This window comes from Pseudomonas sp. GV105, assembly GCF_003058185.1.
GTDB lineage: Bacteria > Pseudomonadota > Gammaproteobacteria > Pseudomonadales > Pseudomonadaceae > Aquipseudomonas > Aquipseudomonas veronii.
This window is the reverse complement of record NZ_QBUF01000002.1, coordinates 106,856-163,480: the sequence shown is the minus strand read 5'-3', so window position 1 is coordinate 163,480 and position 56,625 is coordinate 106,856. Positions and strand designations below refer to the sequence as shown.

The 56,625-nt window shown below is 62.3% G+C and carries 54 protein-coding genes (2 of these 54 only partly in view); 21 read left to right on the top strand and 33 right to left on the bottom strand.

The window, feature by feature from the left end; all coding sequences use genetic code 11:
- A protein-coding gene (locus C8K66_RS04435; RefSeq protein WP_108524361.1) for a DEAD/DEAH box helicase crosses the window boundary here: on the top strand, nt 1–1,812 show its 3' portion. 882 nt of this gene lie to the left of the window's left edge; the window shows 1,812 of its 2,694 coding nt (coding positions 883–2,694); the start codon falls outside the window, past its left edge; its stop codon occupies nt 1,810–1,812.
- A 111-nt stretch (nt 1,813–1,923) separates the two neighbouring features.
- On the opposite strand, the gene nagZ is transcribed toward C8K66_RS04435, so the two are convergent.
- Together nagZ and C8K66_RS04425 are read right to left on the bottom strand one after the other, a co-directional pair.
- Complete coding sequence (gene nagZ / locus C8K66_RS04430; RefSeq protein ID WP_046384320.1) at nt 1,924–2,934, bottom strand: beta-N-acetylhexosaminidase; 1,011 nt, start codon at nt 2,932–2,934, stop codon at nt 1,924–1,926.
- A 143-nt stretch (nt 2,935–3,077) separates the two neighbouring features.
- The gene (locus C8K66_RS04425) at nt 3,078–3,785 is read right to left on the bottom strand and encodes a TetR/AcrR family transcriptional regulator (RefSeq protein ID WP_017848778.1); all 708 of its coding nucleotides are present in this window, start codon (nt 3,783–3,785) and stop codon (nt 3,078–3,080) included.
- A gap of 263 nt (nt 3,786–4,048) precedes the next feature.
- Here C8K66_RS04425 and lexA point away from each other — a divergent pair, with 263 nt between their 5' ends.
- Entirely contained in the window at nt 4,049–4,657 is a 609-nt protein-coding gene (gene lexA, locus C8K66_RS04420; protein ID WP_003172575.1) for a transcriptional repressor LexA, read from the top strand.
- 10 nt (nt 4,658–4,667) lie between these two features.
- Nucleotides 4,668–5,141: an SOS-induced cell division inhibitor SulA gene (gene sulA, locus C8K66_RS04415; RefSeq protein ID WP_017848777.1), complete on the top strand. Its 474-nt coding sequence runs from the start codon at nt 4,668–4,670 to the stop codon at nt 5,139–5,141.
- A 116-nt stretch (nt 5,142–5,257) separates the two neighbouring features.
- Here sulA and C8K66_RS04410 read toward each other — a convergent pair whose 3' ends face one another.
- The 7 genes from C8K66_RS04410 to C8K66_RS04375 form a co-directional block, all read right to left on the bottom strand.
- The gene (locus C8K66_RS04410; RefSeq protein WP_017254451.1) at nt 5,258–5,491 is read right to left on the bottom strand and encodes a hypothetical protein; all 234 of its coding nucleotides are present in this window, start codon (nt 5,489–5,491) and stop codon (nt 5,258–5,260) included.
- 198 nt (nt 5,492–5,689) lie between these two features.
- On the bottom strand, nt 5,690–6,211 hold the full coding sequence (locus tag C8K66_RS04405) for a DUF6586 family protein (protein WP_017848776.1): 522 nt from the start codon (nt 6,209–6,211) through the stop codon (nt 5,690–5,692).
- A 190-nt stretch (nt 6,212–6,401) separates the two neighbouring features.
- Nucleotides 6,402–9,023 (bottom strand): type I DNA topoisomerase, encoded by a 2,622-nt coding sequence (topA, locus tag C8K66_RS04395; RefSeq protein ID WP_046384322.1) that lies wholly within the window; start codon nt 9,021–9,023, stop codon nt 6,402–6,404.
- Nucleotides 9,024–9,137: 114 nt separating this feature from the next.
- The gene (locus C8K66_RS04390) at nt 9,138–9,374 is read right to left on the bottom strand and encodes a DUF1653 domain-containing protein (RefSeq protein ID WP_010563748.1); all 237 of its coding nucleotides are present in this window, start codon (nt 9,372–9,374) and stop codon (nt 9,138–9,140) included.
- 97 nt (nt 9,375–9,471) lie between these two features.
- Complete coding sequence (gene fadA / locus C8K66_RS04385) at nt 9,472–10,647, bottom strand: acetyl-CoA C-acyltransferase FadA (RefSeq protein ID WP_026140242.1); 1,176 nt, start codon at nt 10,645–10,647, stop codon at nt 9,472–9,474.
- Between the two features lie 29 nt (nt 10,648–10,676).
- A complete protein-coding gene (gene fadB / locus C8K66_RS04380) occupies nt 10,677–12,824 on the bottom strand; it encodes a fatty acid oxidation complex subunit alpha FadB (protein WP_017848773.1) in 2,148 nt (715 codons plus the stop codon).
- Nucleotides 12,825–13,317: 493 nt separating this feature from the next.
- Nucleotides 13,318–13,755, bottom strand: coding sequence for a hypothetical protein (locus C8K66_RS04375; protein ID WP_108524359.1), 438 nt, complete (start codon nt 13,753–13,755; stop codon nt 13,318–13,320).
- A gap of 105 nt (nt 13,756–13,860) precedes the next feature.
- Between C8K66_RS04375 and C8K66_RS04370 the strand changes: the two genes are divergently transcribed.
- Nucleotides 13,861–14,298, top strand: coding sequence for a universal stress protein (locus C8K66_RS04370; RefSeq protein ID WP_046384324.1), 438 nt, complete (start codon nt 13,861–13,863; stop codon nt 14,296–14,298).
- 122 nt (nt 14,299–14,420) lie between these two features.
- Here the strand turns inward: C8K66_RS04370 and C8K66_RS04365 are convergent, their stop codons facing one another.
- Entirely contained in the window at nt 14,421–16,340 is a 1,920-nt protein-coding gene (locus C8K66_RS04365; protein WP_108524358.1) for an ATP-binding cassette domain-containing protein, read from the bottom strand.
- 213 nt (nt 16,341–16,553) lie between these two features.
- Between C8K66_RS04365 and C8K66_RS04360 the strand changes: the two genes are divergently transcribed.
- Nucleotides 16,554–18,482, top strand: coding sequence for a transglycosylase SLT domain-containing protein (locus C8K66_RS04360; protein WP_108524357.1), 1,929 nt, complete (start codon nt 16,554–16,556; stop codon nt 18,480–18,482).
- A gap of 67 nt (nt 18,483–18,549) precedes the next feature.
- Here the strand turns inward: C8K66_RS04360 and C8K66_RS04355 are convergent, their stop codons facing one another.
- Nucleotides 18,550–20,334 (bottom strand): ABC transporter ATP-binding protein/permease, encoded by a 1,785-nt coding sequence (locus tag C8K66_RS04355; protein WP_165933315.1) that lies wholly within the window; start codon nt 20,332–20,334, stop codon nt 18,550–18,552.
- Nucleotides 20,335–20,580: 246 nt separating this feature from the next.
- Here C8K66_RS04355 and C8K66_RS30960 point away from each other — a divergent pair, with 246 nt between their 5' ends.
- The gene (locus C8K66_RS30960; protein ID WP_017848767.1) at nt 20,581–20,754 is read left to right on the top strand and encodes a PA1571 family protein; all 174 of its coding nucleotides are present in this window, start codon (nt 20,581–20,583) and stop codon (nt 20,752–20,754) included.
- Nucleotides 20,755–20,811: 57 nt separating this feature from the next.
- Here C8K66_RS30960 and pdxB read toward each other — a convergent pair whose 3' ends face one another.
- Nucleotides 20,812–21,954: a 4-phosphoerythronate dehydrogenase PdxB gene (gene pdxB / locus C8K66_RS04350; protein ID WP_017848766.1), complete on the bottom strand. Its 1,143-nt coding sequence runs from the start codon at nt 21,952–21,954 to the stop codon at nt 20,812–20,814.
- Nucleotides 21,955–22,134: 180 nt separating this feature from the next.
- On the opposite strand from pdxB, the gene C8K66_RS04345 reads away from it, so the two are divergent.
- The gene (locus C8K66_RS04345) at nt 22,135–23,529 is read left to right on the top strand and encodes an MATE family efflux transporter (protein ID WP_108524355.1); all 1,395 of its coding nucleotides are present in this window, start codon (nt 22,135–22,137) and stop codon (nt 23,527–23,529) included.
- A 158-nt stretch (nt 23,530–23,687) separates the two neighbouring features.
- On the opposite strand, the gene tusA is transcribed toward C8K66_RS04345, so the two are convergent.
- A complete protein-coding gene (tusA, locus tag C8K66_RS04340) occupies nt 23,688–23,939 on the bottom strand; it encodes a sulfurtransferase TusA (RefSeq protein WP_017848764.1) in 252 nt (83 codons plus the stop codon).
- 27 nt (nt 23,940–23,966) lie between these two features.
- Nucleotides 23,967–25,043 carry a 23S rRNA (cytidine(2498)-2'-O)-methyltransferase RlmM gene (gene rlmM / locus C8K66_RS04335; protein WP_046490414.1) on the bottom strand — a complete coding sequence of 359 codons (1,077 nt, stop codon included), beginning with the start codon at nt 25,041–25,043 and terminating at the stop codon, nt 23,967–23,969.
- A 195-nt stretch (nt 25,044–25,238) separates the two neighbouring features.
- On the opposite strand from rlmM, the gene acnA reads away from it, so the two are divergent.
- Complete coding sequence (gene acnA / locus C8K66_RS04330; protein WP_057004998.1) at nt 25,239–27,980, top strand: aconitate hydratase AcnA; 2,742 nt, start codon at nt 25,239–25,241, stop codon at nt 27,978–27,980.
- Between the two features lie 134 nt (nt 27,981–28,114).
- Here acnA and C8K66_RS04325 read toward each other — a convergent pair whose 3' ends face one another.
- Nucleotides 28,115–29,053, bottom strand: a complete 939-nt coding sequence (locus tag C8K66_RS04325) for an aspartyl/asparaginyl beta-hydroxylase domain-containing protein (protein ID WP_017848761.1) — start codon at nt 29,051–29,053, stop codon at nt 28,115–28,117.
- A 186-nt stretch (nt 29,054–29,239) separates the two neighbouring features.
- The gene (gene cysK, locus C8K66_RS04320; RefSeq protein ID WP_017848760.1) at nt 29,240–30,214 is read right to left on the bottom strand and encodes a cysteine synthase A; all 975 of its coding nucleotides are present in this window, start codon (nt 30,212–30,214) and stop codon (nt 29,240–29,242) included.
- 256 nt (nt 30,215–30,470) lie between these two features.
- Here cysK and C8K66_RS04315 point away from each other — a divergent pair, with 256 nt between their 5' ends.
- Together C8K66_RS04315 and C8K66_RS04310 are read left to right on the top strand one after the other, a co-directional pair.
- Nucleotides 30,471–31,316, top strand: coding sequence for a MoxR family ATPase (locus C8K66_RS04315; RefSeq protein ID WP_017848759.1), 846 nt, complete (start codon nt 30,471–30,473; stop codon nt 31,314–31,316).
- A gap of 11 nt (nt 31,317–31,327) precedes the next feature.
- Complete coding sequence (locus tag C8K66_RS04310) at nt 31,328–32,506, top strand: VWA domain-containing protein (RefSeq protein ID WP_057004997.1); 1,179 nt, start codon at nt 31,328–31,330, stop codon at nt 32,504–32,506.
- A gap of 25 nt (nt 32,507–32,531) precedes the next feature.
- On the opposite strand, the gene C8K66_RS04305 is transcribed toward C8K66_RS04310, so the two are convergent.
- The 4 genes from C8K66_RS04305 to C8K66_RS04290 all read right to left on the bottom strand — a co-directional run bounded on the left by C8K66_RS04305 (nt 32,532) and on the right by C8K66_RS04290 (nt 35,383).
- Nucleotides 32,532–33,272 carry a 5-oxoprolinase subunit PxpA gene (locus C8K66_RS04305; protein WP_046384331.1) on the bottom strand — a complete coding sequence of 247 codons (741 nt, stop codon included), beginning with the start codon at nt 33,270–33,272 and terminating at the stop codon, nt 32,532–32,534.
- A gap of 216 nt (nt 33,273–33,488) precedes the next feature.
- Nucleotides 33,489–34,031, bottom strand: coding sequence for a DUF2937 family protein (locus C8K66_RS04300; RefSeq protein WP_017848756.1), 543 nt, complete (start codon nt 34,029–34,031; stop codon nt 33,489–33,491).
- 11 nt (nt 34,032–34,042) lie between these two features.
- Nucleotides 34,043–34,819: a class II glutamine amidotransferase gene (locus C8K66_RS04295; protein ID WP_108524354.1), complete on the bottom strand. Its 777-nt coding sequence runs from the start codon at nt 34,817–34,819 to the stop codon at nt 34,043–34,045.
- Nucleotides 34,820–34,849: 30 nt separating this feature from the next.
- Nucleotides 34,850–35,383 carry a hypothetical protein gene (locus C8K66_RS04290; RefSeq protein ID WP_017848754.1) on the bottom strand — a complete coding sequence of 178 codons (534 nt, stop codon included), beginning with the start codon at nt 35,381–35,383 and terminating at the stop codon, nt 34,850–34,852.
- A 21-nt stretch (nt 35,384–35,404) separates the two neighbouring features.
- On the opposite strand from C8K66_RS04290, the gene C8K66_RS04285 reads away from it, so the two are divergent.
- Nucleotides 35,405–37,459, top strand: a complete 2,055-nt coding sequence (locus C8K66_RS04285; protein WP_046384332.1) for a S9 family peptidase — start codon at nt 35,405–35,407, stop codon at nt 37,457–37,459.
- A gap of 34 nt (nt 37,460–37,493) precedes the next feature.
- Here C8K66_RS04285 and C8K66_RS04280 read toward each other — a convergent pair whose 3' ends face one another.
- On the bottom strand, nt 37,494–37,772 hold the full coding sequence (locus C8K66_RS04280; RefSeq protein ID WP_017848752.1) for a hypothetical protein: 279 nt from the start codon (nt 37,770–37,772) through the stop codon (nt 37,494–37,496).
- 78 nt (nt 37,773–37,850) lie between these two features.
- On the opposite strand from C8K66_RS04280, the gene C8K66_RS04275 reads away from it, so the two are divergent.
- The 4 genes from C8K66_RS04275 to C8K66_RS04260 all read left to right on the top strand — a co-directional run bounded on the left by C8K66_RS04275 (nt 37,851) and on the right by C8K66_RS04260 (nt 40,058).
- Complete coding sequence (locus tag C8K66_RS04275) at nt 37,851–38,537, top strand: spermidine synthase (protein WP_017848751.1); 687 nt, start codon at nt 37,851–37,853, stop codon at nt 38,535–38,537.
- A 60-nt stretch (nt 38,538–38,597) separates the two neighbouring features.
- The gene (locus C8K66_RS04270) at nt 38,598–38,972 is read left to right on the top strand and encodes a YajD family HNH nuclease (protein WP_003210675.1); all 375 of its coding nucleotides are present in this window, start codon (nt 38,598–38,600) and stop codon (nt 38,970–38,972) included.
- A gap of 199 nt (nt 38,973–39,171) precedes the next feature.
- Nucleotides 39,172–39,639, top strand: coding sequence for an RNA methyltransferase (locus C8K66_RS04265; RefSeq protein ID WP_017848750.1), 468 nt, complete (start codon nt 39,172–39,174; stop codon nt 39,637–39,639).
- A 68-nt stretch (nt 39,640–39,707) separates the two neighbouring features.
- Nucleotides 39,708–40,058 carry a DUF2892 domain-containing protein gene (locus C8K66_RS04260; protein WP_017848749.1) on the top strand — a complete coding sequence of 117 codons (351 nt, stop codon included), beginning with the start codon at nt 39,708–39,710 and terminating at the stop codon, nt 40,056–40,058.
- A gap of 65 nt (nt 40,059–40,123) precedes the next feature.
- Here the strand turns inward: C8K66_RS04260 and C8K66_RS04255 are convergent, their stop codons facing one another.
- Entirely contained in the window at nt 40,124–41,344 is a 1,221-nt protein-coding gene (locus C8K66_RS04255; RefSeq protein ID WP_108524353.1) for a hypothetical protein, read from the bottom strand.
- 13 nt (nt 41,345–41,357) lie between these two features.
- Complete coding sequence (locus tag C8K66_RS04250; RefSeq protein ID WP_017848747.1) at nt 41,358–41,807, bottom strand: YcgN family cysteine cluster protein; 450 nt, start codon at nt 41,805–41,807, stop codon at nt 41,358–41,360.
- A 153-nt stretch (nt 41,808–41,960) separates the two neighbouring features.
- On the opposite strand from C8K66_RS04250, the gene C8K66_RS04245 reads away from it, so the two are divergent.
- A complete protein-coding gene (locus C8K66_RS04245) occupies nt 41,961–42,554 on the top strand; it encodes a nitroreductase family protein (RefSeq protein WP_017848746.1) in 594 nt (197 codons plus the stop codon).
- A gap of 51 nt (nt 42,555–42,605) precedes the next feature.
- On the opposite strand, the gene C8K66_RS04240 is transcribed toward C8K66_RS04245, so the two are convergent.
- The 5 genes from C8K66_RS04240 to C8K66_RS04220 form a co-directional block, all read right to left on the bottom strand.
- On the bottom strand, nt 42,606–43,538 hold the full coding sequence (locus C8K66_RS04240) for a D-2-hydroxyacid dehydrogenase (protein ID WP_017848745.1): 933 nt from the start codon (nt 43,536–43,538) through the stop codon (nt 42,606–42,608).
- Nucleotides 43,539–43,647: 109 nt separating this feature from the next.
- Nucleotides 43,648–43,941, bottom strand: a complete 294-nt coding sequence (locus C8K66_RS04235) for a YcgL domain-containing protein (RefSeq protein ID WP_017848744.1) — start codon at nt 43,939–43,941, stop codon at nt 43,648–43,650.
- Nucleotides 43,938–45,071, bottom strand: coding sequence for a ribonuclease D (rnd, locus tag C8K66_RS04230; RefSeq protein ID WP_046384335.1), 1,134 nt, complete (start codon nt 45,069–45,071; stop codon nt 43,938–43,940). The genes C8K66_RS04235 and rnd overlap by 4 nt, the downstream gene beginning before the upstream one ends.
- A 122-nt stretch (nt 45,072–45,193) precedes the next feature.
- On the bottom strand, nt 45,194–45,793 hold the full coding sequence (locus C8K66_RS04225; RefSeq protein ID WP_079443069.1) for a class I SAM-dependent methyltransferase: 600 nt from the start codon (nt 45,791–45,793) through the stop codon (nt 45,194–45,196).
- A gap of 101 nt (nt 45,794–45,894) precedes the next feature.
- Nucleotides 45,895–47,265 carry a glutamine synthetase family protein gene (locus C8K66_RS04220; protein WP_046384337.1) on the bottom strand — a complete coding sequence of 457 codons (1,371 nt, stop codon included), beginning with the start codon at nt 47,263–47,265 and terminating at the stop codon, nt 45,895–45,897.
- A 410-nt stretch (nt 47,266–47,675) separates the two neighbouring features.
- Here C8K66_RS04220 and C8K66_RS04215 point away from each other — a divergent pair, with 410 nt between their 5' ends.
- Both C8K66_RS04215 and C8K66_RS04210 read left to right on the top strand, forming a co-directional pair.
- A complete protein-coding gene (locus C8K66_RS04215; protein WP_079443068.1) occupies nt 47,676–48,449 on the top strand; it encodes a transporter substrate-binding domain-containing protein in 774 nt (257 codons plus the stop codon).
- Nucleotides 48,450–48,499: 50 nt separating this feature from the next.
- Nucleotides 48,500–49,339, top strand: coding sequence for a cache domain-containing protein (locus C8K66_RS04210; protein WP_057004993.1), 840 nt, complete (start codon nt 48,500–48,502; stop codon nt 49,337–49,339).
- A 69-nt stretch (nt 49,340–49,408) separates the two neighbouring features.
- On the opposite strand, the gene C8K66_RS04205 is transcribed toward C8K66_RS04210, so the two are convergent.
- Nucleotides 49,409–50,926 (bottom strand): MDR family MFS transporter, encoded by a 1,518-nt coding sequence (locus C8K66_RS04205; protein WP_108524352.1) that lies wholly within the window; start codon nt 50,924–50,926, stop codon nt 49,409–49,411.
- 65 nt (nt 50,927–50,991) lie between these two features.
- Entirely contained in the window at nt 50,992–52,176 is a 1,185-nt protein-coding gene (pobA, locus tag C8K66_RS04200; RefSeq protein ID WP_178087544.1) for a 4-hydroxybenzoate 3-monooxygenase, read from the bottom strand.
- 189 nt (nt 52,177–52,365) lie between these two features.
- Here pobA and C8K66_RS04195 point away from each other — a divergent pair, with 189 nt between their 5' ends.
- Nucleotides 52,366–53,253 carry a helix-turn-helix domain-containing protein gene (locus C8K66_RS04195; protein ID WP_046384341.1) on the top strand — a complete coding sequence of 296 codons (888 nt, stop codon included), beginning with the start codon at nt 52,366–52,368 and terminating at the stop codon, nt 53,251–53,253.
- 25 nt (nt 53,254–53,278) lie between these two features.
- On the opposite strand, the gene C8K66_RS30955 is transcribed toward C8K66_RS04195, so the two are convergent.
- Both C8K66_RS30955 and C8K66_RS04190 read right to left on the bottom strand, forming a co-directional pair.
- Nucleotides 53,279–53,455, bottom strand: coding sequence for a hypothetical protein (locus C8K66_RS30955; RefSeq protein ID WP_164887019.1), 177 nt, complete (start codon nt 53,453–53,455; stop codon nt 53,279–53,281).
- 99 nt (nt 53,456–53,554) lie between these two features.
- Complete coding sequence (locus C8K66_RS04190; protein ID WP_032804836.1) at nt 53,555–54,460, bottom strand: LysR family transcriptional regulator; 906 nt, start codon at nt 54,458–54,460, stop codon at nt 53,555–53,557.
- 105 nt (nt 54,461–54,565) lie between these two features.
- Here C8K66_RS04190 and C8K66_RS04185 point away from each other — a divergent pair, with 105 nt between their 5' ends.
- Nucleotides 54,566–55,432, top strand: a complete 867-nt coding sequence (locus C8K66_RS04185) for an MBL fold metallo-hydrolase (protein ID WP_046384342.1) — start codon at nt 54,566–54,568, stop codon at nt 55,430–55,432.
- 34 nt (nt 55,433–55,466) lie between these two features.
- Nucleotides 55,467–56,081 (top strand): NAD(P)-dependent oxidoreductase, encoded by a 615-nt coding sequence (locus C8K66_RS04180; protein WP_017848732.1) that lies wholly within the window; start codon nt 55,467–55,469, stop codon nt 56,079–56,081.
- Between the two features lie 59 nt (nt 56,082–56,140).
- On the opposite strand, the gene C8K66_RS04175 is transcribed toward C8K66_RS04180, so the two are convergent.
- Nucleotides 56,141–56,625, bottom strand: the 3' portion of a protein-coding gene (locus C8K66_RS04175; protein ID WP_108524350.1) for a LysR substrate-binding domain-containing protein. It continues 388 nt past the right edge of the window; only the last 485 of its 873 coding nucleotides appear in the window; the start codon falls outside the window, past its right edge; the stop codon is at nt 56,141–56,143.

Genomic DNA, 56,625 nt, shown 5'->3' with positions numbered 1-56,625 from the left:
GTCAACGGCGAACGCCTGAGCCTGCTGCCGATCCTGCTCAACCTGATGCGTTCGCACACCGAAATCCTCAACCCGGAAAAACTCGCACGCCGCCGCGATGACGAACTGATCCTGGTCAACATCCCCGGCCTGCCCAACGGTGGCCACGGCCCGCTGCAAGTGGCGCTGCCCTACGGCCGCCTGAAACCCGTCCTGGCCACCCTCGGCGAGTTCTACCTGCAGGAACCCGGCACCACCACGCTGCGCCTGGCCAAGGCCGACGCGATCCGCCTCAACCCGCTGGAAGACCTGCCGCTGCAATGGGAAGGCGGCGAGAAGATCCGCACCTTCGCCCACCGCCTGCGCGACATCAAGGATTTCACCTGCGTCGCGCCCGAAGGCTTGAACGCGACCTTGCGCCCCTATCAGCTGGAGGGTTTGAGCTGGATGCAGTCACTGCGCCAGTTGGAAGTGGGCGGCATTCTTGCGGACGACATGGGCCTGGGCAAAACCTTACAGACCTTGGCGCATATTCTCAGCGAGAAGATCGCCGGGCGCCTGGACCGCCCGTGCATGGTGGTGATGCCCACCAGCCTGATCCCCAACTGGCTCGACGAGGCCGCGCACTTCACGCCGCAACTCAAGGTCCTGGCGCTGTATGGCGCCACCCGCAAAAAGCACTTCGCGAACCTGCAGGACTACGACCTGCTGCTGACCACGTATGCGTTGCTGCCCAAAGACATCGAGCAACTCGCCGCCCTGCCCTTGCATGTGCTGATCCTCGACGAAGCGCAGTACATCAAGAACCCTTCGAGCAAGGCGGCCCAGGCGGCGCGTGAGCTGAACGCACGGCAGCGCCTGTGCCTGAGCGGCACCCCGCTGGAAAACCACCTGGGCGAGCTGTGGTCGCTGTTCCACTTCCTGTTGCCGGGCTGGTTGGGCGACGTGAAAAGCTTCAACCGCGACTACCGCGTGCCGATTGAAAAACGCGCCAGCGATGTACGATTGCAGCACCTGAACGGTCGGATCAAACCGTTCCTGCTGCGTCGCACCAAGGAACAGGTGGCGACGGAATTACCGCCGAAAACCGAGATCATCCACTGGGTCGAGCTCAATGAAGCCCAGCGCGACGTGTACGAAACCATGCGCCTGGCCATGGACAAAAAAGTCCGCGATGAGATCACCCGCAAAGGCGTGGCGCGCAGCCAGATCATCATTCTTGAAGCGCTGCTCAAGCTGCGCCAGGTGTGCTGCGATTTGCGCCTGGTCAACGATGCCACCCTGCCGACGCGCGGCAGCAGCTCGGGCAAGCTCGACAGCTTGATGGAAATGCTCGAAGAGCTGTTTGCCGAAGGGCGCCGGATTCTGTTGTTCTCCCAGTTCACCTCGATGCTGAGCCTGATTGAACTCGAGCTGAAAAAACGTGGCGTCGCCTACGCGCTGCTGACCGGCCAGACCCGCGATCGGCGCACGCCGGTGAAAGACTTCCAGAGCGGCAAGCTGCAGATCTTTCTGATCAGCCTGAAGGCAGGTGGCGTAGGACTCAACCTGACCGAAGCCGACACCGTGATCCACTATGACCCGTGGTGGAACCCGGCCACGGAAAACCAGGCCACCGACCGTGCGTATCGCATCGGCCAGGAGAAGCCGGTGTTCGTCTACAAGATGATTGCACGGGGCACGGTGGAGGAGAAAATCCAGCACCTGCAGAAGGAAAAGTCCGACCTTGCAGCGGGCGTGCTGGACGGGCGGACCACCGGGGATTGGCAGTTGGGCAACGAAGAGATCGAGGCGCTGTTTGCGCCGCTGCCCAACAAACAAGAAAAACGCTGACGGTTAGATCGCCCTCGCGGGCCAGCGCGCCGCCACATTCGACCGCACTTCGACAGAATGTACGCAATCAAGTGTAGGAGCGGGCTTGCCCGCGATAGGCGCGCCGCCGTTTCAATCGATCAACTGCGCATCCCGCAACGCGCCGAGCGCCACCAGCCAACGCGGGTCTTGCTTATACTCCGTCGACGCAACCGCCTGCCCACGCATCCGTGCGATCCGCGCCGATGGCGTGACCTTCATCCGCTGGGCCGCGCTCAGCGCCAGTTCGGCAGCCGCCCGATCGTTGCACACCAGGCCCATGTCGCACCCCGCCGTCAGTGCGGCTTCAATTCGGCTGGCCGCATCCCCAACCACGTGGGCACCAGCCATGGACAGGTCGTCGCTGAAAATCACCCCGTCAAATTGCAATTCGCCGCGCAGGATGTCCTGCAACCAGCGGCGCGAGAAACCGGCCGGCTGGGCGTCGACTTGCGGGTAAATGACGTGGGCTGGCATCACCGCAGCCAATTGCCGGCTCAGGCGTGCGAAAGGTACCAGGTCATTGGCGCGAATCTGTTCCAGGCTGCGTTCGTCATTGGGAATCGCAACGTGGGAATCGGCCTCAGCCCACCCGTGCCCCGGGAAGTGCTTGCCGGTGGCGGCCATGCCGGCGCTGTTCATGCCACGGATAAACGCCCCGGCAAGCACCGCGGCGCGCTCCGGGTTGCCCTCGAAGGAACGGCTGCCGACCACGGCGCTGCGCTGGTAGTCCAGGTCCAGCACGGGGGCGAAACTCAGGTCCAGGCCGACGGCCAGGACTTCAGTGGCCATGATCCAGCCACACTGTTCGGCGAGGTATTCGGCGTTAGGGTGATCCGCCAGCGCGCGCATGGCCGGCAGGCGCACAAAACCCTGGCGCAGGCGCTGCACGCGACCGCCCTCCTGGTCGACCGCCAGCAGCAGGTCCGGGCGCACGGCACGAATCGCCGCGCTCAATTCCCGCACCTGGCGCGGATGCTCGATATTGCGCGCAAAAATGATCAGGCCGCCCACCTCAGGCTGGCGCAACAGGTGGCGATCCTCGGCCGTCAGCCAGGTGCCGGCAACGTCGACCATCAAAGAACCTTGCAGGGCAGCAGTCATAAACCTTCCTTAAATAACGCACACAACCCATTGCCCTCGCGGCGCGGCGGGCGCGGCAAGAACAATGGGTTGCGAGTAAATAGCTGAATTCGGCATGGGCGGCTAGCTTAGCGGATGCTGGCGGCCGCGCACACCCGGGGCGGTCAAACCTTCGCGGGGACTGGCGTCGATTTGCTGCGCGGACGCAATTGCGCGGCGGCCATGGTCTGGTCGGTCACGCCGGTTTCGGCGCGCATGCCGGCAGCGAGGAACGGCACCATCAGGCGCATCACCTGCTCGATGGAGGTGTTGACGCCAAAGTCGGTCTCGGCAATCGCCCGCAAGGCCTTGATCCCGGACATGCTGAATGCCGCCGCGCCGAGCATGAAGTGTACGCGCCAGAACAATTCGATCGGCGGGATGCGCGGGGCGGCTTCGTTGACCAGCAACATATAGCGGCGGAACACCTTGCCGTACATGTCTTCCAGGTAGCGGCGCAGGTGGCCCTGGCTCTGGCTGAACGCCAGGCCCAACAGGCGCATGAAGATCGACAGGTCGTTGCCGCTGCGTGGCTGCACCACCAGCGCTTGCTCAACGAGGATTTCCAGCAGTTCTTCCAGGCTTGGCTTATGGTCGGCCTTGGCCTGGCGGCGTTCGAGCTCACGGTCGAGACTGGCGCAGAACGGCCCCAGGAAACGCGAGAACACCGCCTGGATCAGGGCTTTTTTCGAGCCGAAATGGTAGTTCACGGCGGCGAGGTTGACCCCGGCCTTGCTGGTGATCAGCCGCAATGAGGTTTCAGCAAATCCTTTTTCCGCGAACAATTGCTCGGCAGCATCGAGAATGCGTTCAACGGTTTCCGACTGGGCCATGGCTACTCCGCCTGACAAACACTTGTTTGAAACATACGTTTCAGCTTGTGTCTTGTCAAGCCTGTGGGTTCGCTTTCCGGCCAGGCAGTCATCTATTTGAACGCTATTTAATCACATCCTTTCAACTCTGTAGGCAGCGCTGTCTTTGCGTTGTAGGAGGGCTGACGAATGACCGTCCAGCGGACGCGCAAAAAAGGATGATTGCCAAGCGCAGTCCACTGTATATAATCCCAGTCACTGTATAAAAAGACAGAGCGATCAACATGCTAAAACTGACGCCACGCCAAGCTGAGATTCTGGCTTTTATCAAGCGCTGCCTCGACGACAACGGCTACCCGCCGACGCGCGCGGAAATTGCGCTGGAACTGGGGTTCAAATCCCCCAACGCCGCCGAAGAACACCTCAAGGCCCTCGCTCGCAAAGGCGCGATCGAGATGACCCCGGGCGCTTCGCGGGGCATTCGCATTCCCGGTTTCGAAGCCAAGGCCGACGAATCGACCCTGCCGATCATAGGCCGCGTCGCTGCCGGCGCGCCGATCCTGGCGCAACAGCACGTCGAGGAATCCTGCAACATCAACCCGACCTTCTTCCATCCTCGCGCCGACTACCTGTTGCGGGTGCATGGCATGAGCATGAAGGACGTGGGCATTTTCGACGGTGACCTGCTGGCTGTCCACACCACTCGTGAAGCCCGTAACGGCCAGATCGTCGTCGCCCGCATCGGCGATGAAGTCACCGTCAAACGCTTCAAGCGCGAAGGCAGCAAGGTCTGGCTCCTGGCCGAGAACCCTGAGTTCGCCCCGATCGAAGTCAACCTGAAAGACCAGGACCTGGTGATCGAAGGCCTGAGCGTCGGCGTCATTCGCCGCTAAAGGAGGCATCATGCAGCTCGTGCACACCCCACAACACACACAACTGTCGCTGTTCGAGGCCTTCATGGCCCAACCCCTTGCGCCCATCCTCAAGGAAACGGTCGAGGCGCCCTGGTGCGCCGAGCCTGAGGCGTTCAGTGAACTGTCGTTGCGCGGTGCGGCCGGGAGCTGCCTGAGCCTGCTGGCGCCGATCCTGCGCGAACTGAGCGAGGAACAGGATGCACGCTGGTTGACGCTGATCGCCCCACCCGCCAGCCTGACCCAAGCTTGGCTGCGGGACGCCGGTCTCAACCGCGAGCGCATCCTGTTGCTGCAACCACGCGGCGCGCAAAGTGCCCAGCAGTTGACCTGCGAAGCCCTGCGCCTGGGCCGCAGCCATACAGTGGTGAGCTGGTTGAACCCGCTGAATGCCAACGCCAAGCAACAGTTGATCAGCGCTGCGCGTACCGGCGATGCGCAGAGCTTGAATATTCGTTTGGGGTAATTCGAGGTGCCGCAGGCTAGCCCTGTGGCAAGGGAGCTTGCTCCCATTGGACGGTGCAGCAATCGCATGTTCAGGGCCGCTTAGCGCCCCAGCGGGAGCAAGCTCCCACGCCACACTCAGTGCAGAACCCGTGGACCGTCTTCTTTCTCCGGTTCGCCTTCCGCCAGGCGGCCCGCCATCTGTACGCCAACGCTCAACATGGCTTTTGCCACTTCCACGTGCTGGCCTTGCAGGAACGCCTTGGCGTCTTCGGAAAAGTCCAAGATAACCAGAGAACCCTCGTCCTCAGCCCGGCGCAGCTCGATTCGGCCGTCAGGCAATTCAACAATTTCCAGAAAGGACGTTGGCATAAAAGTCTGTTCTCCACGAAAGGCCGGGATTATATCAGTCATCTGCCGGGCCTCGCAGTGGATCTGGCGAGGTTTCTTTACGGCTGGATGAATGGTGCTTAGTGAGAGCAAGCCCACTGCCACAATTTTGATTGGCACCCATCTGCGCAGGTGCCTTGGCTGTCAGCTCGCAATGATCACCGGCTCAACGAGCGTGTCTCAGCACTCGTTCAAACCTTCACGAAACCGCAGCGCCATGTTTTTCAGCTCCTGGCGCCAGCCTTCAAGCTCTTCGCGGCTCAACGGCTTCGGCTCATCCTCTTCCAGCGACAGCGCCACGATCAACGGCTGGGTCACATCGCCCTTGGGCACATGGGGAACACGTGGCGGCTGAAACATATCGGCATGCGCTTTGAGCAGGCGTGCCACCCAACTGTCGGGGCTTTGCGCCATTTCCACCAGTTCGGCGAGTTCAGGGATCGCCATGGCGTCCAGTACTTCGCGATTCATGATCATTTCCGCACGCGGCGAACCGGCCTGGGGCAAACGGTAGAACCCGGCGATTTCATGACACAGCCCCAGCAAGGCGCCGTACAGGTGGAACAGGGCCGCCTCACGCCCCGCCTGGACCAGCGCGATGGCGTTCATCTCCTTCCCTTCCTCGGCACGGCCAAGGGCTTCCAGGGATAAACCCGCGAAGTAAATTTTCTGGTTGGTACGGGTATAGAGTTCGTTGGCCATGACGGCAATCTCCACAACGAATAGGCGTAATGCTGGTATGTAGGAGCGAGCTTGCTCGCGAAAAACCTGGGAGCGCCGTGGGGCATCAGGTTTTTCGCGTAATCGTTAGCGACCTTCGCGAGCAAGCTCGCTCCTACAGCAAGCAAAAGCCGTCTATGCAGACGGCTTTTAGCGTTATCAGATTAACCGATCAAGCGCCCTGGCGCTTGTCCTCGACCTTCCACTTGCCGCCGTCGTAGAACGCCTTCCAACCGGTCGGCTTACCGTCCACTTCGGACTGCACGTACTGTTCCTTGGTCTTGCGGCTGTAGCGGATCACGGCCGGGCGACCGTCCGGGTCCTTCTTCGGCGCTTCGCACAGGAAGTGGTACTTCGGATCGATCTCATCCTTGTGCGGCACGATCTCGAGCACCAGCGGCGCACGGGTCTCGCGGTTTTTCGGGAACTGGCTGGCAGCCAGGAACAGCCCCGAAGCGCCATCACGCAGGATATAGGTGTCGTTGACCTTCTCGCACTTGAGTTCGGGCATCTTCACCGGGTCCATCTTCGGCGGCGCCGCGTCACCGCTTTTCAGCAGTTTGCGGGTGTTCTTGCACGTCGGGTTGGTGCAACCGAAGAACTTGCCGAAACGGCCGGTCTTGAGTTGCATCTCGCTGCCGCACTTGTCGCATTCCAGGCTCGGGCCTTCGTAGCCTTTGATGCGGTAGCTGCCCTCTTCGATCTCGTAGCCGTCGCAATCCGGGTTGTTACCGCAGATGTGCAACTTGTGCTTCTCGTCCAACAGGTAGGCATCCATCGCCGTGCTGCAGATCGGGCAACGGTGCTTGCCACGCAGCACCAGCGATTCGGATTCACCCTCGTCGTCGGCGGCGATTTCATCGCCTGGCACCAGGTTGACGGTGGCCTTGCAGCGCTCTTTCGGCGGCAGGCTGTAGCCCGAGCAACCGAGGAACACGCCGGTGGACGCGGTACGAATCTGCATCGGCCGGCCGCAGGTCAGGCACGGGATGTCGGTCATCACCGGCTGGTTGGCACGCATGCCGCTGTCCGGGCTTTCGGCCACTTCGAGTTTTTTCTTGAAGTCGCCGTAGAACTCGTCGAGCACGCTCTTCCAGTCGCGCTCGCCCTGGGCCACGTCATCGAGGTTCTCTTCCATGCCGGCGGTGAAGCCGTAGTCCATCAGGTTGGAGAAACTCTCGGACAGACGCTCGGTAACGATGTCGCCCATTTTTTCCGAATAGAAACGCCGGTTGTGCAGCGCCACGTAGCCACGGTCCTGGATCGTGGAGATGATCGCCGCATAGGTCGAAGGACGACCGATACCGCGTTTCTCCATCTCTTTCACCAGGCTGGCTTCCGAATAACGCGCCGGTGGCTTGGTGAAGTGCTGGGACGGGTCGAGCTTGATCAGCTTCAACGTGTCGCCCTGGGCCATGTCCGGCAGTACGTCGTCGTCGCCTGGCTTGGCGATTTGCGGCATCACGCGGGTGTAGCCGTCGAACTTGAGGATACGGCCCTTGGCACGCAGCTCAAAGTCGCCTGCGCCCACGCTGACGGTGGTGGACAGGTATTGCGCCGGCAGCATCTGGCAGGCCAGGAACTGGCGCCAGATCAGCTCATAGAGGCGCTCAGCGTCACGTTCCATGCCGCTCAGCTTGCTCGGCTCGGTGTTGGCGTCGGAAGGACGAATCGCTTCGTGAGCTTCCTGGGCGCCTTCTTTGCTGCTGTAGACGTTCGGCTTCTCCGGCAGGTACTTCTTGCCGAACTCGCTTTCAATATACGTGCGCGCCATCGCCACCGCGTCTTGCGACAGGTTGGTGGAGTCGGTACGCATATAGGTGATGTAGCCGGCTTCGTACAGACGCTGGGCCATCATCATGGTTTTCTTCACGCCGAAGCCCAGGCGGTTACTCGCGGCCTGTTGCAGGGTGGACGTGATGAACGGCGCCGACGGCTTGCTGCTGGTCGGTTTGTCTTCGCGCTTGACGATGCTGTAGCTGGAAGACTTGAGCTTCTCCAGCGCGGCCATGGCCTGGGCTTCGTTCAGCGGCTTGAAGGCCTCGCCTTTTTCACGGGCCACTTCAAAGCGCACGTTGGCGCCCTTGGCGGTGCCGAGGTCGGCGTGGACTTCCCAGTATTCTTCAGGGTTGAACGCACGAATCTCGCGCTCACGCTCCACCACCAGCTTGACCGCGACCGATTGCACACGGCCAGCGGACAGGCCACGGGCAATCTTGGCCCACAGCAGTGGCGAGACCATGTAACCCACGACACGGTCGAGGAAACGACGGGCCTGCTGGGCGTTGACGCGGTCGATATCCAGTTCGCCCGGCTTGGAGAAGGCTTCCTGGATGGCTTTCTTGGTGATTTCGTTGAACACCACACGCTTGTAGCGGCTGTCATCACCGCCGATGGCTTCCCGCAGGTGCCAGGCAATGGCTTCCCCTTCGCGGTCCAAGTCCGTTGCGAGATAGATGGTGTCGGCATCTTTGGCGAGCCGGCGCAGCTCTTCGATGACCTTTTCCTTGCCCGGAAGGATTTCGTACTTGGCCTTCCAGCCATGTTCCGGGTCCACACCCATGCGCGAGACCAGCTGCTTGCGCGCTTTCTCTTTAGGCGTGAGCACCGGACCTTCGCCCGCAGCCGCCTTGCCGCGCTTGGCGGCAGGCTCCTTGCTGGCGCTAGCCGAACCGCTGGTGGGCAGGTCTCGGATATGGCCGATACTCGACTTCACCACGTACTCGTTGCCCAAGTACTTGTTGATGGTCTTGGCCTTAGCCGGGGATTCCACAATGACCAGCGATTTGCCCATGGATCGGAAAATTCCTGAATTCGAGAAGTGAAAGGCAGTTGGCGCCTGACGCGGCAACGCTATATATAGTGGCAACCGGGTGAGGTCAAGCGCAGCATTCTGCGCAGCCTGCCGTTATTGCCCTGAAAAAAGACTGGGTTCGGCCTGCACCAAAGCAAAGCGTGGGACCTGTTCGCCGTCAACTTCGACGGACTCGAGGAACATGCTCAACGGGCGCACCCAAAAGCCGTAATCGCCATACAGTGCTTGGTAGAACACCACTTCTTCTTCGGTCTCGGAGTGCCGCGCCACATTAAAAACGCGGTACTGCGGACCTTTATAATGTTGGTAGAGCCCTGGTTCGACTTTCATGCTCTGGCCACCTTACAAAATTTGTTAAAAAAAAATAATAAAACTACCGAAAAACAAAAACCGGGGCACTGGGCCCCGGCTTCCGTCAACGCAACGCTTAAAGGCGTTCGAAGACGGTGGAAATGCCTTGGCCGAGACCAATGCACATGGTTGCAACCCCGAGGTTGCCGCCATTTTGCTTCATCACATTGAGCAAAGTGCCGGAGATTCGCGCGCCGGAGCAACCGAACGGGTGGCCCAGGGCGATCGCGCCGCCGTGCAGGTTAACCTTCTCGTTCATCTTGTCGAGTACTTTCAAATCTTTCAGCACCGGCAGGGCCTGTGCGGCGAAGGCTTCGTTGAGCTCGAAGAAGTCGATATCGGCGACGGTCAGGCCCGCGCGCTTCAAGGCTTTTTGTGTCGCCGGTACCGGACCATAGCCCATGATCGCCGGGTCCACACCCGCTACGGCCATCGAACGAATCACCGCCATCGGCTGGATACCCAGGTCCTTGGCACGCTGCGCCGACATCACGATCATGCACGAGGCACCGTCGGTGATTTGCGACGAAGTGCCGGCTGTCACGGTGCCGCCCTTTGGATTGAACGCCGGTTTCAAGGCGGCCAGGCTTTCCAGGGTGGTATCCGGACGAATGGTTTCGTCGTAGTCGAACAGTTTCAGGAAACCGTTCTCGTCGTAGCCGTTCATCGGGATGATTTCATCCTTGAACTTGCCTTCCACGGTCGCCTTGTGGGCGAGTTGGTGGGAACGCAGGCCGAACGCATCCTGGGCTTCGCGGGTAATGCCGTGCATTTTGCCGAGCATTTCCGCGGTGAGGCCCATCATGCCCGAGGCTTTTGCCGCATGCAGCGACATGTGCGGGTTGGGATCGACACCGTGCATCATGCTGACGTGGCCCATGTGCTCCACGCCACCGACCACGAATACATCACCGTTGCCGGTCATGATCGCCTGGGCGGCCGTGTGCAGTGCGCTCATCGACGAACCACACAGGCGGCTGACCGTCTGCGCGGCCGCGGTGTGCGGGATCTGGGTCAGCAAGGAGGCCATGCGGGCGATGTTCCAGCCCTGCTCCAGGGTCTGGTTGACACAGCCCCAGATCACGTCTTCGACTTCGTTCGGGTCGACCTTGACGTTACGCTCCAGCAATTTGCTGATCAGGTGCGCCGACATGTCTTCGGCGCGGGTGTTGCGGTGCATGCCGCCCTTGGAGCGGCCCATCGGCGTGCGACCGAAGTCGACAATCACGACGTCTCTTGGATTCAAGCTCATAAATATTCTCGCTCAAGTGTATGGGACGCTTAACCGAAGAAGCTCTGGCCGTTCTTGGCCATCTCACGCAGCTTCGCGGTCGGGTGGTACAGCGGGCCCAAATCAGCGTATTGATCAGCCAGGGCAACGAACTCGGCCACACCGATCGAGTCGATGTAACGCAGTGCACCGCCACGGAATGGAGGGAAACCAATACCGTACACCAGGCCCATGTCGGCTTCGGCGGCGGTTTCGACGATGCCGTCTTCCAGGCAACGCACGGTTTCCAGGCACAGGGCGATCATCATCCAGTTGATGATGTCCTCGTCGGACACCTCACGCTGTTCATAGATGACCGGCGCGAGCACTTCGTGGACCGACGGATCGGCAACCTTCTTCTGCTTGCCCTTCTTGTCGGTCTCGTAGGCGTAGAAGCCCTTGCCGTTCTTCTGGCCCAGGCGCTTGGCCTCGTAGAGCGCGTCGATCGCCGAGCGGCGGTCGTCTTTCATGCGGTCCGGGAAGCCTTCAGCCATCACGTCGCGACCGTGGTGGCCGGTGTCGATGCCGACCACGTCCATCAGGTACGCCGGGCCCATCGGCCAGCCGAATTTTTCCATGACCTTGTCGATACGCACAAAGTCCACACCGGCGCTGACCAGCTTGGCGAAACCGCCGAAGTACGGGAACAGCACGCGGTTGACCAAAAAGCCCGGGCAGTCGTTGACCACGATCGGGTTCTTGCCCATTTTCTTGGCGTAGGCAACGGTGGTGGCGACGGCCAGCTCGCTGGACTTCTCACCACGGATCACTTCCACCAGCGGCATCATGTGTACCGGGTTGAAGAAGTGCATGCCGACGAAGTTTTCCGGACGCTTGAGGGCCTTGGCCAGCAGCGTGATGGAAATGGTCGAGGTGTTGGACGCCAGGATGGTGTCGTCTTTGACCTGGGCTTCCACTTCCGCCAGTACCGCTTGCTTGACCTTCGGGTTTTCGACAACCGCTTCGACCACCAGGTCGACGTGGCCGAAATCGCCGTAGGACAGCGTAGGACGAATGCCGTTGAGCACTTCAGCCATTTTCGCCGCGGTCATGCGACCTTTATCAACCCGACCCACCAGCAGCTTGGCCGCTTCCGCCAGGCCTTGCTCGATGCCGTGTTCGTTGATGTCTTTCATCAGGATCGGCGTGCCTTTGGACGCCGACTGATAGGCGATACCGCCGCCCATGATGCCGGCACCGAGTACGGCGGCCTGTTTCACATCCTTGGCGACTTCATCGTAGGCCTTGGCCTTTTTCTTCAGTTCCTGATCGTTCAGGAACAGGCCGATCAGGCTCCGGGCAGCGGAGGTCTTGGCCAGTTTGACGAAACCTGCCGCTTCCACTTCCAGGGCTTTGTCGCGACCGAAGTTCGCGGCTTTCTGGATGGTCTTGATCGCTTCAACCGGCGCCGGGTAGTTCGGGCCGGCCTGGCCAGCCACGAAACCTTTGGCGGTTTCGAACGCCATCATTTGTTCGATGGCGTTGAGCTTGAGTTTTTCCAGCTTCGGCTGACGCTTGGCCTTGTAATCAAATTCGCCGCTGATGGCGCCCTTGATCAGGTTCAGCGCGGCTTCGGCCAGTTTGTCCGGGGCAACCACGGCATCGACGGCACCGACTTTCAGCGCGTCTTCAGCTTTGTTTTCCTTGCCGGCGGCGATCCACTCGATGGCGTTGTCGGCCCCGATGATGCGCGGCAGGCGCACAGTGCCGCCGAAACCTGGGTAGATGCCCAGCTTGACTTCCGGCAGGCCGATTTTCGCAGTGGCCGACATGACGCGGAAATCCGCCGCCAGGCACATTTCCAGGCCGCCGCCCAGCGCGATGCCGTTGATCGCGGCAACGGTCGGCACGTTGAGGTCTTCGAAATCGCTGAAAATCTTGTTGGCTTCGAGGTTGCCAGCCACCAGCTCGGCATCGGGCAGCTTGAAGCTCTCGACGAATTCGGTGATGTCGGCGCCGACGATAAACACGTCCTTGCCGCTGGAGACGATCACGCCCTTGACCGAAGCATCTGCTTTGATGGCGTCTACGGCCTGACGCAGTTCGTTCAGGGTTAGACGGTTGAACTTGTTGACGGACTCACCCTTGAGGTCGAATTTCAGTTCGACGATGCCACTTTCAAGAGCCTTAACCGTGATGGCTTTACCTTCGTAAATCATCAACTGATCTCCACGATATGGAAGCTGAACAGTACACATCGGACGCTGGCCTCTGGTTGGACATTGATGATTTCGTCAATGCTCACCCCAATGCGCCAGGCACACCCGCCAATGCGATAGTCGGGATTCTGTATGAGACGTCTGACAGACAAACGCTCAATTCATACGCCCGTTTGATTTGGGTACGCCACCTTCATCCAATTCCGGGCAATTGTCAATCGCTCGAAAGCGCTAGGAAAAACGCGACTTTCCAGTCATTTCAGAACCCCAACCCTTGGCCCACGCTTCGCCAATATTCAACTATTCACCAAATCAATAATGAACACAGCGTAGGAAAAGACTGTACAGATCCGGATATCCGGCTAGGCTTGCGGCAGCCATTACAGAATAGTCAAAACGCCTGGGTGAATACCCGGCGTGAAACACACAGCTTTACCGGCCTGCCTGGCCAACCCCGCCCGATGATGATGTCGGGCTTTTTATTGCCCGACGTTCAGGCCAGGGCCTTGAGCAACCTATCAATGGCCTGCAGGTCGCTCACCTCACCCTTCTCGCCCCAGCACAACGCGATCATTTGCCGGTCTGCCTCGACTTTGTAGACGTTGGCCGGCAGCGTCGCAAAATGCGCCAGCAATTGCTCGTCCACGCAGGCTTCCTGCCACTGGTTGACCCACACGCCAGGCTCCAGCTGCCAATAACTCCATAGTGCAGGGACCTTGCCGCGCCGTGGCCGGTGGTATTGCGCGCACGGGCTCGGCGGCTCCTGCTTGAGCCAGTGCGGCCACGCCTGGGGCGCCAGTTGCATCGCCAGGCCCATGCGGCGCGCCTCCATGCGCAGGGCCATGCGCCCACTCTGATGGCGCGACGGGCGCAGCCATGCCAGGGGGCTCAAAACCACCGCAAGGATTGACACCACTATCCAGACCGTCATATGTGTACTCCCGATTTTTTAGATAAGCGGATTTGACCTGACGCAACCCCATCCGCTTGAAAGCAGCCATACTGAACTTATTGCAGTCCCCTGGAGGAACGCCCCATGTCATACGAACATATTCTGGTCGCCGTAGACCTGACCGAAGAGTGCGATCCAGTGATCAAACGCGCCGTGGATCTGGCTGGCACCACCGCCAAGCTGTCCCTGGTGCATATCGTCGAACCGATGGCCATGGCCTTTGGCGGCGACGTGCCGATGGACCTGTCACAACTGCAACAGCAGCAATTCGATCAAGCCAAGGAACGCCTTGAGCGCCTGATCACCAAGTACCCGAACCTGAAAAAAGGTCAGAGCCACCTGACCTATGGTCAGCCACGCCAGGAAATCCATCACCTGGCCAAGGAACAGGGCTGCGACCTGATCGTGGTCGGCAGCCATGGCCGTCACGGCCTGGCCTTGCTGCTGGGCTCCACCGCCAATGACGTCCTGCACGGCGCACCGTGTGATGTGCTGGCGGTGAAGCTGAAAAAGAACGCGTAAGACCGATCGAGACCCAAATATGGGAGGGAGCTTGCTCCCTCCCATATATTGGACTGCAGCTCATATAAAAAACCCGGTGCTCATTGAAATGAACACCGGGTTTTTTAATGCACTGGAATCAATCAGGCGTCCAACTCGGCCCAACGTTCAACCAGCACTTCCAGCTCCTGGTTCAAGGTTTCCAGGGACGCGATGACCTCGGCGGTTTCCGCCGCCGGACGCAGGTAGAAACCCGCGTCAGCCATTTGCGCTTCGACCGCAGCGATCTGCTGCTCCTTGACGTCGATTTCACCCGGCAGGGCTTCCAGCTCACGCTGCAGCTTGTAGCTGAGTTTCTTCTTCGCGGCAGGCGCGGCTTCCGGCGCCGGTGCAGCGGCGGCCACGGGGGCGACGACGGCAGAGGTCAAGTCGGCCTTGCCGGACTTGCTCTCGGTCACGCCCAGCAGGCGCGGCGAGCCGCCCTGGCGCAGCCAGTCCTGGTAACCACCGACGTACTCGCGCACCTTGCCTTCACCTTCGAAGACCAGGGTGCTGGTGACCACGTTGTCGAGGAATGCCCGGTCGTGGCTGACCATCAGCACAGTACCGTTGAAGGTCAGCAGGACCTCTTCCAGCAGCTCGAGGGTTTCCACGTCGAGGTCGTTGGTCGGTTCGTCGAGGACCAGCAGGTTGGCCGGCTTGCTGAACAGCTTGGCCAGCAGCAAGCGCGCACGCTCACCACCGGACAAGGCCTTGACCGGCGTGCGTGCGCGCTGCGGGCTGAACAGGAAGTCGCCCAGGTAGCTCAGCACATGGCGGCTCTGGCCGTCGATATCGATAAAGTCGCGGCCTTCGGCGACGTTGTCGATCACGGTTTTTTCCAGGTCCAACTGGTGACGCAATTGGTCGAAGTAGGCCACGTCGATGCGCGTGCCCTCTTCCACTTTACCGCTGGTCGGTTGCAGGCCGTTGAGCATCAGCTTGAGCAACGTGGTCTTGCCGGTGCCGTTGGCGCCGAGCAGGCCGATACGGTCGCCGCGCTGCAGGACCATGGAGAAGTCCTTGATCAGGAACGGACCGTCCGGGTGATGGAAGCTGACGTTCTCCAGCACCATCACCTGCTTGCCCGACTTGTCGGCGGTTTCCAGCATGATGTTGGCCTTGCCGGTGCGCTCGCGACGCTCACTGCGTTCAACGCGCAGGGCCTTGAGTGCGCGTACACGGCCTTCGTTACGGGTGCGGCGCGCCTTGATGCCCTGGCGGATCCACACTTCTTCCTGGGCCAGGCGCTTGTCGAACAAGGCGTTGGCGGTTTCTTCGGCGGCCAGGGTGGCTTCTTTGTGGACCAGGAAGCTGGCGTAGTCGCCGTTCCAGTCGATCAGGCCACCACGGTCCAGCTCGAGGATGCGGGTCGCCAGGTTCTGCAGGAAGGACCGGTCGTGCGTAATGAACAACACGGCGCCCTGGAAATCCTTGAGGGCTTCTTCGAGCCAGGCGATCGCGCCGATGTCCAGGTGGTTGGTCGGTTCGTCGAGCAGCAGCAGGTCCGGCTCGGACACCAGGGCCTGGGCCAGCAGGACGCGGCGACGCCAGCCGCCGGACAATTCGGCGAGGGTCTTGTCGGCCGGCAGTTGCAGGCGGCTCAGGGTGCTGTCCACCAGTTGCTGCAGGCGCCAGCCGTCACGGGCTTCGAGGTCTTGCTGGACGTGCATCAGCTTGTCCAGGTCTTCCTCGGTGACGCAGTTCTGCGCCAGGTGATGGTATTGCGCAAGCAACTCACCGACGCCGTCCAGGCCTTCGGCGACCACGTCGAACACTGTCCGTCCGTCGGCCACCGGCAGTTCCTGCGGCAATTCGCCAATCTTGAGGCCCGGGGCGCGCCATACAGAGCCGTCATCGGGCTTCTGGTCGCCTTTTACCAGCTTCATCATGCTGGACTTGCCGGTGCCGTTGCGGCCGATGATGCACACCCGCTCACCACGGGCGATCTGCCAGGACACCTTGTCCAACAACGGCATAGCGCCGAAAGCAAGGGACACATCGCTGAATTTGAGCAGGGTCATACGCTTCTCCAAAAACTGGGCGCGCATTCTACCTGAGTTGAGGGTGGGATGCGGCCGGCATTTTCGCTACGGGTGGGTTCTGTAAGACAATTCCGGCGAACTTGAACGAACAGGTCGGCAAAGCTTTCACCGGCCGCTGGCAAAAGGCTAAGCTAGAGGCAATGAGTGTCGGCGGTGCCGGCGCTAGTCGTGATTTCTCTGCACGGACGTCTCATGCGCAGTCGCCTTTTCAACTTTTTATCTTGTCTGCTTCTTACTGCCACTGCCGCTCAACCCGCCCTGGCCGTGGACATAACCACCCAACGTCAATATTACGATGAAGCCAAACGCGCCCTGGCCAAGGGCGATACCGGGCCCTACATGCAATACAGCCAGGCCTTGGCCGACTACCCGCTGACGCCGTACCTGGCCTACGACGAGCTGACCGCACGCCTGAAGACCGCGAGCAACGAGGAAATCGAACAATTCCTCGCCAAAAACGGCGACCTGCCCCAGGCCAACTGGATGAAACTGCGTTGGTTGCGCTGGCTGGCCGAGCGTGGCGACTGGCAGACCTTTGAAAAGTACTACGACCCCAAGCTCAATTTCGTCGAGCTCGATTGCCTGCATGGCCAGTTCCAGCTCACGCACAATCTGAAGGCCGAAGGCTACAAAACCACCGAAAAACTCTGGCTGACCGGTAAATCGCAACCGTCCGCCTGTGATGCCACGTTCGCGCAGTGGGCCGCAGATGGCCAACTCACCGAACAGAAAATCTGGGACCGCGCCAAGCTCGCCGCCGAAGCCCGCAACTACGCGCTGGCCAACAGCCTGGTGAAAAGCCTGCCGACCCTCGGCGCCCAAGGCCGCCTGATGGTGGACGTGGCGCAAAAGCCGGAGATGCTCAGCGACCCGTCGCGCTTCCTGCCGGCCACCGAGGCCATGTCTGACGCCGTGGGCCTGGGCCTGCGCCGCCTGGCGCGCCAGGACCCGGACAAGGCCATGGCCATGCTCGACGGCTATGCCAGCAGCATGCACTTCTCCCGTGACGAAAAAGTGGCGATTGCCCGCGAGATCGGCCTGACCCTGGCCAAGCGCTTTGACCCACGCGCCCTTGAGGTGATGACCAAGTACGACCCGGAACTGCGCGACAACACCGTGTCCGAATGGCGCCTGCGCCTGCTGTTGCGCCTGGCCCGTTGGGAAGACGCCTACCAACTCACGCGCAAACTCCCGCAGGACTTGGCCACCACCAACCGCTGGCGCTACTGGCAGGCCCGCAGCCTGGAGCTGGCCGAGCCGAAAAACCCGCAAGCCCTGGTGCTGTACAAGAACCTGTCGCGGGAGCGCGATTTCTACGGTTTCCTCGCCGCCGACCGCTCCAAAGCGCCGTACCAACTGATGAACAAGCCGCTGTTGATGAGCCAGGCGCTGATCAACAAAGTGCGCAACACCCCCGGCGTGCGCCGCGCCCTGGAGTTCTATGCGCGGGGCCAGGTGGTCGATGGCCGCCGCGAGTGGTACCACGTCAGCCGTCACTTCAACCGCGACGAAATGGTCGCCCAGGCCAGGCTGGCCTACGACATGAAGTGGTACTTCCCGGCGATCCGTACCATCAGCCAGGCGCAGTACTGGGATGACCTCGACATCCGCTTCCCAATGGCCCACCGCGACACCCTGGTACGCGAAGCCAAGGTGCGTGGCCTGCATTCGAGCTGGGTGTTCGCCATCACCCGCCAGGAAAGCGCGTTCATGGACGACGCCCGCTCCGGCGTCGGCGCCAGCGGCCTGATGCAGCTGATGCCCGGCACCGCCAAAGACACCGCGCGCAAGTTCAGCATCCCGCTGGCCTCCCCGGCCCAGGTGCTCGATCCGGATAAAAACATCCAGCTCGGCGCCGCTTACCTGAGCCAGGTACACAGCCAGTTCAACGGCAACCGCGTCCTCGCTTCCGCCGCCTACAACGCCGGCCCGGGCCGCGTGCGCCAGTGGCTGCGCGGCGCCGATCACCTGAGTTTCGACGTGTGGGTGGAAAGCATCCCGTTCGACGAAACCCGCCAGTACGTGCAGAACGTGCTGTCTTATTCGGTGATCTACGGGCAGAAGCTCAATTCGCCACAGCCGTTGGTGGACTGGCATGAGCGGTATTTCGACGATCAATAAAGCGTGACGCACACACAAAAATGCCCGCATCGAAGGATGCGGGCATTTTTATTTATGCACAGTGATTTCAGTGCGCAGCCTGTTCCTCCACGCCATCACTGAACTGCAACGCCGCCAACCGCGCATACAGCGGGTTGCTCGCGATCAACTGCTGATGCGTGCCGATCGCCACCAGCTTGCCCTGGTCCATCACTGCGATCCGGTCCGCATGCTTCACCGTCGCCAGCCGATGCGCGATGACCAGCGTGGTGCGGCCCTGCATCAGTTGTGGCAGCGCCTGCTGGATCAGGTGTTCGCTCTGGGCGTCGAGGGCGCTGGTGGCTTCGTCCAGCAGCAGGATCGGCGCATCTACCAGCAACGCGCGGGCGATCGCCAGGCGTTGCCGTTGGCCGCCGGAGAGGCCCATGCCGCCGTCGCCGAGGTGGGTCTGGTAGCCATCGGGCATTTGCAGGATGAAGTCGTGGGCATGGGCAATCCGCGCCGCGGCTTCGACCTGCTCGCGAGTGGCGCTCGGGTTGCCGTAGCGGATGTTGTCTTCGACACTGCCAAAGAACAGCGCCGGGCTCTGGGACACCAGGGCAAAGTGGCGGCGCAGGTCCTGGGGGTCGAGTTCGGTCAACGGTTGGCCTTCGAGCAGGATGCGGCCGTGCTGGGGATCATAGAAGCGCAGCAACAGGTCGAAAATCGTCGACTTGCCCGCGCCCGACGGCCCCACCAGCGCGAGGGTTTCGCCGGGGTTGATGGTCAGGTTCAAACCGTCGATGGCGTAAGTGTCCGGCCGCGACGGGTAGGAAAAGCGCAGGTCTTGCAGCTCCATGCGGCCGCTGACGCGTGGCGGTAATTGCACGCTGCCAGCAGTGGGCGCCTGGATCTCGTTGTGCGACTGCAGCAACTCGCCGATCCGCTCTGCCGCCCCCGCGGCGCGCTGCAACTCGCCGAGCACTTCGCTCAAGGTGCCGACGGCGCTGCCGACGATCAGGCTGTAGAACACGAACGCCGCCAGCTCGCCGCCGGAAATGCGCCCGCTGATCACATCCATGCCGCCGACCCACAGCATCACCCCGACGGCGCCGAGCACCAGCATGATCACCAGGGTAATCAGCCAGGCGCGCTGGGCGATGCGCTTACGTGCGGTGCTGAAAGCGTCCTCGACGGTCACGGCAAAGCGTTGTTCGTCCTGCGCCTGGTGGTTATAGGCCTGCACGGTCTTGATCTGGCCGAGCGTCTCGGACACGTAGCTGCCGACGTCGGCGATACGGTCCTGGCTCAAGCGCGACAGGCTGCGCACGCGGCGGCCGAAAATCAGGATCGGCGCCAACACCAGCGGCAGCGCCACCACCACGATGCTGGTGAGCTTGGGGTTGGTGACAAACAGCAGCACGATGCCGCCGATGACCATCAACGCATTGCGCAGGAACAGCGACAGCGAGGAGCCGATCACCGATTGCAACAATGTGGTGTCGGTGGTCAACCGCGACTGGATTTCCGAGCTGCGATTGTTTTCATAAAACCCAGGATGCAGGTAGATCAGGTGGTTGAACACCTGCCGACGAATGTCCGCCACCACCCGCTCGCCGATCCACGACACCAGGTAAAACCGCGCAAACGTGCCGACGGCCAGGCCCAGTACCAGGATCATGAACAGGCCGATGGATTGGTTGAGCAAGTGCGGCGACTGGGTCATGAAGCCCTGGTCCACCAACAGGCGAATGCCCTGGCCCATGGACAAGGTGATGCCGGCGGTGACGATCAGCGCCACCAGCGCGCCAAGCGCCTGCCAGCGATAGGGCGCAATGAAGCGGCTGGCCAGGCGAATTGCACGGCGTTGTCGGACTGAGAACATGGGGGGCATCACCTGATGAGGGGGAGATCGGAACCTACAGACAACATTGGGGGAACTTGGGTAAATAACAATGAGTCGGGTTAATTATGCCCGCCCACTCTGCCCCCTAGAGGTTATCGGTCTAACACCCGGCTGGAAATTTGTAACGGTTTCTGGTGGACTGAGTATTCGAAGCGATGATCTTGCAAGGAGTTGTAACAGCTCGGTCACGCGGGGGGGTTAAAGTTGGTACACAACCTGATGAGGAGACAGGCCATGACCTTGCAAAACAGCAGCGATGCCAAGATTGAAGTAATCCGCCAACCGCAATACCTGCCTTGCTCCGTCATCGACGCCCAAGGCCGCGAAGTGCAGATTACCGAAGACATGATCCAGCAAGCGTGCCGCGAGCTGGAACAGCGACTGGTCAAGCCTGCCCAGCAAGGCTGAAGCGCCCACGCTCTTTCAGAACCGGCCTTGATGGCCGGTTTTTTTGTGACCTCGTTCCTACAGCAGCTCAGCGCCCAATGCCTCGACGATGCCGGACAACAGCGCCGATTGCCCATGGATACGCACCTTCAAGCCATCGATCTCACGGCGCTCCGGATAGTGCTTGCGCAGCAGATCGAACGCCTTGCGTTGCTCGTCCACCGTTCCCACGAGGCTGCGACGGAAATCCGCATCATCGCGCCGCGGGTCGTACACGCTGCGGCATAACGTCGCCAGCGCCCAGGCCGGATCGGTAGACGCATTCAAATGGACCTCGGCCAGCCACGGCGGCGGCAGCAAATCACTCAGTTCAATCGCCGGCGCCTGGCCCAGATGCGCGCAGAACGCCTGGTAGATCTGCGCCGTGCCGCGCTGCTTGCCGTCCAGGCTGTAACCGGCGATGTGCGGGGTGGCCAGCACGCAGAGGTCGGCCAGGTCGACATCCACTTCGGGCTCGCCTTCCCACACATCCAGCACCGCTTGCAGGTCTTCACGCGAAAGCAGCACGTCGCGCAGGGCGGCGTTGTCCACCACCGGGCCACGGCTGGCGTTGATCAGCCAGGCACCGGGCTTGAGGCGGTTGAGGCGCTCGCGGTCGAACAAGTGCCAGGTGGAGCCGTTGCCGGACTTGGTCAACGGCGTGTGCAGGCTGATCACGTCGCATTGCTCGATGATCTGCTCCAGGCTGACGTAGTCACCGTCTTCGGCGATCTGCCGCGGCGGGTCGCAGACCAGCACGTTCCAGCCCAGGCCCTTGAGCACCTTGACCAAACGCCCGCCCACTTCACCGGCGCCGACGACACCGTAAGTCCGCTGGTTGAGGTCGGCGCCCTCGATCTCGGCCAGGGTCTGCAAGCTGCCCAGCACGTAGTCCACCACGCCACGGGCATTGCAGCCGGGCGCGCTGGACCATTGAATGCCGGCACGCTGGAAATAGTCGAGGTCCAAATGATCGGTGCCGATGGTGCAGGTGCCGACAAAGCGCACCTTGGAACCTTCGAGCAAGGCCCGGTTGACGTTGGTCACCGAGCGCACCAGCAGCACATCGGCCTGCTCGACGGTGGCGCGGTCAATGGAACGGCCGGGCACCCGGCGTATTTCGCCAAATCCTTGGAAGAAAGCATCGAGCAGCGGAATATTTTCGTCGGCAACAATCAGCATGGCAGGCTCCTTTGGCGGAACAGCAGTGTACAGGGATGCGATCGGTGTTCCACCGCAGATCGAAGGTGGACGCTGCGGCGCCTGGAAGATCGCTTACAAATCGCTAACACAGGTTTTTTCCTGACCGCTGCGTCAACGCGTAGAATCCGCCGTCCTGCGCTCTTCTTTGGACATCTGCACGTGAACACCGCCACCGCCACCCTCACCCGTCCCGCCCGCATCAGCCGGGAAGTGCGCGGCCTGCTGACACTCGCCGTGCCGATCATGATCGGCCAACTGGCAACCACCGCGATGAGCTTCGTCGATGCGGTGATGGCCGGGCGCGTCAGCCCGCAGGACCTGGCGGCGGTGGGCCTGGGCAATTCGATCTGGATTCCGGTGTACCTGCTGATGACCGGCACCTTGCTGGCCACCACGCCGAAAGTCGCCCAGCGCTATGGCGCCGGTCACTACAGCGAGATCGGGCCGCTGGTGCGCCAATCCCTGTGGCTGGCGGTGGTGGTCGGCATCACCGCGTCACTGCTGCTGCTCAGTGCCGAACCGATCCTGCACGCGATGAAGGTTGAACCCGACCTGATCAAACCCTCCATGGGCTACCTGCACGGCATCGCCGCAGGCATGCCGGCCGTTGCCCTGTATTACGTGTTGCGTTGTTTCAGCGACGGCCTGGGCCGCACACGCCCGAGCATGGTCATGGGCCTGTGCGGGTTGGCGCTGAATATCCCGCTGAACTACATCTTCATCTATGGCCATTTCGGCGTGCCGGCCATGGGCGGCGTGGGCTGCGGCTGGGCCACGGGCATTGCGATGTGGGTGATGATGCTCGGCCTGGCGGGCTGGACGCGCTGGGGGCCGGCGTACCAGAGCAGCGAACTGTTCAAGCGTTTCGATTGGCCGCAATGGGCGGTGATCAAGCGCGTATTGGGCATCGGCCTGCCAATCGGCATCGCGATCTTTGCCGAATCGAGCATCTTCGCGGTGATCGCCCTGCTGATCGGCAGCCTGGGCGCCACGGTGGTCTCCGGCCATCAGATCGCCCTGAACGTCAGTTCCCTGGTGTTCATGATCCCTTACTCCCTGAGCACGGCCGTCACCGTGCGCGTCGGCCAGGCCCTCGGCCGTGGCCTGCCGCGTGAAGCGCGCTTCGCTGCCGGGGTCGGCATGGGCACGGCGCTGGCGTATGCCTGCCTGTCCTGCAGCCTGATGCTGATGTTTCGCGAGCAGATCGCGGCGATCTACACCCCGGACCCGGTGGTGATCCACCTGGCGTCGACGCTGATCGTGTTTTCCGCGCTGTTCCAGTTTTCCGACTCGATCCAGGTCACCGCCGCCGGTGCCTTGCGCGGCTATCAGGACACCCGCGTGACCATGGTGCTGACCCTGTTTGCCTACTGGGGCGTGGGGTTGCCGGTGGGTTACGCCCTGGGGCTGACCGACTGGCTGGGCGCGGCGAGCGGCCCCAGCGGTTTGTGGCAGGGGCTGATCGTGGGCCTGAGCTGCGCGGCGGGGATGTTGCTGGTGCGCCTGGCGCGCAGCGCACGCCGACGCATTCGCCGGGACAAGGCGCGGGGTTAAGCAGCACACACCCGCGCTTGCTCGCGAAGGTCGCCAGCGATAACGCAGCTTGCCTGGTTTGACGTGGCGCTCTCGGGGTTTTCGCGAGCAAGCTCGCTCCTACAGGAATCGGGGGCTTAGTTTTCGCGAGCAAGCTCGCTCCTACAGGAATCGGGGGCTTAGTCGAGCTTCTTGCGAATCCAGTACAGGTACGTACCGGCCTGTTCCTGCTGAGCCACCAGTTCGTGGTCAAGGAACACGCAGAACTTGGGAATGTCGCGGCGGGTCGACGGGTCGGTCGCGATCACCTTGAGCAGGCCGCCAGGCGGCAGGTCACGGATGTGCTGGTGCAGCATCATCACCGGCTCCGGGCAGTTCAGGCCGGTGGCGTCGAGGGTGCCGTCGACGGCAGTGTCGGTCATATCGCTCATTGATTACTCCTACGGCAGGCGCTCAGTTTAACGGGCCTTGGTTTTCTTCACATCCACCAGCCGACGCAAGTGGCAGGTCACTTCCTCACGGTCGTGGTACAGCTGCTTACAGCCGATTTCCACACGAATACCGCGCGCCTTGAAGCCGTCTTCGATGCGCTCGAGCAAACGCTTGACCTCGGCGTAACGCTGCTTCATCGGCAGTTTCAGGTTGACCACCGCTTCACGGCAATAGCCTTCGCCGATCCAGGTTTCCAGCAAGGCGGCGTTGCGAGCCGGTTTTTCGACGATGTCGCACACCATCCAGTCCACCGGCTGCTTGGGCACGAAGGTGAAACCGTCGGCCATCAAGTGTTGCACCAGGCCGGTGTCCATCAGGCTTTCGGCCATGGGGCCGTTGTCGATGGCGGTCACCAGCATACCCCGGTTGACCAGTTGCCAGGTCCAGCCGCCCGGAGCCGCGCCCAGGTCGACGCCGGTCATGTCGCCGTGCAGGCGCTCGTCCCACTGGTCGCGGGGGATGAAGTGGTGCCAGGCCTCTTCCAGCTTCAGGGTCGAGCGGCTGGGCGCATCGCGGGGGAATTTCAGGCGCGGGATGCCCATCGGCCACATCGCTGAGTTATTCGACTCGGCCAGCCCCATGAACACTTCGCGGCCGCTCTTGAAGGTCAGCAGCAGGCGCGGCTTGCTCGGGTCGTCCACCAGCTTGCCGGCGTTCAGCAGGGCTTTGCGCAGGTGGACTTCGAATTTCTTGCAGAAGTTCGACAGCTCCTTGCCGTCGTTGGTGTCGACCATCTCCAGCCACAGGCTGCCGCACACCGGGAATTCGCGCAGGTGCGCGAGGATCACGCTGATGCGGTCGGTTTCCGGCAGGTCGATGAACACCCCGCGCGCCCACTGCCGCGGGAAGATCAGCTCGGCAAAACGCTGGCCGTGCATCAGGCGCTGGGCGCCGTCTTCCTCGGTGCAGACAAATTCGGCGCAGGCGCTGCCGGTCTTGGCCTTGGCGTAGCCGGAAACGTTCAGGCGCGCGGCGTGTTCCGCGATCTCGGAACAGACCTCGCCTTCAAAACCCGGGCGGCAGTGCATAAAAAGGGTGTTCATCGACTCTCCTGGCGACCCGACGGACTTGCGCTATCGCAATGTCTGTCATGAAAACGCGCGCATGATAACTGACTTCGGAACCTTGGATCTGTCCATAGAGTCCAGTAATTAGCCAGCTACTGAAAACAGGGCTAGTTTGATAGTTCTGTTCGTCCCGTCAGGTCCGTAGCCGTGCGGACCATAAGGAGTCATGTAATGTCATCCCTTGATAGCCTGAGAACCCTTAAAACCCTGCAAATCGACGACAAGACTTATCACTATTTCAGCTTGCCCGAAGCCGCCAAGCGCCTGGGTGACCTGGATAAGCTGCCGATGTCCCTCAAGGTGCTGCTGGAAAACCTGCTGCGCTGGGAAGACAACAAAACTGTCACCGGCGCCGACCTCAAGGCCATCGCCGCCTGGCTCAAAGAGCGCCAGTCCGACCGCGAGATCCAGTACCGCCCAGCCCGCGTGCTGATGCAAGACTTTACCGGGGTGCCCGCCGTGGTCGACCTGGCCGCCATGCGCGCCGCCGTGGCCAAGGCCGGTGGCGACCCGCAGCGCATCAACCCGCTGTCGCCGGTGGACCTGGTGATCGACCACTCGGTGATGGTCGACAAGTTCGGCACCACCGCCGCGTTCGGGCAAAACGTCGACATCGAAATGCAGCGCAACGGCGAACGCTACGCCTTCCTGCGCTGGGGCCAGAGCGCCTTCGACAACTTCAGCGTGGTGCCGCCGGGCACCGGCATCTGTCACCAGGTCAACCTCGAATACCTCGGCCGCACCGTGTGGACCAAGGACGAAGACGGCCGCACCTACGCCTTCCCCGACACCCTGGTCGGCACCGATTCCCACACCACCATGATCAACGGCCTCGGCGTGCTCGGCTGGGGCGTGGGCGGGATCGAAGCGGAAGCGGCGATGCTCGGCCAGCCGGTGTCGATGCTGATTCCGGAAGTGATCGGCTTCAAGCTCACCGGCAAATTGAAAGAAGGCATCACCGCCACCGACCTGGTGCTGACCGTCACCCAGATGCTGCGCAAGAAAGGCGTGGTCGGCAAATTCGTCGAGTTCTACGGCGACGGCCTGGCCGACCTGCCCCTGGCTGACCGCGCCACCATCGCCAACATGGCCCCGGAATACGGCGCCACCTGCGGCTTTTTCCCGGTGGATGAGGTGACCCTGGACTACCTGCGCCTGTCCGGTCGCCCGGCGCAGACCGTCAAACTGGTCGAGGCCTACACCAAGGCCCAAGGCCTGTGGCGCAACGCCGGCCAGGAGCCGGTGTTCACCGACAGCCTGGCCCTGGACATGGGCAGCGTCGAAGCCAGCCTCGCCGGGCCGAAACGCCCGCAGGACCGCGTGTCGCTGCCGAATGTCGGCCAGGCGTTCAGTGACTTCCTCGACCTGCAATTCAAACCGACCAACAAGGAAGAAGGCCGCCTGGAAAGCGAAGGCGGCGGCGGTGTGGCCGTGGGCAATGCCGATCTGGTGGGCGAAACCGACTACGAGTACGACGGCCAGACCTATCGCCTGAAAAATGGCGCCGTGGTGATCGCCGCGATCACCTCCTGCACCAACACCTCCAACCCCAGCGTGATGATGGCGGCCGGGCTGGTGGCGAAAAAGGCAGTGGAAAAAGGCCTGACCCGCAAACCCTGGGTAAAAACCTCCCTGGCCCCCGGCTCCAAAGTGGTCACCGACTACTACAAGGCCGCCGGCCTCACCCAATACCTGGACAAGCTCGGTTTTGACCTGGTGGGTTATGGCTGCACCACCTGCATCGGCAACTCCGGCCCGTTGCCCGAGCCGATTGAAAAAGCCATCCAGAAAGCCGACCTGGCCGTGGCGTCGGTGCTGTCCGGCAACCGCAACTTCGAAGGCCGCGTCCACCCGCTGGTGAAAACCAACTGGCTGGCCTCGCCGCCGCTGGTGGTGGCGTATGCGCTGGCCGGTACGGTACGTATCGATATCAGCCGCGAACCGTTGGGCAACGATCAACACGGCAATCCGGTCTACCTCAAGGACATCTGGCCAAGCAGCCAGGAGATTGCCGACGCGGTCGCCCAGGTCAGCACCGGCATGTTCCACAAGGAATACGCCGAGGTGTTCGCCGGCGACGCACAGTGGCAAGCCATCGAAGTGCCGCAGGCTGCGACCTACGTGTGGCAGAAGGATTCCACCTACATCCAGCATCCGCCGTTCTTCGACGACATCGCCGGGCCGCTGCCAGTGATCAAGGACATCCACGGCGCCAACGTCCTGGCCCTGCTGGGCGATTCGGTGACCACCGACCACATCTCCCCCGCCGGCAACATCAAGGCCGACAGCCCCGCCGGTCATTACCTGCGCGAACAAGGCGTGGAACCGCGCGACTTCAACTCCTACGGCTCACGCCGCGGCAACCATGAAGTGATGATGCGCGGCACCTTCGCCAATATCCGTATCCGCAATGAAATGCTCGGCGGCGAGGAAGGCGGCAACACGCTGTATGTGCCCACCGGCGAGAAAATGCCGATCTACGACGCCGCCATGAAGTACCAGGCCGCCGGCACACCGCTGGTGGTGGTCGCCGGCCAGGAATACGGCACCGGCTCGAGCCGCGACTGGGCGGCCAAGGGTACTAATCTGCTAGGGGTCAAGGCAGTGATCGCCGAGAGCTTCGAGCGCATTCACCGTTCCAACCTGGTGGGCATGGGCGTGCTGCCCTTGCAGTTCAAGCTGGACCAGAACCGCAAGGCGCTCAAGCTCACCGGCAAGGAGAAGATCGACATCCTGGGCCTCAGCGACGCGCAGCTCGTGCCGCGCATGAACCTGACCCTGGTGATTACCCGCGAGGATGGCAGCAGCGAGAAGATCGACGTGCTGTGCCGGATCGACACCCTCAATGAAGTGGAATACTTCAAAGCGGGCGGCATCCTGCACTATGTGCTGCGCCAGTTGATCGCCAGCTAAAGGTCGCTGGAGGCCAAATGTGGGAGGGGGCTTGCCCCCGATGGCGGTGGATCAGTCGATACATCTGATGACTGACACACCGCCATCGGGGGCAAGCCCCCTCCCACAGTTTTGACCGCATTTAAAGCTTCAAGTCAGCCGAAGAGCCACTTCCACAGCAGTACCAAGACGACAACCGCCAGCACCGGCCGCGCAATGCGGTAGGCCTTGGGATGCTTGCGCTTCCACTGCTTGACCACGCTGCTGATCTTGTCGCTGAACGACTTGCTCCAGGCATAAGCCTGGTTGATGCCACCGACGCGTTCGTCGTCCAGGTTCTGCGGCGCGGTGGCGCGGCCCAGTTGCGCGCTGACCCAGCGGTTGATGCGGGTCATCAGCGGATTGCTCAGCGGGCGCTCGATGTCGCAGAACAGGATCACGCGGGTCTTTTCCGTCTCGTTCTTCACCCAGTGTACGTAGGTCTCGTCGAACATCACGTCTTCACCGTCGCGCCAGGCGTATTCCTGGCCGTCGACGAAAATGCGGCAGTCGTCGGAGTTCGGCGTGGACAGGCCCAGGTGATAACGCAGGGAACCGGCAAACGGGTCGCGGTGCGGGTTGAGGTGACTGCCGCCCGGCAACAGCGCGAACATCGCGCCCTTGACGTTGGGGATGCTGCTGACCAGGGCCACGGTTTTCGGGCACAGGGCCTCGGCCGAGGGCAGCGGTTTGTCGTACCACTTGAGGTAGAAACGCTTCCAGCCCTTCTTGAAGAACGAGCCGAAGCCGGCGTCGTTATTCTTTTCGGCGGCGCGGATGTAACCCTCGTCGAACAGGTGCATGGCTTCTTCGCGGATCACTTCCCAGTTGTCCTTGAGCACGTCCAGTTCCGGGAACTTGCTGCGGTCCAGGTACGGCTTGGACGGCACGGCCGAGAACAGGTACATCAAGGCGTTATACGGGGCAAACAGCGCCGAGTGGTTGACGAACTGGCGCAACATCGGCAAACGGGCCTTGCCGCGCAGGTGTACGTACAGCGTGCTGCCGATAAACACCAGCAACACCGACAGTTTGGCGGCCAAAGAAAAGGTCATGCAGCAACTCCTGGAAATAAGCGCCTGGCCAACAACCTCCCGTCGAGGGGAAACCAGGCGTAGCAGCCGGCCATGATAAACACTCCGGACCTCGGGAAAAACCCGCGCAGTCCAACAATCAGCGTTTAAAACGGCGCGAGGGTAGGCCAATTATGCATAAGGCCCCCGCTCTCACGCTGATTTGCATCAAGCCTGGTTTTCTTGATCGGTAAACAAATCACTGAACAGCATGCTCGACAGGTAGCGCTCGCCGGAGTCCGGCAGGATCACCACGATGGTCTTGCCCTGCATCTCCGGCTTCTCGGCCAGGCGCACGGCGACCGCCATCGCCGCGCCGCAGGAGATCCCGCACAGAATCCCCTCTTCCCGCATCAGGCGCAGGGCCATGGCCTTGGATTCGTCGTCGCTCACCAGTTCCACGCGGTCGACCATCGACAGGTCGAGGTTCTTCGGCACGAACCCGGCGCCGATGCCCTGGATCTTGTGCGGACTCGGCTTGATCTCTTCACCGGCCAGCGCCTGGGTGATCACCGGCGAGACGATCGGCTCGACGGCCACCGACAGAATCGGCTTGCCCGCAGTGTTCTTGATATAGCGCGACACCCCGGTAATGGTGCCGCCGGTGCCCACGCCCGCCACCAACACGTCGACGGCGCCGTCGGTGTCGTTCCAGATTTCCGGACCGGTGGTTTTTTCGTGGATCGCCGGGTTGGCCGGGTTTTCGAACTGCGCTGGCATGTAGTAGGTGGCCGGGTCGCTGGCGAGGATTTCCGCGGCTTTGTCGATTGCGCCCTTCATGCCCTTGGCCGGCTCGGTCAACACCAGCTCGGCGCCCAGGGCCTTGAGCACTTTGCGGCGCTCGATGCTCATCGACGCAGGCATGGTCAGCACCAGTTTGTAGCCACGGGCCGCGGCGACGAACGCCAGGCCGATACCGGTGTTGCCCGAGGTCGGTTCGACAATGGTCATGCCCGGCTTGAGTTTGCCGGTGCTTTCCGCGTCCCAGATCATGTTCGCGCCAATGCGACACTTCACCGAATAACCCGGGTTACGCCCTTCGATCTTGGCCAGGATGGTCACGCCACGCGGTGCGATGCGGTTGATCTGAACCAGAGGCGTGTTACCGATGGAGTGCGCGTTGTCTGCAAAAATGCGGCTCATGACGGGTCCTTGAGGCGGCTTGAAGAAAGCCCCAAGGGTATGCCTCGTCTTCCAAAGCGTCCAGTCAGAGGAACGTCGGAGACATCGCAATAGTCAATCTCCTACAAGCCCGCAGATCGGCCCCGGGAACGACCACGCCTTCGATCCACTGAGCGCACGCGTGACTGGTCATTCAGAGACTGAATAACCCGTCTGCGTTCACAGTCGCCGGGGCCGCACGGTATAGTCGGGCATTGATGAATTCGAGGAATGACCGATGAAGTTCGAAGGCACCCAGGCCTACGTTGCCACCGATGACCTGAAACTGGCCGTCAACGCGGCCATCACCCTGGAGCGGCCGCTGCTGGTCAAGGGCGAGCCGGGCACCGGCAAGACCATGCTCGCCGAGCAGTTGGCCGAATCCTTCGGCGCCAAGCTGATCACCTGGCACATCAAGTCCACCACCAAGGCCCACCAGGGCCTGTACGAGTACGATGCGGTCAGCCGCCTGCGCGACTCGCAGCTGGGCGTGGACAAGGTGCATGACGTGCGCAACTACCTGAAGAAGGGCAAGCTCTGGGAAGCCTTCGAGGCCGAGGAACGGGTGATCCTGCTGATCGACGAAATCGACAAGGCCGACATCGAATTCCCCAACGACCTGCTGCAAGAACTCGACAAGATGGAGTTCTACGTCTACGAAATCGACGAGACCATCAAGGCCAAGAAACGCCCGATCATCATCATTACCTCCAACAATGAAAAAGAACTGCCGGATGCGTTCCTGCGCCGCTGCTTCTTCCATTACATCGCCTTCCCCGACCGCGCCACCCTGCAAAAGATCGTCGATGTGCATTACCCCGACATCAAGAAAGACCTGGTCAGCGAAGCGCTGGACGTGTTCTTCGACGTGCGCAAAGTGCCGGGCCTGAAGAAAAAGCCCTCCACCTCCGAACTGGTCGACTGGCTCAAGCTGCTGATGGCCGACAATATCGGCGAAGCGGTACTGCGCGAACGCGACCCGACCAAGGCCATCCCGCCCCTGGCCGGTGCGCTGGTGAAGAACGAGCAGGACGTGCAATTGCTCGAACGCCTGGCGTTCATGAGCCGTCGCGGTAACCGATAAGGGCGCCTGCCATGTTGCTCAACCTGTTCAATGAAATGCGTGCAGCCAAGGTGCCGGTGTCGGTGCGCGAGCTGCTCGACCTGATCAACGCCCTGAAACAGCGGGTGATCTTCGCCGACATGGACGAGTTCTACTACTTGGCCCGGGCGATCCTGGTCAAGGACGAACGCCATTTCGACAAGTTCGACCGCGCCTTCAGCGCCTATTTCAACGGTCTGGAAAAGCTCGACGACCACCTGCAGGCGCTGATCCCCGAAGACTGGCTGCGCAAGGAGTTCGAACGCTCGCTGAGCGACGAAGAACGCGCGCAGATCCAGTCCCTCGGCGGCCTGGACAAGTTGATCGAAGCGTTCAAGAAACGCCTGGAAGAACAGAAAGAGCGCCACGCCGGCGGCAACAAGTGGATCGGCACCGGCGGCACCAGCCCGTTCGGCTCCGGCGGCTACAACCCGGAAGGCATCCGCGTCGGCGATGCGGGCAAGCGCCAGGGCAAGGCGGTGAAAGTCTGGGACCAGCGCGAGTACAAGAACCTCGACGATCAGGTGGAACTGGGCACGCGCAACATCAAGATCGCCCTGCGCCGCCTGCGCAAGTTCGCGCGCCAGGGTGCGGCGGAAGAGCTGGACATCGACGGCACCATCGACCACACCGCCCGCGATGCCGGCTTGCTGAATATCCAGATGCGCCCGGAACGGCGCAACACCATCAAGCTGCTGTTGCTGTTCGACATCGGCGGCTCGATGGACGCCCATGTGAAGATCTGCGAAGAGCTGTTCTCCGCGTGCAAGACCGAGTTCAAGCACCTGGAGTACTTCTACTTCCACAACTTCGTGTACGAGTCGGTGTGGAAGAACAACCAGCGCCGGACGTCGGAGCGCACCTCCACCCAAGACTTGCTGCACAAATATGGCGCCGATTACAAAGTGATCTTTATCGGCGATGCCTCGATGGCGCCGTATGAAATCACCCAGGCCGGCGGCAGCGTCGAGCATTGGAACGAGGAGCCGGGGTATGTGTGGATGCAGCGCTTCATGGCCAAGTACAAGAAGCTGATCTGGATAAACCCGTATCCGAAGGACACCTGGGGCTATACGGCGTCGACCGGGATCGTGCGGGAGTTGGTCGAAGACCAGATGTATCCGCTGACCTTGCGCGGGCTGGAAGAAGGCATGCGGTTCCTTTCCAAGTAACCCGATATCTCCCATAGGCGTGGCGTCACTGGCACTTCAACGCCTCGCGAATGCGCTGCACGGAGGCCACCGAACTGGCGTTATCGCCATGCACACACAAGGTATTGGCCCGCAGGACCAAGGGGCTGCCATCGCTGGCGGTCAAGGGTTCGCCACGGGAAATGGTCAGGGATTGCTGGATGATGGCTTCGGTATCGTGGTGTACCGCGCCGGGCAATTGGCGGGAAACCAGGTGCCCCTTGTTGTCGTAGGCGCGGTCGGCGAACGCCTCGAACCACAGGATCACACCGTATTCGTCGCCCAGCGCCTGGGCCGCGCGGTTGTCGCGGGTGGCCAGCAGCATCAGCGGCAGTTCGCCGTAAGCGGCAACGGCCTGGATCACCGCGCGCAACTGCGCGGGGTTGGCCATCATGTCGTTGTACATCGCGCCATGGGGTTTGACGTAGCTGACCCGTCCGCCCTGGGCGCGGCAAATGCCGTCGAGCGCGCCGATCTGGTAGTGCAACAGGTCTTGGATTTCTTCGGGCGTGTAGGCCATGGAACGGCGGCCGAAACCTTGCAGGTCCTGATACGCCGGGTGCGCCCCGACCAGCACGCCATGCTTGAGCGCCAGGCCGACGGTCTTGCGCATGACGCTCGGGTCGCCGGCATGGAAGCCGCAGGCCACGTTGGCGCAATCAATGAACGGCATGACCTCAGCGTCCAGACCCAGGTTCCAGTTGCCATAGCTTTCGCCGATGTCGCAATTCAATAGCAGACGGCTCACGCTGAGTGCTCCTGTAGGCTTTGTTTTTTTGTAGTGTGGGATCTTTTACACAAGACTCGCAACTTATCCCACCCTCCCAGCGACACTTATCGTGAAACGGCGCGATTTTTGGCGTGTGTCCGGGACGGTGTCCACCCCATAAAGGTCGACCCCAGAAGTTGAAGGAACGCGATTAAAACGGTGGGAGCAAGCCCCCTCCCACCATTACAGGCCTTTCTACAGCCCTTTCAAATCACGCTCTTCGATCGGCCGGCTCTGGCGCAGGCGCTTGCCGCCCAGCACCACCCAGTCGATCAAGCGGAACAGGCACTCCAGGCCGAACGACAACAACATCGCCCCGCCCAGGCCCCAGCCCATGGCTTCGGGGGTCAGCAGGATCTGGTAGCTGTAGCCGTTCCAGGTTTCCAGGCGGATCGCCGGGTCGGCCGCGACCGCTACCTGCAATGCGCGAATGTACCAGGGGCCTTGCATGGCCTGGAATTGCTTGTCCAGCGCCAACTGACGATCCAACAACGTGCCGAGGCTGTTGGCATCGCTGCGAAACACCGGGTCGTCGCTGGCGCGGTAGTGGGCGACCAGGGCCTGCAAGTCGCCGTTGAAGAACTGTTGCGCGGTGGATTCAAAGCCGCGCAGGCCGGTCTGGGCCTCGATCAGGTGGGCTTCGACGCGCTTGGCGTAGTCATTGATGAACCCCGGCACTTGCACACCGACCAACAAGCCAATGGCAAACAACACCAACCGCAGATAGCTGAGCAACATAGTCGACTTCCTTACTCGGTAATGCCCTGGCTGACGCATTCACCGCGCCGCCACAGGCTCCACTGGCCCGGTTCGTAGCGGGTCCAGTTTTCGTTGTCGGTCAGGGGTTCGGTGGCGATCACCGTTACCACATCGTTGGGCGTGGTTTCGGCCTGGAAATCGACGATCACGTCGACATCTTTCAAGCGTGCCGGGCCGAACGGAGCACGCCGGGTGATCTGGGCCAATTTGGTCGTGCAGTAGCAGAACAACCAATCGCCGTCGCTGAGCAGGCAGTTGAACACGCCTTTGCTGCGGTATTCGGTGCAGGCGGCGATCAGGTCCGGCAGCATCTGTTCGATCTCCACCGGCTCCGGGAACGCCTCGCGGACGCGGTTGAGCAGGTCGCAGAACGCCGCTTCGCTGTCGGTGTCGCCCACCGGCCGGTAAAACGTGGCGCGCGGTTTGAAGTCGGCCAATTGGCCGTTGTGCGCAAAGCACCAGTTACGCCCCCACAGCTCGCGCACGAACGGGTGGGTATTGGACAGGCACACCTTGCCCACGTTGGCCTGACGGATATGGCCAATCACCACTTCACTTTTGATGGGATAACGCTGCACCAGCCGCGCGACTTCCGATTCGCTGCTCGCGGCCGGGTCCTGGAACAGGCGCAGGCCACGGCCTTCATAGAACGCGATGCCCCAACCGTCGCGGTGGGGGCCGGTACGCCCACCGCGCTGCATCAGCCCGGTAAAGCTGAACACGATATCGGTGGGGACGTTGGCACTCATGCCCAATAATTCACACATGCCAGGGCTCTCGCTGCAGGGCAGACAACGTTAAAGGCGCGGTTCGACCCGCATACCGCCCACAGGCGCCGGGCGACGGAACGGCTCGTCATCGTCTTCGGGCTCGGCGGCCAAGGCGGCATCAGCGGCGGCCTTGCGCTCACGGCGGGCGTTGGCGGCGCGCTCGATGGGCCAGCGGATCAACACAAACACGAGGTACACGCCAAAGGCGATCATCGTGTACATGAACAAGTCGGAGACGGCCCGCCAGGCGTTATTGCCGACCTTGAGCACCAGGTCCAGCGCAGTAATCGCCACGGCCGGCGCGAACTGGGTCTTGACCGGGTCGACGATGGTCGGGCTCAACAGCAGCACGGCCATCAGCAATTGCAGTGGCTCGCGCAACCAGCGCCAGATCCAGCGGGTCATGCGCCACCACACCAACAGGCAGCCCAAAGCGGCGAAGGCGTAAAGGCCCCAAGCGGTCAGATAATCGTTCTCGGTCATGGTGTCCATGGCAAGGTAGGCAAACAGGCCGCTATGATAACGGCTTTTGCGTGTCGCGGCTGCAATGCCTGCCACCATCCGCCAGACAGAGAGTGATCCATGCCGCCATCGACCCCCATCACTGCCGCCCCGATTGCCCGCAAGGCCCCAGGCCAGGACCCTTACGCCTGGCTGCAAGTGCGTGACAGCGCAGAAGTGATGGATTACCTGAAAGCCGAAAACGCCTGGCAGGAAGCCCAACTCGCCGGGCAACAGGCGCTGCGTGAAACCCTGTTCGAAGAGATCAAGGGCCGTATCCTCGAAACCGACCTGTCGCTGCCCTCCCCCTGGGGCCCGTACCTGTATTACACGCGCACCACCGCCGGCGACGAATACGCCCGCCACTACCGCTGCCGCCGCCCGGCCGACGACAGCAACCAGGTGGATGACAGCAGCGAGGAGCTGTTGCTCGACCCCAACGTGCTGGCCAACGGCGGCTTTTTCTCCCTCGGTGCGTTCAGCATCAGCCCCGACCATCAGCGCCTGGCCTACAGCCTCGATACCAATGGCGAAGAGATCTACACCCTGTACGTGAAGGAATTGGCCACCGACAAAGTCAGCGAACTGGCGTTCGATAACTGCGACGGCAGCATGACCTGGGCCAATGACAGCCTGACCCTGTTTTTCGGCGAACTGGACGATACCCATCGTCCGCACAAACTCTACCGCTATCGCCTGGACGGCACCGCCGCGCAGGAAGTGTTCCACGAGACCGACGGGCGTTTCTTCCTGCACTGCTACCGTTCCAGCTCCGAGCGCCAGTTGCTGGTGGCCCTGGGCAGCAAGACCACCAGTGAAATCTGGGCGCTGGACGCCGACCAGCCGCACCTGGACTTCACCTGCCTGGCGCCACGGGTCGAAGACCACGAGTACGACGTCGACCACGGCCAGCTCGACGGCGCGTGGACCTGGTTCATCCGCAGCAACCGCGACGGCATCAACTACGCCCTGTTCGTCGCCGCCGACACCGGCCGCGTGCCGACCCAGGCCGACTGGAAAAACCTGATCCCCCACAGCGATGAGGTGATGCTCGACGGCGTGAGCCTGAATGCCGGCGCCATGACCTTGAGCCTGCGCATCGGCGGCCTGCCGGTCATCGAAGTGCATCCCCAGGGTCTACCGACCTATCGTGTGAAATTGCCTGACGCTGCCTACAGCCTCTACGTACAAAACAGCCTGGAATTCCCCAGCGACAAGATCCGCCTGCGCTACGAAGCCCTGAACCGTCCGGCCCAGGTGCGCCAGCTGGAACTGGCCAGCGGCGCGCAACAGGTGCTCAAGGAAACCCCGGTACTCGGCGTCTTCAACGCCGACGATTACGTCAGCCAGCGTTTGTGGGCAACCTCCGCCGATGGCACCCAGGTGCCGATCAGCCTGGTGGTCAAGCGCGACCAGCTTGGCAAACCGACGCCGCTGTACCTCTACGGCTATGGCGCCTACGGCCAGAGCCTCGATCCGTGGTTCTCCCACGCGCGCCTGAGCCTGCTGGACCGTGGCGTCGCGTTTGCCATTGCGCATGTGCGCGGCGGCGGCGAGCTGGGCGAAGCCTGGTATCGCAATGGCAAACAAGAACACAAGCAGAACACGTTCAGCGACTTTATCGCCTGTGCCGAACACCTGATCGCACAGGGTTTGACCTGCGCCAAACAGTTGGTGATCAGCGGCGGCAGTGCCGGTGGCCTGTTGATCGGCGCGGTGCTCAACCAGCGTCCGGAGCTGTTCCAGGCGGCGATTGCCGAAGTGCCGTTCGTCGACGTGCTCAACACCATGCTCGACCCGGACCTGCCGCTGACCGTCACCGAGTACGACGAGTGGGGCAACCCGCAGGAGCCCGAGGTCTATGCGCGCATCAAGGCGTATGCGCCGTATGAGAACGTGCGCGCCCAGGCCTACCCGGCCCTGCTGGTGATCGCCGGCTACAACGACAGCCGCGTGCAGTACTGGGAAGCGGCCAAGTGGGTGGCCAAGCTGCGCGACACCAAGACGGACGACAACCTGCTGCTGCTCAAGACCGAACTGGGGGCCGGCCATGGCGGCATGAGCGGGCGTTACCAGGGATTACGTGACGTAGCACTCGAATATGCATTTGTGTTCAAGGCGCTCGGGCTGGTTTAGCGGTCCTGGCTGAACGCTGGAGCGCTCGACGCGGTTAACCGCCGGGCGTCTTCGGCTTGCTGTCGTTCGGCGGCACGCCGGGGACCGTCTGGTCCTTCGGTGGCGCAGGTAACACGATAGGCACCAGCGGCGGCGAGCCGTTCGTCTTGGGCACCGCCGGCGGGGTGACTTGCGGATACAGCGTCGGGGTGGGGGTGCCCGGCGCGCCTGGGGTTGGCGCCGGCGCAACCGGTACGGTTTGCAACTCCTGAGCCTGCGCCACACCCAATGTGAGCGCGCCCAACACAATGACCGTTAGAATGCTGCACTTCATCGATGGCTCCATGGCCTGACCGGAATGTCGTAAGGCTACTCCCAACCGCGCAAGAATGCCCTTCCCAATGAGATCTCCATGAAACGTTTCGTTCTGCTGGACACCACCCCGATCCCCGACAACGGCGGTGCCTTGTGCCTGTTCGAATACGGCGAGGACTTTGTCATCAAGATCCAGGGCGGCGACGGCGGCCAGTTGATGAACACGCGCATGCACGGCTCCGAAGACGCGCTGGCAGAAATCCCTTGTCGCAAAGTCGCCGGCCGCCCCGGTTCGCGGGTATTGATCGGCGGGCTGGGCATGGGTTTCACCCTCGCGTCGGCCCTCAAGCACCTGGGCAAGACCGCCGAAGTGGTGGTGGCAGAACTGGTGCCCGGTGTCGTGGAATGGAACCGTGGCCCCTTGGGCGAAAAGGCCGGGCGCCCGCTGCTTGACCCGCGCACCGTGGTCCGCATGGAAGACGTGGCCAAGGTGCTGCAAGCCGAGCCCCAGGGCTTTGATGCGATCATGCTCGACGTGGACAACGGCCCCGAAGGCCTTACGCAAAAAGCCAACAGTTGGCTCTACTCCGCCGGTGGCCTGGCCGCCTGCGCCAAGGCCCTGCGCCCCAAGGGCGTACTTGCGGTGTGGTCGGCCAGCGCCGACAAGCTGTTCAGCGACAAGCTGCGCAAGGCCGGTTTCAAGGCCGAGGAAGTGCAAGTGTTCGCCCATGGCAACAAGGGCACGCGGCACACCATCTGGATTGCGGAAAAGCTCAAGGGCTAATTGCGCCGCGATTGGCTAGAATCAACCCTATCCGTGAACCACCCGAAGACAGGAGCCATGATGAGCTCGACCAACCCGCCCTCCCACACCGCCAAGCTCGACCGCATCCTCGCCGATGCCCAGCGCGACCGGGAAATGGGCTACCGCGACAAAGCCCTGAAAATGTACCCCCACGTGTGCGGCCGCTGCGCCCGTGAGTTCGCCGGCAAGCGCCTGAGCGAACTGACCGTACACCACCGCAACCACAACCATGACGACAATCCTCAGGATGGGTCCAACTGGGAGTTGCTGTGCCTGTACTGCCACGACAACGAGCACTCGCGCTACACCGACCAGCAGTACTTCGGCGAAGGCTCCACCAGCAGCCCGACGATCGCCAAGGCCACGCACAACCCGTTCGCGGCGTTGGCAGGGTTGATGAAGAAAGACGACTGAAGTTGCGCGCGGGCTGCCCCGCCCTCTTCGCGGGCAAGCCCGCTCCTACCTTTGACCGCATTCCAGAGCATGGACACGGACCAATGTGGGAGCGGGCTTGCTCGCGAAGGCAGCAGCGCCAGCGACGCAGCGCTCGATAGCGACCACAGCCCGACCAATCCCCGTATAATCGCCGCTTTTCTCCAAGGCACCCTTCCCCGTGGGCAATAAACGCTACAGCTGCATCGGTCTGTATAACCCCAAATCCCCCGAAAACGTCGGTTCGGTGATGCGCGCCGCCGGTTGCTACGGCGTGGCCTCGGTGTTCTACACCGGCAAACGCTACGAGCGCGCCCGGGATTTCATCACCGACACCAAGAAGGTCCACCACGACATTCCGCTGATCGGCATCGATGACCTGAGAAAAATCCTGCCGCTGGGCTGCATCCCGGTCGCCGTCGAACTGGTGGACGGCGCCCGCCCGCTGCCCGAATACACCCACCCCGACCGCGCGCTGTACATCTTCGGCCCCGAGGACGGCTCCCTCGACAAAGAGATTCGCGACTGGTGTGAAGACGTGGTGTACATCCCGACCACCGGCTGCATGAACCTCGCCGCCACCGTCAACGTGGTGCTCTACGACCGCCTGGCCAAGGGCAATAACACCCGCTCTGGGCCCAAATACTGAGTTGCCGGGAACATCCGGCGCCTGCACACAGTCAGTTGCGTATCACTAGCCCTTGTTGGAGACCGATCATGAGCGACAGCAAAACCCTGCGACCTGTCATTGAATCCACCCCACGCCAGGCCCGCCCCACGCAGAACGTACACGGCTGGGAGCGCATCGGCTCGGTGGCCGGCGGCGTGATCATGGTCGGCAAAGGCCTGCGCCGTGGCGGGATTTTCGGGCTGCTCCAGGTGGCGATTGGCGGCGTGGCGCTGACGCGTGGGTTTACCGGGCACAGTTCGCTCAAGGACAAGCTGGAACAAGGTCGCCAGGAAATGAACAGCCTGCGCACGAAAATCGAGCGGGCCGGTGACGAGTTGAAGAACCTGAAGACCAAGGCGCAAACGGGGGCCGAAAAGGCCACAAAAACCACCGGCTGAGCCAAGTCTTCTGTCTGTTGCTGATCCAGATGTGGGAGGCGGCTTGCTCCCACCTTTATTCTGGGTCAGCGCAACAGCTTGGAGTCCAACACCACCGACGACTCGCCGATGATGCTCTGGGCCAGTCGCACAAACTCTGGGGTGCTGACGCTGTTCGCCCGCATCACCACTTGCGCGAGATCATCCAGCGAGCGCTTGTTGTGGGTTTTCACGCGGATCTCGCGATCCAGCTCCTGCATCACCACCACTGCCCGCGCCACGGTTGCGCCGCTGACGTGCTCGCCACGCAGGCTGGTGACGTCCTTGCCTTCGCGGGTCAACCGCGCCTGTATCGCCGCATAGCGCTCATCGGTGATCCCGCCGCCACGGCGCAGCAGTTCGATCGCGTAATACTCCGCCAGGCCTTCGCTGATCCAGTCGCTGGCATCATGGTCACTGAAGCGGCCGATGGCATGCACCACTTCGCGGATCAACGGGCTGCTGCCGTTTTCACTGACCAGCGGCGTGCGGCTGTTGAGGTAGACCGAGTCGCGCGCCGAGAAGGCGCCACGGCGCATCGGGTCGCTGGCGCCGACAATCAATAGCTTGGCGGGGTGACGCGGGAACGCGGCTTCCACCTGCGGCCAGACGAAAGTCAGCAACGTCAGCACATCCATACGGCGCATGGCCTGGCCCTTGGGCGAGGCCACGGTGACGTCGGTTTCGCCCAGGCGCACACGGCGGCTGCCGAGGTTACCGGCGAGCATCCAGCCGGTGGGGCGGTCGAACAGGCGCGAGACGTTGTTGATCCGGAAGGTGTGCTTGCCGATACGCGGCCAGGCGGTTTCGACGCTTTTCCAGCCCGTCGGCAGCTCGAACACCAGGCGCGAGACCAGCTCGACGCCGTCCTGCTGGTCGAGGTGCGCGGTCGGCACCAGGTCTTCCCCGCGAAACAGCGCCCAATCCGGCGTCATGCGCGTTTCATAGATACCCGGCTTGCGCGCATGGCTGAGGCGCACACGGTAGGTCAGGCTGGCCTTGTCGGCGCTGGGTTGCCAAAGGCCGCGATGGCCACTGACTTTCCATTGGCCATCGGCCTTGAAATCGCTGTAGTCACCGTCGCGCCCCAGCTCGAAATCCAGGCTGCGCACCGCCGAACCCTGGGACAGGCTCACGCGCACCTCAGCCTGATCGCTCTGGGGCAGCAGTTTGACGTGATAGTCCAGGTCGACTTTCTTCGCGCACCACGCCGGTGTGCTCAGCGCCAGCAACACCAGGCTTGCCGCCAGCCGGGTCAGCCCCTTCATACTCGCTCCTTGTTCAGCCAGCGCGGAAAATCAGGTAATCCTCCCAGTCTTCTTCGGGCACGCTGCCTTCGCGGAGCATGCGTCCGGACTGGGAAATGCGTTCGTGATGCACGGCGTCACGGTCGCCGCAGACCAGGTGATGCCACAGCGGCAAGTCCTTGCGCTCGCTGACCAGGCGGTAACCGCAGGTGGGCGGCAACCACTTGAACTGGTCGGCCTGGCCCGGGGTAAGCTGGATGCAGTCGGGTACCGACGCGCGGCGGTTGGGGTAATCGGTGCACTGGCAGGTTTTCAGGTCGAGCAGTTTGCAGGCGATGCGCGTGTAATAGACGCTGTTGTCGTCTTCATCCTCGAGCTTTTGCAGGCAGCACAGGCCACAGCCGTCGCACAACGACTCCCACTCCTCCTGATCGAGGTGTTCAAGGGTTTTGCGTATCCAGAAAGGTTCGACTTTGGCGGCCATGGCTCTACATCGGTATCGGTGGGTGAAAAGGCCGCCAGTCTAGTGCCCAAGGCCACTGGGGCCAAGCGCTTACGACTGGCGGTGTTGCAAGACTTGTCAGTCTAGCGGGAGCGCAGTAGCTTTGAGCGCCGAATTGACGATCAGGAACTGCCCATGAGCACCAACCCCCGCGCTGCCGATTACCCGATCAACCCCCAGTTCACTGAGCGCTGGTCGCCCCGCGCCTTTACCGGCGAGAGCATCCCGCAGGAAACCCTGCTGAGTTTTTTCGAAGCCGCGCGCTGGGCGCCATCGGCCTACAACTCGCAGCCCTGGCGTTTTCTCTATGCGCGCCGTGACACGCCGGACTGGGAGCGTTTCCTCGGCCTGTTGAACGAATTCAACCGCAACTGGGCGCAGCACGCGTCGGCCCTGGTGATCATCGCCTCGAAAACCGACTTCATCGCCCCCGGCGCCAGCGAAGAAACCCCGGCGCTGTGGCACACCTTCGACACCGGTTCGGCCTGGGGCTACCTCGCGCTGCAGGCCAGCCTCAGCGGCTGGCACAGCCATGGCATGGCAGGCTTCGATCAGGCACTGACGCGCAAGGAGCTGAAGATTCCCGAGGGTTACGCGCTGCATGCGGCGGTCGCGATTGGCAAGCTGGGCGACAAGTCGAGCTTGCCCGAGTACCTGCAAGGCCGTGAGACCCCAAGCCCGCGCAAGCCGTTGAGCGAGCTGGTTTCGCAAGGCGATTTCAGTCTCTAGGACTGACGTGGGAGCTGGCTCACCAGCCCCCACCTGTGGTTCGACGCGGTGTCAGTAGCCGCGCTCGAAATCCACTTCACCGCGCAACACTTGCTTGGCCTGGTAGGCGCGCACGTTTTCCAGAAACAGTTGCACCATCATCGACGGCGAGGTCGGCGCCGAGCTGTGCCCGGTCAGCAGCAAGCCCCAGGCGGTCCAGAACGGGTGGCGCTGCGGCAACGGTTCCTGGCGGCACACGTCGATCACCGCGCCAGCCAGGTGCCCTTCTTTCAACGCTTCGACCAGATCCGCATCAACCACCGCAACGCCGCGGCCGACGTTGATAAACAACCCGCTCGGCTTGAATTGCTTGAACAGCGCCGCGTCGTACAGGTCGTGGGTGTTCGGCGTGTTGGGCAACAGGTTGATCACGTAGTCCGCTTCGCCCACCAGCCGGCCGAGTTGATCGAGCGCAGCCACTTCGACAAACGGCGCCTGCTCGCGCGCCTGGCTGGCGATGCCGTACAGCTTGACGCCAAACGGCACGAGGAACTGCGCCACGCGCTGGCCGATATCACCGCAGCCGACGATCAGCACCGTGCGCCCCGCCAGGCTCTGGCCCATGCGGTTGTCCCACTTGCGCTCGACCTGGCTGACCAGGCGCGCCAAGACTTCGCGTTCATGGCCGAGCATGTAGGTGAGGATAAATTCCGCCATGACCTGGCCAAAAATCCCCACCGCACGGGTCAAGCGATAGTCGCGGGGCAGGCCGTCGGCCAGCAGCGGCGTGATGCCGGCCCAGGTCGATTGCAGCCACTGCGGCTGGTGCCCCTGGCGCAACAGGGTGGCGAGCAGGTCCGGCTGGCCGAGCCACACCGGGCAATCGGCAGCCAGGCGCGAGAGTTCGGCCGAGTCGCCGCTGGTCAACACCTCGAGGTCCGGGGCCGCTTCGCTCAGCAACCGGGCGTAGAGCGGGTGATCCTGTTCAGCAATCAGAACACGCATGGTTCAAACCTTTCAAAAACAATGCGGACGGCCGCCCGCATCCTTACGGCCACCATCCATTAATACGATTCCATGGAAAAGAATGCGCCCTGGGCAGGGCGCGCCGCGATCACATCGGGTCGTTGCGGCGCAGCAGCTCTTCGGGCAAGTGTTCGATGTACTCGTCCTCGGCCGGTGGCATTTGCAAGTGGTAGCCCTGCTTTTCGAGGTTTTCCAGGACCACTGCGATGTCCTCGCGCGACAGCTTGCGCTCGGGCGTCAGCACCATGTCGAAAGCGTGATGGGCCTTGCCGAAGGCTTCCATCAAGGGTTCCGGCACGCGCTCCAGGGCATCGCTTTTCAGCACGTAGAGATACATTTCGTTGCGTTTCAAGCTGCGATAGATGGAGCAAATACGTTTCAAGGCTGTTCTCCGGCAGTGGCCAGGCTGTCGAGCAGCGCCTGGCCCATCAACTCGCGGCGCCAGCCACGCAGCGAGTCTGGCAATTGGTAAGGCCCGTCGGGGTAGCCACTTTTGACCAGGGCTTCGAGGGTTTTCTTGCGCAGCATCAGTTCCGGCGCCATCTCCAGGCGTTCGGCTTGCGCCTGGCCCAAGGCGCGCAGGTGCTTGATCAGCGCAGCGGCATCCACCGGCAGCGGTTCAGCCACGGCGGGCGGCCATTGGTCCATGGACACGCTGCCGGCGCGCTTGATCAGGTCCAGCAGAAACTGGCCATCCTGACGCACGGTGCGCGGGTGCATGTCTTCGATTTTGCCCAGGGCGGCGAGGTTATCCGGCTGGGATTTGGCCAGGGGCCACAGCGAGTGTTCACGAATGATGCGATTGCGCGGCAGGTCACGGGCACGCGCTTGCTGCTCGCGCCAGGCGCACAGTTCACGCAGCACGGCGAGTTGGGCACGGGACAGTTTCCACGCCAGCTTGGCCTCGCGGTACACCTCGTAAGGGTCGACTTCGCGGCGCAGGTTGGCCACCAGTTCGGCACCGTCTTCCAGGACCCAGGCGTATTTGTCGTCCGACAGCCGCGGGCGCAGGCGAATGAAGACCTCGGCCAAGTGGACCGCATCTTCGGCGGCGTAGCTCACCTGGGTCTCGGACAACGGGCGCTGCAGCCAGTCCGAGCGGGTTTCGCCCTTGGGCAAGTCGATATCGAGCACGGCTTGCACCAGGCGCGAATAGCCCATGGAGAAGCCGAGGTTCAGGTAAGCCGCGGCCAGTTGGGTGTCGAACAACGGCACTGGCAGGCTGCCGGTCAGGCGCAGCAACACTTCCAGGTCTTCACTGCAGGCGTGGACCACTTTGATCACGGCCGGGTTTTCCAGCAACGCCGCCAGTGGTTGCCAGTTGTCGATGGTCAGGGGGTCGATCAGGTAAGCGCGAACGCCATCACCGATCTGGATCAGCCCGGCAATGGGATAAAAGGTGTCGACCCGCATGAATTCGGTGTCGAGGGCGACGAATGGCAACTGCTGCCATTCGGCGCAATGCTGGCCGAGGCTATCGTTGTCGCAGATCCAGTGAATATCGATGGCCACACGGCTCTCCCTTGAAGAATGGCGCGCAGTATATATCGCGGAAGGGACTTGCGAGCATCCGCAGTGCACACGCAATCATGAAAACTCCGACAGCGTGTAAAGAATAGTCCGACAGATTGGAGTTATCCCATCTTACGTAGAACGTAGACACGCCATACGCTGGAGCCAGGAATGAACTCCTGGTGATTCAGGACCTGGAACCCTGCCTGGCAGAACTCCTCCTCCACTGGCGTCCGGGAGGCGACCGACACGATCACGGTGTCGCGGCTGACCCGATGAAACTCCTGCAGCAGCGCTTGGCGCCCTTCGCTGCTGGGCACGTGGCGAAACAATTCCAGACAGAAAATGCAATCTACCGCGTTCGCCGACAAGCCGATGGAAAACGCCGAGCCCTGAAAGGTCTTGACCCGCTTGAGCAGCGCCGCCGGGTGATGGGTGCGGGCGTGGTCGAGCATGTCCTGGGAGTTATCCGAGGCGAGGATGACCCGGTTGACGTGTTCGGCCAACACCGGCCAGAACCGCCCCGAACCGCAGGCCAGGTCGAGGATCAGACCGGGCTCGCCGGCCACCTTGAGGGCATTGCGCACCAGCCGCCCGTCACGCCACGCCGCCAGACGCTGACGCAGCCCAGGCGGGCGCGTATCGCCGCAGACCCTGGCGTGCTCACGGTCACAGCGTTCGGCGTATTCAATCTCGATGGACGAAAGTGGTGGTGACAACATCACGGGCTCATGTGAGTGGAACGGTAGTGAATGACCTTGATTCGCAGCTTAACCAGTGCAACGTGAAAAAAAGGTCGAAAAAACCACCACCGTCAATCCGTTCACGCCGAGTGCAGATACCAGCGCCAGTCCTGCTCGCCCACCTCGCCCATGAACTGCCGATATTCAGCCCGTTTCACCGCCAGGTACACGCCGAGAAACTCACTGCCGAACGCCTCCCGTGCCCAGCTGGAGTCTTCCAGGGCGCGCAGGGTGGTGAGCCAATCGGTGGGCAGCAACGCGTTGGCCTGGGCGTAGCCGTTGCCTTCCACCGGAGCGCCGGGGTCAAGTCGTTCGCGGATGCCGCGGTGGATACCGGCGAGGATCGCCGCCGCCGCCAGATAAGGGTTGGCGTCGGCGCCGCAGAGGCGGTGTTCGATGTGCCGCGACGGCGCCGGACCACCCGGCACACGCAGGCTGACGGTGCGGTTGTCGACGCCCCAGGTGGCGGCCAGCGGCGCATAGCTGTTGGTCTGGAAGCGGCGATAGGAGTTGGCGTTGGGGCAGAACATCAGCAGCGAATCGAGCAAGGTGCTGAGCATACCGCCCACGGCCTGGCGCAGCAGCGGCGTACCGTCGGCGGCTTCGCTGGCGAACAGGTTATGGCCCTCGGCGTCCGCCAGGCTGACGTGCATGTGCATGCCGGTGCCGGCCAGGTCGTCGAACGGTTTGGCCATGAAGCACGCCGTCATCCCGTGCTTGTGCGCCACGCCTTTGACCAGGCGTTTGTAGCGCACCGCTTCGTCCATCGCTTGCAGGGCATCGGTGCGGTGTTCGAGGGTGATTTCGACCTGGCCCGGCGCGTATTCGGAAATTGCCGTGCGCGCCGGGATGCCTTGCAGTTTGCAGGCGCTGTAAAGGTCGGCGAGAAACGGCTCGATCTGCTCCAGCTCGCGCAGGCCATAGACCTGGGTCGCACGCGGGCGGCCGCCGTCCATGTCGCGCGCCGGTTGCGGGCGGCCGTTGTGGTCGGGTTTCTGGTCGAGCAGGTAGAACTCCAGTTCCGCCGCCATCACCGGGTAATAACCATCGGCCTTGAGCCCGTCGATCACCCTGGCCAGCACGTGCCGGGGGTCGGCCACGGTGGCGGGCAAGCCTTCGGTGGGGTGCATGCTGACTTGCACCGCCGCCGTCGGAATCAGCCGCCATGGCATGCGCTGCAAACTGCCGCTGATCGGGTACGCACGGCAGTCGATATCGCCCACCTCCCACACCAGCCCGGAGTTTTCCACGTCATCGCCATGGATGGTCAGGCCAAGGATCGTGCTGGGCAGCGGGCGGCCGCTTTCATACACCGCCAGCAGTTCGTCGCGATGCAGCAACTTGCCGCGCGGCACGCCATTGTTGTCGAGGATGAACAGCTCGAACATCTCGATGTCCGGGTTCTGTTCAAGGAAAGAGCGGGCTTCGTGCAGGCTGGCAAAAACACTCATGGCAATTCTCATACGTTAGCGTCAGGCAGGCGCACAGGCGCCGCCGGGCGGATGCGCGCAGGTGCGCGTCATCCATCGGATAGATCAACGTAAGAGAGAAGTATCTGGTGGGCGCGCATGTCGACAGTGGAACAGGGCCCAGAAAGCCAGCGCGGAGGGCAACGCCTCGACATCCGCCGGACCGCTCGGCGCGACGACGCCAGGCAGTGTCTCGGGGTAAGTGTCGGGGTAACCGTCCATGGGCGAATCACCGTGAGGGAGATGCCCGGCAGCGTCACACGCCGGGTCAGGGGCGTCAATTCAGGGTTGACGGAGTTTGGTTGCACGTTGGCTAAACATTCGCCGTCCTTGCCACCCCGCCATCTTGCTGGAAATAATGGCCGCCCGATCATGCCCAAGGACTCGACCGCATGAAAGCTCCTTTAGCCCTGTGTGTATTGGTGAGTCTGGCGACACCCGCCTTCGCGGACACGCCCCCCTCGCGCCTGGACAACGTGCTCGACAGCGGCACGCTCACCGTCTGCACCACCGGCGACTACAAGCCCTACACCTTCCTGCGTGCCGATGGCCGCTACGAAGGCATCGATATCGCCATGGCCGAGTCCCTGGCCAAGAGCCTCAACGCCAAGATCGCCTGGGTGCCCACCACCTGGAAAAGCCTGATGCCGGACTTCCTCGCGCACCGCTGCGACATCGCCGTGGGCGGTATTTCGGTGTCGCTGGAACGCCAGAAAAAGGCGTTCTTCAGCCAGTCCCTCGGCGTCGACGGCAAGATCCCGCTGGTGCGCTGCGCCGATGTGCAGCGTTACCAGAGCGTCGAGCAGATCAACCAGCCGCAGGTGCGGGTGATCGAGCCGGCGGGCGGCACCAACGAAGTGTTCGCCCGGGCGCACCTGGGCCAGGCGCAGATACGCCTGCACGACAACGTGACCATCTTCGACGAACTGCTGGCGGGCAAGGCCGATGTGATGATCACCGACGCCAGCGAGGCGCGCTTCCAGCAGAAACTCAAGCCGGGGCTGTGCGCGGTCAACCCGCAGCGGCAGATGCAATACAGCGAGAAAGCCTTCCTGCTGCCCCGCGACGATGTGGCCTGGAAAAGTTACGTCGACCAGTGGTTGCACCTGAGCGTGGCCACCGGGGTGTACGACGGCATCGTCAATCAATGGCTGGCGGCGCCCTGAGCCGCAGCCGTCTAAGCTGTGCTCACATCTATAAGAACGAGGCACGGATAATGAAGCGACTGCTCCGATTCAGCTGGCTGCTGCTGTTGGGTTTCAGCCAGGTACACGCCGCCACCTTGCCGGAGGAGGACGCCCAGGCGGCCAAGGCTCTGCTGGGGAAAGCCTTGGCCTACTACCAGAGCAATGGCGACAAGGCCTTCGCCGCCTTCAGCCGCCAGGGCGAGTTCGTCGACCATGACCGCTATGTGTTCGTGGTCGACACTCAGGGCGTGTTGCTGGCCAGCGGCGGGCCCTCCTCCGCCTTGATCGGCCGCGATGTGTCCGAAGTGCTCGGGGCGGATTTGCGCCAGTCGTTCAAGGACGCGCTCAAGGCGCCGGAAGGCCAGGGCATCCAGCAGGCCGACTACCGCTGGCAGAACTGGAACGACGGCAAGATCGAACACAAGCATGTGTTTTATCAGCGTGTCGGCGAACGCATTCTGGCGGTGGGCTATTACCTGCCACGGGCCACGCCGGAACAGGCGCGAGCGCTGCGGGACCAGGCCGTCAAGGCGCTGGTCAAGGATGAAGCCGGCACGCTGAAGGCGATCAACTCATTGCAGGGCGGTTTCCTGCAGGACGATCTCTACGTGTTCGTGGTCGACCTCGATACCCGGCGCTATGTCGCCCATGGCACCAACCTGCGGTTGATCAACACCGACTTCAGCAAGATCAAGGACCCCGACGGCAAGCCGGTGGGCGCACCGATCCTCAAGTTGATGGCGGAGCAGGATCAGGGTGAGTACAAGTACCGTTGGAAAAACCCGGTGACCGGCAAGGTCGAGAACAAGCATGCGTATTTGCGCAAAACCGGGCATTTCATGGTGGCGGTCGGTTATTACAGCCCTTGAATTGCACAGGCGGTCAAACCGCTGGGAGCGGGCCAGCCCGCTCGCACATTTGGATGTCCAGCCGGCCCGTCAGCGGGCCTTGTCTTCACGGCCGCGCAGCATGCGATCGGGCATCGCAATCGCCGCCGCCAACCCCAGCAACGACACCGCCGCACTGACCATCAGCAAATGCCGGAACGTCACCGCCAGTTCTCCGCGCAGGGCATCCTGCGCCGGGCCCGGGGCGGCGTTCAGGCCGTCGAGCAAAACGCTGCCGGAACCGCCCTCGACCACCAGCGCGCCGCTGGCCAGGTGGGCAAAGCTGGAGTCCTGCAACAGCGCCAGCAACAACGCCGACATGCACGCCACCCCGACCGCCCCGCCCAGGGAACGGAACAGGTTGGTGGTGCTGGTGGCGACGCCGATATCGTGCTGGTCCACCGAGTTCTGCGTGCCCACCAGCGAGGTCGGGAACTGCATGCCGGCAGCGATGCCGCACAGCAGCATGAACATCGCCGTCAGCCCCATCGCCTGCGGCGCACTGTAGGCCATGCCGAGAATCGCCAAGGGGCTCAACACGGCGCCGCTGAGGATCAGTGGTTTATAGCGCCCGGTCACCGAGGTCATGCGCCCGGCAAAGTAGGCGCCCATCGGCAAGCCCATCGCCAGTGGCAGCAGGTGCAGCGCGGCACTGTCGGCGCCGGAACCGGTCACGGTCTGAAAGCGCAAAGGCATCAGCACCGTCAGGGAAATCGCCTGGAAACTGGTGAAAAACATCGTACACCAGCACAGCACCGCGCTGCGGTTGGCGAACAGGTGCATCGGCAACAACGGTTCCCGCGCACGCCGCTCATGCCAGACAAATATGCTCAGCGCCACCAGCGCGCAGGCCAGCAACGCTAGCACCGAGTCATTGCGCCAATCATGGCCCTGGCCGATCTCGGTGATGCCCAGCAGCAAGGCGCTCAAGCCGATGATCAGCAGCACGGTGCCGAGGTAATCGATGATCGGCTTGCGTTGCGGCAACGGCAGCCCGACCAGGCTGCGATGGGCCACGTACCAGGCGCCGGCGCCCAACGGCAGGTTGATCAAAAACACCCAGCGCCAGGACAGGTACTCGGTCATATAACCGCCCAGCACCGGCCCGGCCACGCTGGCCACCGCGTACATGCCGCTGAAATAGCCCTGGTAACGCCCGCGCTCGCGCGGCGGGATGATGTCGCCGATGATCGCCTGGCTCACCGAAATCATCCCGCCGGCGCCGATGCCCTGGAGCACCCGCGCCAGCACCAGTTGCTCCATGCTTTGCGCCATGCCACAGAACAGCGACGCCAGGGTGAACAGGCCCATGCCGATCAGCATCATCGGCCGCCGCCCGTACAGGTCGCCGAGCTTGCCGTAGATCGGCACCGCCACTGTCATCGCCACCATATAGCCGGAGATCACCCAGGCCAGCAGGTTGACGTCGTGGAACCGCGCGGAAATGGCCGGCATGGACACGGCGACAATGGTCTGGTCCAAGGCACCGAGGAAGATCGCCATCATCAACGAGACGAGGATGCTGCGCACGGCAGGTACGGCTGGAGTAGGCTGATTGAGCTGAGTCACGGTAAACCTTCGAGCAAGGCCCGCAGGAAAAGGCGACCTGCGGGCATGCTCGATACGATAGCAGGCTATTCGATAGCTTCGTAAGGAAGCCCGACGTAATTTTCCGCGATGGTGGTGCGACCGGCGTGCGAGTGGATGAAGTACGCCAGTTCGCTCTCGGCAATGCGCTGGCTGAACCCGTCCGCTTCGGGAAACTGATGCAGCATCGACGTCATCCACCAGGAAAACCGCTCAGCCTTCCACACGCGTCGCAGGCAGATTTCCGAATATTTCTCCAGCAACTCCACGCGCCCCTCGCGGTAGACCTTGAGCAAGATGCGAAACAGCGTGCTCACGTCGCTCGCTGCCAGGTTCAAGCCCTTGGCCCCGGTGGGTGGGACGATGTGCGCCGCATCCCCCAGCAGAAACAAACGCCCGTACTGCATCGGCTCGACCACGAAGCTGCGTAGCGGCGCGATGCTTTTTTCGATCGACGGCCCGGTCACCAACTGCTCGGCCAACTGGCTTGGCAGGCGCGTTTTCAGTTCAGTCCAGAAACGCTGGTCCGACCACTCATCGACCGACTCCTCGACGGGTACTTGCAGGTAGTAACGGCTGCGCGTCGGCGAACGCATGCTGCACAAGGCAAACCCACGCGCATGCTTGGCGTACACCAGTTCAGGATGGACCGGCGGCGTGTCAGCCAGGATGCCCAGCCAGCCGAAGGGATACACCCGCTCGAAGACCTTCAGCGACTCGGCCGGGATCGATTGCCGGGCGACACCGTGAAAACCGTCGCAACCGGCCACGTAATCACACTCCAGGCGAAAGGCTTCGCCTTCATGTTCGAACGTCAGCCAGGGTTGATCAGTTTTGAGCCCGTGGGGTTGCACCTCACGCGCGTTGTACAAGGTGACGCCACCGGTGGCGGCGCGTGCGGCCATCAGGTCGCGGGTCACTTCGGTCTGGCCGTAGACCATCACCGATTGACCGCCGGTGAGCGCCTTGAGGTCGATGTGAGTCAGTTGGCCATTAAGCGCCAGTTCGAAGCCATCATGGACCAGGCCTTCCGCGTCCATGCGCTGGCTGACGCCGGCCTCGCGCAACAGGTCGACCATGCCTTGCTCCAACACCCCGGCACGGATGCGCCCCAGCACGTAATCGGCGCTCTGGCGCTCTAGAATCAGGGTTTGGATACCGGCCTGCTGCAACAGTTGGCCGAGCAACAGTCCCGAAGGACCGGCGCCGATGATGGCGACTTGAGTTTTCAGCGTTTTCATTATTTTTATGGCCCGAAAAATTCACCCGAACGGATAAGGTGAAAGAGTTGTCATTGGTCTTGTTGCTGACATTTTTCACTTGAGTGGGCGCTATAAGAAGGTGAAAACTGCGCCAAAGCCTGCGCTTTTTGCCAATCGGGGCGATTACCGAACCACTTGCCTGAGTATCGGATTGAAACTATGACCAAAACTGCCAGTTCCGCGATTCCGGTGTTCAAGCTGTACGGGGAAAACCAGCAATGGCCGACGCCGGATTTGTTGCACTGCGAAACGATTTCCCGACGCAGCCGGGACTACCAGTGGGAAATCCAGCCCCACCGGCACGCGGATCTGTGCCAGTTGTTGTACGTCCACCAAGGCCAGGCGCAACTGGAAATCGAAGGCCAGCGCACCACCCTCAACGAAGCGACCTTGCAGGTGCTGCCGCCGCTGTGTGTGCACGGGTTTCGGTTTGCGGAAGATGTCGAAGGCTACGTGCTGACCCTGGCGGCACCGCTGGTCAGCCACCTGCAAGCGCAATTGGGCGCAACGGTGGACGGCCTGCAGGTGCTGGGCAGTTACCCGGCAGGCAAGGACAGCGACTATCTCAACAACCTGTTCGCCCGCCTGCAGGACGAATACGCCGATGAGCAGCCGGCCCGGGACATGCTGATGCACGCCCTGGTCAGCGTGCTGCTCGTATGGATCAGCCGCCAGGCCATCCAGCGCCGCCACCCGCGGGCACCGCGTGGGCGCGAGTATTTCCGGCGCTTTACCCAATTGGTCGAACAGCAGTATCGCGAACACCCGAAGATTGAAGACCTGGCCCACAAGCTGGGTATCTCGGTCTCACACCTGAACGGCACATGTCGGGAGTTGGGTGGGCAACCCGCGCTACAGATCATGCACGACCGCCAATTGCTGGAAGCCAAGCGCCTGCTGACCTACACCAGCATGACCATCAATGAAATGTCGGAGGTATTGGGCTTTTCCGACCCGACCAACTTCTCGCGGCTATTCCGCCGCCGGGTCGGGTTTTCGCCCAAGGCATTTCGCGAACGACTCAAGGCCGAAACACCCGAGGATTAAACGCGGGATCGTCCTTGGTTGGCCATTAGCGCAACGCGCTGAAACTGCCGGTGCGCGGAATGCATTGATCCTGATGGCAACTGATCGCAAAGCTCGGCTGCATGCGGGTCTGCTCGACGCGATAGGCGGCGGTGCCGTACAGCGCGCTGACCAAGGCGCAAAGGATGAAAATTTTCAGGTACTTTCTGGTTTTGACGGTCATGGCACAGACCTCTGAAGGACCTACTCGGTGCTGTTTAAAGCATAGGTCAGCCAGGGCGAGTTGCCATTATTGGACGCCATTCAACATCTGTATGTCGGGTCACAGGCCCCGGTCCCACTCCGGCGTTTCCGGAAACCTCAGCACCAGGAAATCCAGGAGGCTACGCAGCGCCGACGGCATGTGTTTGCGCGACGCGTACACCGCGTAGATGTTCATCTGCCGCGGTTCGGCCGCGGGCAACAGGCGCACCAGTTCGCCACGGCGGATGTGCTCGCCGGCCTGATAACTGGGCAACATCGCCACCCCCGCCCCGGCGAGCGTCACGCGTAACAGCGTGCTGGCTTCGTTGGCGGTGATATTGCCGTGGACCGGCACCGAAACGTGTTCGCCGCCTTCCTCGAAATGCCACAGGCTTTTGCCGAAGTACGAGTGGGTCAGGCAGTTGTGCCGCGCCAGGTCTTCGACCTTTTGCGGCGCCGGATGCTCAAGCAGGTAGGCCGGGGTCGCGCACACCACCGAGCGACAGACCGTCAGGCGCCGCGCGATCAGGTTGGGGTCCAGGTCGTTGCTGGTGCGGATGGCCAGGTCGATGCGCTCATCCACCAGGTTGACCGTGCGATCGAGCATCTGCAGGTCGACCGTCACCAAGGGGTAGCGCCTGACGTATTCGGCGATGGCCTCGGCCAACTGCGCCTGGCCGAACGAGGTGCTGACACTCAGGCGCAGCAGGCCACGGGGCGCGTCATCCGGTTCGCTGACGGCGGCCTGCATGTCGCCGCACAGTTCCAGCAATTGCCGGCAACGTGGCAGGGTTTCCCCGCCGGCAGCCGTCAGGCTGAGTTTGCGCGTGGTGCGATGCAGCAAGCGCGCGCCGACCCAGTCTTCCAGCTCGGCCAGGTAGCGTGAGACCACCGGGCGCGACAGGTCCAGATGGTCGGCGGCGGCGGACTGGCTGCCCAGATCCACCACCGTCACAAACACGCGCATTGCTTGAAGACGATCCATGATCTGCCCGATTTTAGAAACAAACTATGTCCCAGCATCGCATTTTTTGTTGTGTTTGGTGCAACTAAGCTCTGTGCATCCCTTACCGATTGCCGGAGTTGCCCGATGTTGTCCACCCTCAAGCGCCTGACCCTGGCGACCGCCGCCCTGGCCTTCGCCGCCCAGGCGGCCGCCGCCGAGCTGACCCTCGACGTGTACAACCCCGGCGAGGCCGCGATCTTCCCGGTCAGTTCGGTGCTGGTCAGCGGCGCGAAAGACGCGATCCTGGTCGACGCACAGTTCGGCAAAAGCCAGGCCGAACACCTGGTGCAGAAGATCCGCGCCAGCGGCAAACACCTGACGACCATCTACATCAGCCACGGCGACCCGGACTACTACTTCGGCCTCGACACCCTGACCGCCGCATTCCCCGACGCCAAGGTGCTGGCCCCGCAAGCGGTGGTCGACCACATCAACGCCACCGTCGCCGGCAAACTGGCGTTCTGGGGCCCGAAAATGGGCGCCGACAAGCCAGGCAAAACCATCGTGCCGCAGGTGCTCGACGGCCACCGCCTGACGCTTGAAGGGCAACCGCTGGAAGTGATCGGCCTCGACGGCCCGCAGCCGGAACGCAGCTTTGTGTGGGTGCCGTCGATCAAGGCCGTGGTCGGCGGTGTGGTCGTCGCCGACAACATCCACCTGTGGATGGCCGATACTCAGAGCGCGCAGTCCCACAAAGACTGGCTGGCTACCCTGCAACGCATCGCCGAACTGCAGCCGCGCACGGTGGTTCCGGGGCATTTCCTCGGCAACCCGTCGCTGCAATCCGTGGCCTTTACCGCCGACTACATCCAGGCCTTTGACGAAGAAGCCGCCAAGGCCAAGGACTCCGCCGCCCTGATCGCGGCGATGAAAAAGCGTTACCCGACCCTCGCCGACGAAAGTTCGCTGGAACTGAGCGCCAAAGTCGCCAAGGGCGAAATGAAGTGGTGAAGCGTTTCAAACCTTAACCGTACTGGAGAATGTCATGAGCAAGATCGCAATCATTGGGGCCACCGGCCGCGCCGGTAGCCAACTGCTGGAAGAAGCGCTGCGACGCGGGCACAGCGTCACCGCCATCGCGCGCAACACTGACAAGCTCGCCGTGCGTCCTGGCGTCAGCGTCAAACAGGTCGATGCGCTGGATGCCGAGGCCTTGCAACAGGCCATCAGCGGCAGCGATGTGGTGATCAGCGCGGCGCATTTCGCCACCCTGCCCGCCAGCGCGGTGATCGGCCCGGTGAAAAAAGCCGGGGTCAAACGCCTGCTGGTGGTGGGCGGCGCGGGTTCGCTGCTGCTGCCGGGCGGCACTCGGGTGATCGACAGCGAGGGTTTCCCAGAGGCGTACAAGGCTGAAGCCAGTGCCGGCGCGACGTTCCTCGAGGCGTTGCGTCAGGAACAGGAACTGGATTGGACCTTCCTGTCGCCATCGGCCGAATTCGTTGAAACCGAGCGCACCGGCACCTTCCGCCTGGGCCAGGATGATTTGCTGGTGAGCCGCGAAGGCCGCAGCTGGATCAGCTTCGCCGACTTCGCCATCGCGATGATCGATGAAGTGGAAACACCGAAGCATTCGCGCCAGCGTTTCACCGTCGGTTACTGAGCCGACACGATCAACCTGTGGGAGCTGGCTTGCCGGTTCCCACAGGTGGATCTTCAGCGTTACGCCTGTTGCGCCTGGTTGACCAACCACTCCATCAACGCTTCAAGCCCGGCGGACGGCTTTGTCCCCGGCGGATACACCAGGTAATAGCCCATCCCCGTCGGCACCCGCAATTCAAACGGCGTCACCAAGCGCCCCGCGCTCACATCCTCGCCAATCAACGCGCTGTCGCCGATCGCCACGCCTGAACCCTGGGACGCCACTGTCATGGCCAGATCCAGCGTCTCGAAATGATGGCCCTGGCTCACATTGCTCAAGCGCGTCTTCGCCGCTTTCAGCCATAACGCCCAGTCCCGCTCGTCCCGCGTGGGGTGCAGCAGCACCTGTTGCTGCAGGTCCGCTGGCGTATTCAACGCGCCCAGCAAGGCCGGCGCGCACACCGGGGTGAGTTGTTCGTCGAACAGATGCCGAGCCTCGGCCGGCTGTTCGGCGCTGGGCGCATAGATCACCGCGGCATCGAATTGCTCGCGACGAAAGTCCACGG

Coding starts and splice junctions, on each gene's coding strand:
- nagZ (WP_046384320.1), bottom strand. CDS start 2,934: ATGACTGCTGCCCTGCAAGGTTCTTTGATGGTCGACGTTGCCGGCACC.
- C8K66_RS04425 (WP_017848778.1), bottom strand. CDS start 3,785: ATGGCCCAGTCGGAAACCGTTGAACGCATTCTCGATGCTGCCGAGCAA.
- lexA (WP_003172575.1), top strand. CDS start 4,049: ATGCTAAAACTGACGCCACGCCAAGCTGAGATTCTGGCTTTTATCAAG.
- sulA (WP_017848777.1), top strand. CDS start 4,668: ATGCAGCTCGTGCACACCCCACAACACACACAACTGTCGCTGTTCGAG.
- C8K66_RS04410 (WP_017254451.1), bottom strand. CDS start 5,491: ATGCCAACGTCCTTTCTGGAAATTGTTGAATTGCCTGACGGCCGAATC.
- C8K66_RS04405 (WP_017848776.1), bottom strand. CDS start 6,211: ATGGCCAACGAACTCTATACCCGTACCAACCAGAAAATTTACTTCGCG.
- topA (WP_046384322.1), bottom strand. CDS start 9,023: ATGGGCAAATCGCTGGTCATTGTGGAATCCCCGGCTAAGGCCAAGACC.
- C8K66_RS04390 (WP_010563748.1), bottom strand. CDS start 9,374: ATGAAAGTCGAACCAGGGCTCTACCAACATTATAAAGGTCCGCAGTAC.
- fadA (WP_026140242.1), bottom strand. CDS start 10,647: ATGAGCTTGAATCCAAGAGACGTCGTGATTGTCGACTTCGGTCGCACG.
- fadB (WP_017848773.1), bottom strand. CDS start 12,824: ATGATTTACGAAGGTAAAGCCATCACGGTTAAGGCTCTTGAAAGTGGC.
- C8K66_RS04375 (WP_108524359.1), bottom strand. CDS start 13,755: ATGACGGTCTGGATAGTGGTGTCAATCCTTGCGGTGGTTTTGAGCCCC.
- C8K66_RS04370 (WP_046384324.1), top strand. CDS start 13,861: ATGTCATACGAACATATTCTGGTCGCCGTAGACCTGACCGAAGAGTGC.
- C8K66_RS04365 (WP_108524358.1), bottom strand. CDS start 16,340: ATGACCCTGCTCAAATTCAGCGATGTGTCCCTTGCTTTCGGCGCTATG.
- C8K66_RS04360 (WP_108524357.1), top strand. CDS start 16,554: ATGCGCAGTCGCCTTTTCAACTTTTTATCTTGTCTGCTTCTTACTGCC.
- C8K66_RS04355 (WP_165933315.1), bottom strand. CDS start 20,334: ATGCCCCCCATGTTCTCAGTCCGACAACGCCGTGCAATTCGCCTGGCC.
- C8K66_RS30960 (WP_017848767.1), top strand. CDS start 20,581: ATGACCTTGCAAAACAGCAGCGATGCCAAGATTGAAGTAATCCGCCAA.
- pdxB (WP_017848766.1), bottom strand. CDS start 21,954: ATGCTGATTGTTGCCGACGAAAATATTCCGCTGCTCGATGCTTTCTTC.
- tusA (WP_017848764.1), bottom strand. CDS start 23,939: ATGAGCGATATGACCGACACTGCCGTCGACGGCACCCTCGACGCCACC.
- rlmM (WP_046490414.1), bottom strand. CDS start 25,043: ATGAACACCCTTTTTATGCACTGCCGCCCGGGTTTTGAAGGCGAGGTC.
- acnA (WP_057004998.1), top strand. CDS start 25,239: ATGTCATCCCTTGATAGCCTGAGAACCCTTAAAACCCTGCAAATCGAC.
- C8K66_RS04325 (WP_017848761.1), bottom strand. CDS start 29,053: ATGACCTTTTCTTTGGCCGCCAAACTGTCGGTGTTGCTGGTGTTTATC.
- cysK (WP_017848760.1), bottom strand. CDS start 30,214: ATGAGCCGCATTTTTGCAGACAACGCGCACTCCATCGGTAACACGCCT.
- C8K66_RS04315 (WP_017848759.1), top strand. CDS start 30,471: ATGAAGTTCGAAGGCACCCAGGCCTACGTTGCCACCGATGACCTGAAA.
- C8K66_RS04310 (WP_057004997.1), top strand. CDS start 31,328: ATGTTGCTCAACCTGTTCAATGAAATGCGTGCAGCCAAGGTGCCGGTG.
- C8K66_RS04300 (WP_017848756.1), bottom strand. CDS start 34,031: ATGTTGCTCAGCTATCTGCGGTTGGTGTTGTTTGCCATTGGCTTGTTG.
- C8K66_RS04295 (WP_108524354.1), bottom strand. CDS start 34,819: ATGTGTGAATTATTGGGCATGAGTGCCAACGTCCCCACCGATATCGTG.
- C8K66_RS04290 (WP_017848754.1), bottom strand. CDS start 35,383: ATGGTGGCAGGCATTGCAGCCGCGACACGCAAAAGCCGTTATCATAGC.
- C8K66_RS04285 (WP_046384332.1), top strand. CDS start 35,405: ATGCCGCCATCGACCCCCATCACTGCCGCCCCGATTGCCCGCAAGGCC.
- C8K66_RS04280 (WP_017848752.1), bottom strand. CDS start 37,772: ATGAAGTGCAGCATTCTAACGGTCATTGTGTTGGGCGCGCTCACATTG.
- C8K66_RS04275 (WP_017848751.1), top strand. CDS start 37,851: ATGAAACGTTTCGTTCTGCTGGACACCACCCCGATCCCCGACAACGGC.
- C8K66_RS04270 (WP_003210675.1), top strand. CDS start 38,598: ATGAGCTCGACCAACCCGCCCTCCCACACCGCCAAGCTCGACCGCATC.
- C8K66_RS04260 (WP_017848749.1), top strand. CDS start 39,708: ATGAGCGACAGCAAAACCCTGCGACCTGTCATTGAATCCACCCCACGC.
- C8K66_RS04255 (WP_108524353.1), bottom strand. CDS start 41,344: ATGAAGGGGCTGACCCGGCTGGCGGCAAGCCTGGTGTTGCTGGCGCTG.
- C8K66_RS04250 (WP_017848747.1), bottom strand. CDS start 41,807: ATGGCCGCCAAAGTCGAACCTTTCTGGATACGCAAAACCCTTGAACAC.
- C8K66_RS04245 (WP_017848746.1), top strand. CDS start 41,961: ATGAGCACCAACCCCCGCGCTGCCGATTACCCGATCAACCCCCAGTTC.
- C8K66_RS04240 (WP_017848745.1), bottom strand. CDS start 43,538: ATGCGTGTTCTGATTGCTGAACAGGATCACCCGCTCTACGCCCGGTTG.
- C8K66_RS04225 (WP_079443069.1), bottom strand. CDS start 45,793: ATGTTGTCACCACCACTTTCGTCCATCGAGATTGAATACGCCGAACGC.
- C8K66_RS04220 (WP_046384337.1), bottom strand. CDS start 47,265: ATGAGTGTTTTTGCCAGCCTGCACGAAGCCCGCTCTTTCCTTGAACAG.
- C8K66_RS04215 (WP_079443068.1), top strand. CDS start 47,676: ATGAAAGCTCCTTTAGCCCTGTGTGTATTGGTGAGTCTGGCGACACCC.
- C8K66_RS04210 (WP_057004993.1), top strand. CDS start 48,500: ATGAAGCGACTGCTCCGATTCAGCTGGCTGCTGCTGTTGGGTTTCAGC.
- C8K66_RS04195 (WP_046384341.1), top strand. CDS start 52,366: ATGACCAAAACTGCCAGTTCCGCGATTCCGGTGTTCAAGCTGTACGGG.
- C8K66_RS30955 (WP_164887019.1), bottom strand. CDS start 53,455: ATGACCGTCAAAACCAGAAAGTACCTGAAAATTTTCATCCTTTGCGCC.
- C8K66_RS04190 (WP_032804836.1), bottom strand. CDS start 54,460: ATGGATCGTCTTCAAGCAATGCGCGTGTTTGTGACGGTGGTGGATCTG.
- C8K66_RS04185 (WP_046384342.1), top strand. CDS start 54,566: ATGTTGTCCACCCTCAAGCGCCTGACCCTGGCGACCGCCGCCCTGGCC.
- C8K66_RS04180 (WP_017848732.1), top strand. CDS start 55,467: ATGAGCAAGATCGCAATCATTGGGGCCACCGGCCGCGCCGGTAGCCAA.